We start from the raw sequence: 57,671 nt of genomic DNA, 5'->3' as shown, positions 1-57,671 counted from the left end.
ATATGGAAAACGCTCTTAACCGTTTACCGCAATAATAGACCGGCTTATCGCCGAATGCGAGCAACGACGCGCGAAAACGGAACGAATTGCTCGAAATCCGGAAGGGTGTTTCTCAAGAAAATACGGTAAGCGTTTTCCGTTCCGGCGTGTCGCGGGGTATGCTGGGATGCATGACGCGATACCTATGCGCCCCCGACTCGTTCAAGGAGAGCCTGACCGCCATGGAGGCGGCGCAGGCGATGGCCCGGGGGATCAAGAACGCGGACCCCGAGGCCGAGGTCCGATGCCTGCCGATGGCCGACGGCGGCGAGGGCACCACCCGCGCGCTCGTCGACGCGACCGGCGGCACCATGCACACCATCGACGCCCACGACCCGCTCGGACGCCCGGTCAGGGCCACCTTCGGGCTGCTCGGCGACGGCTCGACCGCCGTGGTCGAAACGGCCGAGGCGAGCGGTCTCGCACTGCTGAAGCCGGAAGAGCGCGACCCGCTCGTCGCTTCCTCGTACGGCACCGGCGAACTCATCCGCGCCGCCCTCGACGCGGGCGCCAAGCGCATCCTCGTCGGGCTCGGCGGCTCCGCCACCAACGACGCCGGCGCAGGCATCCTCCAGGCGTTGGGGGCGAAGCTGCTCGACGGCTACGGCCGGGAGCTCGCCCCCGGCGGCGCGGTCCTCGCCGGAATCGACCACATCGATCTGACCGGTCTCGACGCACGCCTCAAGGACGTCGAGATCGTCGCCGCCTGCGACGTGACCAACCCGCTGACCGGTCCGAACGGCGCCAGCGCCGTGTTCGGCCCGCAGAAGGGCGCCTCGCCCGACGACGTCGCCTTGCTCGACAAGGCGCTCACCCGCTTCGCCATCGTCGTCGAACGCCAGCTCGACGTGCGCATCGCCGACCGCCCCGGCGCGGGCGCCGCCGGCGGCATCGGCGCCGCGATGCTCTCGTTCCTGCACGCGCGCTTCATGCCCGGCATCGACCTCGTCATCGAGCAGTCCGGCCTCGACGAGGCCGCCCGGTGGGCCGACGTCGTGCTCACCGGCGAGGGCTCCATCGACTTCCAGACCAAGTTCGGCAAGACCCCGGCCGGCGTGGCCAGGACCGCCAAGAGGCACGGCAAGCCCGTCATCGCCATCGCCGGACACATCGGCAGAGGCATCGGCGAACTGCACGCCGTCGGCATCGACGCGGTCTTCGGCATCGCCCCCGGCGCCGCCACGCTCGACGACCTCCTGAAGCACGCCGCCGACAACGTCGCGTTCACCGCCGAACAGGTCGCGCGCACGCTGGCGCTCGGCGCGACGATGCACTGAGGACCAAGGAAGGAACAACCGCATCATGCGAACCACACTGCGCACCGTGACCGTCGCGAACCTCACCGCCGTCTACCGCAGGGACGACGAGACCGGCGTCGTCGAACTGGTCCTGACGCCCACCGACCACGCGGGGGAACTCACGCGCGACGACTGCGCCGCCGAACCGCTCGTCCAGGCCAAGATCGTCGGCGACGACTACCCGTTCGGCTTCAGCCAGGGCCGCACCATGAGGAACGCCAAGACCGTCACCGACCACATGACCTACGAGGACCCGGTCATCAAGGCCGACCGCACCGGCGACATCACCGTGACCACGCGCGTGAACGACGACCGCGGCCTCCACTACGATCACACGCTCTCCCTCACCCCGAAGAGCCGCGCCGCCGAGGTCCGCACGTCCGTCGTCAACGACTCCGACAAGCCGGTCACCCTCGAGATGCTCTCCAGCTTCACGCTCGGCTCGCTCTCGCCGTTCGAACAGGGCCTCGACCCGGAGAACCTCGTCCTGCACCGCATGCGCAGCACGTGGAGCGCCGAGGGCCGCCTCCTCTCGCAGCCCGTCGAGGACCTCGAGCTCGAACCCAGCTGGCAGAGGTTCTCCGCCAACTCCGTGCGCTTCGGCTCGATCGGCAGCTTCCCGGTGCGCGAATGGGTGCCGTTCGTCGGGCTCACCGACACGCGCGCCGGCGTCACCTGGGCCGCGGCCACCACCCACGCCTCCAGCTGGCAGATCGAGGCGTACCGCCGCGACGACGGCCTGTCACTCTCCGGCGGCATCGCCGACCGCGAATTCGGCCAGTGGACGAAGATGCTCGCCCCCGGCGAACGCTTCGACGCGCCGTACGCGGTCGTCACCGTCGTCGACGGCGGCGTCGACGAGGCCGCGCAGGCGCTCGCCGGCAACGTGAGGAAGGACCTCAAGGTCCCGGAGAGCGAGGGCCACCTGCCGATCATCTTCAACGAGTTCTGCTCGACGTGGGGCCAGCCCACCGAAGCGAGCGTCCTGAAGCAGCTCGACGTCGTCAGGAAGCTCGGCGTCGAATACTTCGTCATCGACGCCGGCTGGTTCGACGACCAGGCGTTCGAGGCCGCCAGCCGCTTCGGCAAGTGGGAGGTCAGCGGGAAGGCGTTCCCGAACGGCATGAGGCCGGTCGTCGACAAAATCCACGAGGCGGGCCTCAAGGCCGGGATCTGGTTCGAGTTCGAGATCGCCGGCCGCGAGGAGCCCGACTGCTTCGACAAGGCCGAATGGCTGTTGAAGCGCGACGGCGTGCCGATCACCTCCGGCAACCGCCGCTGGTGGGACATGAGGAACCCCGAGGTGCGCGAATACCTCGCCCGCAAGGTCATCGACTTCCTCAAGGACAACGGCTTTGACTACATGAAGGTCGACTACAACGACACCATCGGCATCGGCTGCGAGACCCCGGGGAACCCGGACGCCTCGCTGGGGGAGGGGCTGTACGACCAGATCCGGGCGTCGCAGGCGTTCTTCCGCCGCATCCGCGAGGAGCTGCCCGACCTCATGATCGAAATCTGCGCGTCCGGCGGCCACCGCCTCGTGCAGAGCTTCATGACCATCGGCGCGATGGCCAGCTTCTCCGACTGCCACGAATGCGACTACATCCCGATCGTCGCCGGCAACATGCACCGCATGATCCTGCCGCGCCAGTCCCAGATCTGGGCCGTGGTGCGCCAGGAGGCCCCGGCCGACAAGCTCTACTACCAGATCTGCTCCGGTCTGCTGGGGCGCCTCTGCTTCAGCGGCGACGCGACCGCGTTCGCCGGGCGCAAGGAGGAGATCATCACCGAGGGCGTCGCGTTCTACCGCAAGGCCGCGCCGATCATCGACCGCGGCGAGAGCCACTGGGCCGGCCCGCACGTCGCCAGCTACGCCCACCCGCGCGGCTGGCAGGCCATCGTGCGCGACGGCTCGCGCGGCGCGGAGGGCGCCGACGGACGCGCGCTCGTCGTGCTGCACACGTTCCACGACGCGCCCGAGCACGTCGAGATTCCGGTCGAGGGCTTCGCGAAGGATGCGCCGATCGCCGCCGCGTTCCACCGCCCCGGACTCGAGCTCTCCTACGCCGACGGCACGCTCAGGATCGACGGCCTGACGGACTTCGACGGCGTCGCCGTCATCCTCGGCGAATGACGCGATACGCAACGACGGGATACCTACATACAAGGAGCCACACACCAATGACCACGATGATCACCAACCCGATCCTGCCGGGCTTCCACCCGGATTCGAGCGCCCTGCGCGTCGGCGACGACTACTACATCGCCGTCTCCACCTTCGAATGGTGGCCGGGCATCGACATCTACCACTCCAAGGACCTCGTCAACTGGGAGTGGGTCGCCGCCCCCGTCAACCGCGAATCGCAGGTCGACCTCCACGGCAACTACGACTCCGGATCCCTGTGGGCGCCGCACCTGAGCTACGCCGACGGGAAGTTCTGGCTCGTCTACACGGACGTCAAGACCTACGCGCCGTTCAAGGACACCCTCAACTACGTCATCACCGCGCCGGACATCACCGGCCCGTGGAGCGAACCGCACTTCCTGACCGCCTCCGGCTTCGACCCGGCCATCTTCCACGACGACGACGGCCGCAAGTGGTTCCTCAACATGCTCTACGACTACCGTCCGGGCCACGAGCTGTTCGCCGGCACCGTCATCCAGGAGTTCGACCCGAAGACCATGCAGCTGATCGGCGAGCGCAAGCACTTCTACAAGGGCACCAAGCTCGGCGTGTGCGAGGGCCCGCAGATCCTCAAGAAGGACGGCTGGTACTACCTCCTGTGCGCGGCCGGCGGCACCGGCTACATGCACGCCGCCACCGTGGCCCGCGCCCGCTCGCTCGAGGGGCCGTTCGAGGATTCGCCGTACACGCCGCTGCTGACGACCCGCGACGAGCCGGGCAACCCGCTGCAGAGGTCCGGCCACTGCTGCTTCCTTGAGATCGGCGACGAATGGTACATCACGCAGATCTGCGGCCGCCCGTTGACCGAACGCGGCAACTGCACGCTCGGCCGCGAGACCGGCATCCAGAAGATCCACTGGACCGAGGACGGCTGGCCGCGCCTCGTCAACAACACGATCAGCCCGGACCTGAAGGTCCCGGCGCCGAAGATCGCGCAGGGCGTCGTGCAGAGGACCGAACACTCCGAACGCGTCGAGTTCGAGGTGGACCGCGCCGCGCAGGCCGACGCGCCTCTTACTTCCGTGACCGATCCGGCCATCCCGCCGAGCCTCAAGACCCTGCGCGGGGCGCTGACGGCCGAGAAGGACTACTCGCTCACCGCCCGCCCGGGCTGGTTGCGCATCTATGGCGCCCAGTCGCTGCGCTCGCAGCACCACCAGACGCTGTTCGCCCGCCGTTGGGAGGCGTACGACTTCGACGCGGAGACCGTGCTCGATTTCGACCCGACCAACTACCAGCAGATGGCCGGCCTGATCCTCTACTACGACACGCAGAACTGGATCTACGCGTACGTCTCCTTCGACACCGAGGGCACCGACAGGCGCATCATCCAGGTGCTGCGCTGCGACCACGAGAACCTCGAATACGGCTCCGAGGCGATCGCGCTCGAGGACGGCCCGGTGCGCATCCGTGTGGAGGTCCGCCACGACAAGGCGCACTTCCACTTCGCGCAGGGCCCGGACATGCACGCCGACAACGTCCTGTGGAAGGCGATCGGCGGCGCCCAGCCGGCCGACCACATCAGCGACGACTACGTCGAGCGCACGATCAAGGGCTGCGCGTTCACCGGCGGCATGGTGGGCATCTGCTCGCAGGACATGGACGCGCACCGCTCGCACGCCGACTTCCAGTACTTCGACTACCGCGAACGGCACTGAGCACTTAGCAAACAACAACGAAAGGAACATCAACCATGACATGGGAACTGGCCGCGTCGACCCTCGGCGCACCGTACGATTCGATGGACGAGCTCGCCAAGACCTTCACCGCCACCGGCGTGACGAAGATCGAGGTCGCCGTCGGCGACGAGATGAAGTTCACGATGGCCTCCACCGACGACGAGCTCAAGGCGATGCGCGACGAGCTCGCGGAGAAGGCCGGCGTCTCGATCTTCGCCGTCGACTCGCGCGTGCAGGTGTGCAACACCGACCGCGAGGAGGACGAGCTGGTCGAGAGCCTCGAGCACTGCCTGCACATGGCCGACGTGCTCGGCGCCAGGTACGTGCGCGTCTTCCCGACCGCCCCGCTCGAGCCCAGCTGGGATCCGGACCGCCTGCCGGGCATGGTCCTGCCCAAGGGCATGAACCTCGCCGGTGTCTCCAAGCGCGGCGCCGAGATCATCGCCCGCGCCCTGCCGACCGCCGACAAGCTCGGCGTCCAGCCGCTCATCGAGACGCACGACAGCCACACCAACGGCGAGCGCAACGCAATCATCCACTACTACCTCGATAAGATCGCGCCCGGCAACCGGGTCGGCTCCATCTGGGATCTCGCCCACCCGTGGCGCGTCGGCGAGGCCCCGGCCACGACCTTCGAGTATTTGAAGCCCTACCTCGTGGGCGGTCGCGGCGTCGTGCAGATCAAGGACTGCGCGTTCCCCGGCGACCAGACCCCGGTGCTGCAGGGCACCGGCCGCGTCCCGCTGGCCGAATGCTGCAAGCTCCTCAAGGACGGCGGCTACACCGGCCCGCTCTCCCTCGAGTGGGAGCGCCGCTGGTACCCGCAGGTCGAGCCGCTCGAGGAGGCCCTCAAGGCCGCCGGCAAGGCCATCGAGGCCTTGCCGGCCGAATCCCAGCTGTGATCGCGTGACGTGCGCGTCCGTCCCGTCGTTCCGCAGGCGTCGACAGCGTGCCGCGGACCGGCGGGACGGACACCCGAACGCCGATCTCGTCTGTTTTCTTGTTCCCCATGCCGTGCGTCCGATCCGTGCGGTCGGTCCTCCTATGGGCCGGCCCCATACGGACCGACCCCCGTGCGGCGTGACCTTTTCCTTCGCATCACGGCGCATGGCCCGCCGGACGTGTTGCAACGCGTCCGACGGGCCATCGTCGTTCTTCCGGTGGGGCGAGACGTAAGCGGGAGTCGAAACGCAAGTGAAACGGGTCAAACCATAAGTCGGCGACGATGGAGGTTTATGGTTTGACCCGTTTACCCACTCCGAAACGGGATAAACCATAAACCCATGCCATCTCTGACTTATGGTTTGACCCGCTGGCTTATGGTGTGACCCGTTCCGCCGGAAATCGGTCGGTGATTCCGGACGTCAGGCCGCGACCGCAGGCACCGGGCCGACCGAGTCGCGCAGGACGAGCTTCGAGGCGAACGTGACGTGCATGTCGTCGCGCTCGAGCACGTCCGGCTCGAAGCACATGCGCGCCGCCCGCTCGCCGAGCGACGACTCCGCTCCGACCGTTACCCTTGTCGAGACCTGCTATGGGGTGGCCCGCAACCGAAATCGCCGTCGGGCGCTGATGGGACGTTCCGGTGTGCTTGAGCCCACCGCGAACGGCATCGAGTCGGTCGGACGCCCGGGGCGTGGGAGTGTGATCATGGACGACGGCGGGCGCATGACCATGCCGCTCGCGGCGACATCGTCCTGAATAGTGTCCTCGTCGCTTTTTCGGATTATTCCGTCACTTTTCGTCACGTTTTTCTTGTTTTTCGGCATGATTCGTCACGTTTTTCCGGATTATCGTGCAGGCGCTATGTTCGGCGTGGTCGTGCATCTGCCCGTTGGTGTGGTGGTCAAGCCGGTTCGCCGCTCGCGACACGCCCGGGGACAGAAGTTTTATCGATAATGTGGTTACGTAAACAACCCTTGTGGTAAGCGCTTTCCCAACAAAGATGCTGTAACCAGTATCATCATTGCTGTGGCGCGGTTTCCCTGGCTGTGTTATGCTCAAGGTGTTTCAGAAATGAAACTAGTTACAGAGCAGTACTATGAAGTACTAAGGAAGGTCAAAGATGAACGTTTCGCGTCGTTGGGCAAAGGTCGCCGTCGACGCCGCGGCCGCCGTGGGCATGCTGGTTCCGCTCGCCGCCTGCGGGAACTCCTCCGCCAATGGTTCCACCGATTCCAATGGGGTCACCACCATCGAGTGGTGGGGCTACGATCAAGGTCAGAAGGAGCAGGCCGACGCCTTCAACAAGTCCCAGGACAAGATCAAGGTCGTCTACAAGAAGCAGGCGTCCAACACCAAGGCCGAGGAGTCGCTGGTCAACACGGTCAAGGCCGGTTCCGGGGTCCCGGACCTGTTCGAGGCCGATATGGATTCAACGATCTCCCTGCTGGCGGACGGCACCATCCAGGACGTCAATCAGTACAAGCCGGACCTGTCCAAGCTGAACCCGAACGTCGTGAACTCGTTCAAGGTCGGCGACCAGCTGGCCGTCATCCCGTACAAGTCCTCCCCGCAGTTCATGATCGCCAACCAGAAGACCTTTGACGACAACGGCGTGAAGGTCCCGACCACCTGGGACGAGTTCATCCAGGCCGGCAAGGACCTGAAGGCCAAGAACCCGAACATCAAGATCTTCAACATGGCGGGCGAGGATCCGGCCATGCTTGTGCTCACCGCCCAGCAGTTCGGCGCCAAGTGGTACCAGGTCAAGGGCGACAAGTGGGTCATCGACATCAACGGTCCCGAGTCCAAGAAGGCCGTGAACTATCTGCAGCAGATTGTCGACAACGACATGTTCAGCCAGAAGACGTTCATCGAGTGGGACGCCCTGATGCAGTTCTTCCAGTCCGGCGATCTGGCGATGATCGGCACTTCGACGTGGCAGCTGTCCGCCTATCAGGCCAACTTCCAGAAGTCGCTCGGTGATTGGGTGGCCGTCGACTGGCCGAAGGAATCCGCCGACTCCAAGCTGGTCGCCCCGCTGAACGCCCAGGGCTACGCCATTCCGAAGGGCGCCAAGAACCCGCAGGCTGCCGTGACCTTCGCCACCTGGCTTGCCACCGATCCGACCGCCCTGAAGATCGCCGCCGATTCCACCAAGGGTTCCGGCGCCTTCCCGGCGCTGAAGGATTCGGCTCCCTACGTCTCCGCGTCCCTGCCCGACAAGCTCCTCAAGGACAAGCCCCAGGCCGAGACCGTCGTCAAGGACGCCGCCGATTCCGTTGCCCCGTACTCCACCGGTGTGAACTGGTCCTCGATGTACAAGCAGATGCAGGACCAGTGGGCGAAGTTCCTCAACAAGCAGACCACCGGCGAGCAGATGCTCGACTACCTGCAGAAGTGGACGCTCAACGACCTCAAGCAGAAGGGCATCAACGCCGAGGCCGCCTGATTCGGCTGGTCCCCGCGCATCCCGCTGCGCATACGTCCCTAGACGGCTCCCCTCCATGTCACGGGGGAGGGGGCCGTCCCGTTCCCGAGCCCGTGATGCTCCGACCGCCGATGGTCCTCGGTGGTCACCTCGTCAATCATCAGCCAATCAAACAATGGAGTTCATCGTGAGTGCAATCAGCGCTTCGGCCAAGACCGCCGCCAGGACGCGCGTCTCGGGCCGTGACCGCCTGGCAGCCCAGGCACCCGCCGATTCCTCGGGAGTGAAGGTCAACGACACTCCCGTCTGGAAGAAGCGGCTCGGATTGAAGGGCGCCCTGTTCGGCCGTCCCTTCTTCGCCCTCTTCCTCTTCTCGTTCATCATCCCGTTCGTCTACGCCATCTGGGAGAGCCTGTTCATCAAGAAGTCCAGCGGGCTCGGCATCGGGACGGCGACCATTTCGTTCGCGGGTCTGTCCCAGTACGCACGCGTCTTCAAGGACGCCGACTTCTGGACCGGCATGGGCCGCACCGCCCTGTTCACCTGCGTGGTGACGCCGCTCATCATGATCTTCGCGCTCGTCGAGGCGCTGCTGCTCGACGCCGCCCGCCGCAGTGCGAAGAAGGCTTACCGCTTCCTGCTGCTCGTGCCGTACATGGTCCCGTCCATCGTCTCCACGCTCGTGTGGGTCTACCTGTACTCCCCGGACATCGGCCCGTTGAAGAAGTTCTTCGCGGTCTTCGGGCTCCAGGTCAACTTCTTCAGCCCGCAGATGCTGTGGGTCTCGATGGCCAACCTGCTCATCTGGATCAACATCGGCTTCAACATGCTGATCCTCTACGGCTCCCTGACCTCCATCGACCCGTCCCTGTACGAGAGCGCCAAGGTCGACGGCGCCGGCGAGTTCCGCATCGCCTGGACCATCAAGATCCCGATGGTCCGCGGCACCCTGCTGCTGACCGGCCTGCTCTCCATGATCGGCATGCTCCAGCTGTTCGACCAGCAGCTGCTGTTCCGCTCCGCGTCCCCCGAGACCGTCACCGCGAACTTCACCCCGATCATGACCATCTACAACTACACGTTCTCCGCCGGCGGCGACTACAACTACGCGGCCGCCCTGTCGGTGGTCCTCGCCATCGTCATCGCGATCCTCTCCGCCATCGTCTACGGCGTGACCAACAGGAAGGGCAAGTGACATGAGCACCGCAGCCATGACCCCCAAGTACGGCGCCAACAAGCCGAAGTCCAAGTGGAGCCGTCCGGGCATCCTCATCGCCCTGGCCGTCTTCACGTTCTACTCGATCGCCCCGCTGTGGTGGCTGGTCGTGTCCGTCACCAAGAGCCGCGTCGAGCTCTACAACACCAACGGCCTGTGGTTCGGCAGGGAGAACCACCTGATCGAGAACTTCCGGCAGCTGTTCATCTACGAGAACGGCATCTTCTTCAAGTGGATGCTCAACTCGATCCTCTACGCGGGCGTGGGCTCCCTGGTGTGCATGGTCATCTCCATCGCCGCCGGCTACTCCCTGAGCAAGTTCCAGTTCCGCGGCAAGGCCATCGAGATGGGCCTCGTCATGTCGTCCTTCCTCGTGCCGACCGCGCTGCTCACCCTGCCGCTCTACCTGCTGTTCTCCGGCCTCCACCTGACCAACACCGTCTGGGCCGTGCTCATCCCGTCCTTCGTCAACGCGTTCGACGTGTATCTCGCCAAGGAGTACATCGACGGCGCGGTGCCGGACGAGCTGCTCGAGGCCGCCCGCGTCGACGGCGCCGGCGAGTTCCACATCTTCCGCAAGATCGTCCTGCCGCTGCTGCCCACGCCGGCCGCGACCATCTTCATCCTCACGTTCGTGCTCCAGTGGAACAACTTCTACCTGCCGATCACGATGCTGCGCGGCGCCGACAAGTGGACCCTGTCCCTCGGCCTCTACAGCTTCATGCAGACCAAGCAGTCCTCGCTGTTCGATCCGACCACGATCGCCCTGGCCGGAGCGGTGCTCTCGATCATCCCGCTGGCCGTGGTCATGATCGCGATGCAGCGCTTCTGGAAGTCCGGCGTCGCACTCGGCGGCGTCAAGGGCTGATCCGTCGGAGGTGGCCGAACAGGCGGCCGGTGGCATGCCGCCGGCCGATTCCATAGAAAGGTAGACAATCATCATGAGTGCTCAGCACGTGTATACGGTTCTGGTCCATGGCTGGGCCGGCTCGCCGCGCGTATGGAACTTCATCCCGTGGCCGGACGACTGGACCGTCCTGCCCTACACCCTGCCCGGTCACGGCGTGCGGAGGGACGAGACCGCGGCCGGCGCCGCGCAGCCGGATGGCTGGGACATCCCGTCCGCCGCCGAGGACCTCGCCGCCTTCATCCGCCTCAACGTGCCGGCGGGGGAGAAGGCCCTCCTCATCGGCCACTCGATGGGCGGCCAGCTCACCCTGTACGTCCACACGCATCATCCGGAGCTCGTCGCCGGCGAGGTCGTGCTCGACCCGGCCCTCGGCGCCGAATCCGCCGAGATCGCGGGCCAGCCCGCCATGCTCGCCAGGCTCAGGGCCGACGCGTACGGCACCATCGAGGACTTCATCCAGGGCGCGTTCTCGAAGTTCACGCCGGACGATGCGCGCGAGGCGGTCGTCGCGGACATCCGCCGCTCGAACGCGAAGGCGCTCGCCGACTACTTCGAATCCGAGTACATGCTGCCCGGGTCGTTCGGCAACCGCGAACCGGCCGTCGCGCTGATGAGGCGGCGCACCAAGCCCGTGCTCGGCATCTACACGACCCCCGCCCGAGCCGACTTCGAGCGCTCCTCCGGCACGAGGGACGTGGAGATCTGGTCCGGCGGCCACGGCCACTTCATGTTCCTCGAGGATCCGGTCCGCTTCGTCGACGAGGTCGTCAGCTGGGCCGTCTGCCGCGGTCTCTACGAGAACGCCGAGGCCGAGCTCAAGCTCGTCTCCACCGCGCTCTCCGCGTGAGTCTCGTCCGGGTGGACGGCCCGATGTTCATTTCAGGGGCGGCTTCGGCCGCCCCTCGTCGTATCCATGTACGATGAAAGCAGTTACAGCACACCCGATATCCGATCGAACGAGCTGTGGTGTGTGGATATGGAGTGTGTCATGACAGCTGTTGAATCCGTCGCCGGGGTCGAATCCGCGGCCGTTCATACCTCCGGCCGCAAGGGACCCGCCAAGACCGCACGCGCCAACATCCGCGACATCGCCGCCGCGGCCGGCGTGTCCGTGGCCACCGTCTCGCGCGTGATGCGCGGCAACGCGAAGGTGTCCGACGAGACGCGCGCGAAGGTCGAACGGGCTGTCAAGGAGCTCGGCTACGTGCCCAACGCGCACGCGAGGGCCCTGACGACCCCGCCCAACTCCGTCACGCTGGTCATGCGCTCGATCACCGGCGGCACCTACAGCGAGATGGCCGGCGCCGTGGCCGACGAGGCGGTGCGCCGCGGCATGACGTTCCGTCTCATCGCCACCGGAGGCGCCCACGTCGACGCCAACGCCGTGCTCACCGACCTGCTCGCGCAGCGTCCGCGCGTGGCCGTCATCGTCGCCGACGACGACGAGGGGTCCATCACGGACGCCGAACTCGGCGGGTACGTCGACCGGTTCGCCTCGATGGGCACCTCGCTGGTCGCCCTCGCCAGACCCCGGCTGGAATTGCCGGACGGCATCGGCGTCGTCGACTACGCCAACGAACAAGGTTCGTACGAGATGGCGAGGTATCTGCTGTCCCTGGGCCACCGCGACATCCTCTACGTCGGGGTGCGCAGGCAATCCCCGGTGTTCATGGCTCGATATCAGGGATTCCTCAGGGCGCTGGACGAGGCCGGCGTCGCGCACGACTTCACGTCCGACCTGCCGTTCGAGGGCGACCGGGACAAGGACGTCGCGGCCATCGTCGCCCGGTGGCGTGCGGGGGAGCGTCCCGTCGCGGAGGGGCGTGGCGGCGAACCCGGTCTCCCGTTCACCGCCGTGATGGGTGTGACCGATGTGGCCGCGCTCGACGCGATCAACGCGCTGCGTTCTCAGGGCATACGCGTGCCGGAGGACGTCTCGGTTGCCGGATTCGACGACATGCCCTTCGCCGGCGACCTCATCGTGCCGTTGACCACCGTGCACGTCCCGTTCGCCGATATGGGCGCCACGGCCGTGCGCATCGGACTCGACGGCACCCGCGACGTGATGATCCCCGCGGAGCCGGTCGTGCGCGCCTCCACGGGTCCGGCTTCATCTCCCATGTGATTTCCTCCGTGCGGCCGTGTTGGCCGCATTTGGCGTAAGCCTTTTCCTTATATCGATAAAGGTTTCGGTCGGTTCTGAGGTGTTGTTGATTGGTAGATTTAAGAAACGCCGGTGATGTAACTAGTTTCTTGTGATATATTCATTTCAAGAAAGCGCTTACCGTAACGAAGTGGAACGGGATGCGCCGACTCGCAAACAACACAAATCAGTATCCCATCGCGGACGGAACACCAAGTCGAGGAACGACGGGACCGTCCGCGAGGCAAAGGAGCGAACCATGAGCGAGCAGGCAGCAACGCCGATTGCGTCGGCGGACCAGACCGCCGTCCAAGGCCCGAAGGACACGGGCAAATTCCCCTGGCGCCCGTCGATGGCGCAGTTCTTCGCCACCATCGGCTGGTACGCGCCGTTCTTCGGCATCTCCGCCGCCCTGCTGCCGGCCAAGCTGGCGCAGGTGGCGCCCGACCAGAAGGCCGACCTGCTGGCGCAGAGCACCACGGTCGCCATGTTCATCGCGATCTTCGCGGGCATCATCTTCGGCGCCCTGTCCGATATGACCCGCACCCGCTGGGGCGGCCGTTCGCCGTGGGTCATCCTCGGCGCAATCTTCGGCACCATCGGCCTGCTCGTTTTCGCGCTGAGTGGCAACATCGTCGTCGTCATGTGCGCGTGGTTCTTCTACGTGATCTGCTACAACGCGATCATGTCCGCCGGCATGGCGTGGATGCCTGACCTCATCCCGGTCAAGTACCGCGGCTCCGCCTCCGCCATCTTCGGCGTCGCCACCCAGATCGGCCTCAACGGCGCGCAGTCCCTCGGTTCGCTGTTCATCACCAACGTGCCCACCGGCGTGTTCATCCTGCTCGTCATCTCCGACGTCCTGCTGTTCATTGCCGTCGTCGTGTGCAGGGAGCCGTCCAACCTCGGCAAGCCGCGCGGCAGGTTCGACGTCTCCAAGTTCAGGGACTTCCTGCCCCCGATGCATGCCGGCCGCGACTACTGGTTCGCCGCCTTCGCCCGCTTCATGTTCATGATGCCCGGCGGCATCGGCACCTACCGTCTGTTCACGCTGACCGACTACATGCACCAGTCCGACGCCGACGCCGCGAAGTGGATGAGCTTCATGGCCCTCCTGAACCTCATCCTCGCGGTCATCTCCGCCGCCATCGCCGGCCCGCTTGCGGACTTCTTCAAGACCATCAAGATTCCGTGCGCCCTGGCCGTGTTCGCCGTCGGCATCCCGTGCTGGCTGCCGTTCTTCATCCCGAACCCGCTGATGTATACGATCTACGTCGCGTTCTCCGGCCTCGGCGGTGGCATCTTCATCTCCCTCGACCAGGCGCTGATGACCTCCGTGCTGCCGAACAACGAGAACGCCGCCAAGGACCTCGCGTTCCTCAACGCCGCCGGCACCGTCGGCCAGCTGCTCGCCCCGCTGCTCGCCTTCGCCGTGCTCAAGGCGTTCGGCTACGCCGGCCTGTTCCCGATGGGCTTCATCGTCCTGACCCTCGCCGCCGTCTCCATCTTCGGCATCAAGAGGATCAAGTAGCGTCCGTCGTCTTCGTCGTCCGGCTTCATCGACGCTGGACGAGAACCCATGATTAAGAAGGCCCATACCCCGCGCGAATGGCTTGCGGGGTATGGGCCTCGTTTCTATTTGTTCTATTTTCCGCCGCGCCCAACCCTCGGCTGGGGCGGTCAGCGTCTTCTGACGTATCGGGTGCTTCGGCCTGCGCCGATCTTGACGATGGTGCCGTCGTCCTGCAGGGCCCTGAGCGTGCGCTCGACGGTGGTGGCGCTGATGTCGGGCAGTCTGGCGAGGATGTCCGCCTTGGACATCGGCGAGAGCGTGTCGTCGAACAGGGCGGCGATGCGCTCCGTCTTGGTCGGTCTTTTCCCATCGGGCGACGTGGTGACGGCCGCGATCCGCGCATCGAACTCGCGGTATGCGGCGAGGATCACGCCGAGCAGGTAGTTCGCGAACGGTGCGTAGTCGTTCCCGCCCTCGTTCCATCCGACGGTGCTCGCCGCCAGGGCCTCGTAGTAGGTGTCCTTGCTCCGTTCGATGAGATGCTCCAGACTGATGTACTTGCCGACCTGGTAGCCGTTGCGGTAGAGCAGCAGCAGGGTCAGCAGCCGGCGCATGCGTCCGTTGCCGTCGTTGAACGGGTGGATGCAGGTGAAGTCGAGCACGAACATGGCGATGGCGAGCAGGGAATCGGTATATCCGTCATGGATGGCGTCGGCATAGGCGTCGCAGATGCGTCCCATCAGTTCCGGCGTGGCCAACGCGGAGGGCGGCGCGAACCGGACGTGGTTGTCTCCGTTCGCATCGCGTTCCATGATGACGTTGTCCGTGTCCTTGAACCGTCCGCCGAAGGTCAGCGGGGTGTGCCGGAACAGGTCGCGATGCAGTTGGAGGATGACGTTCGGAGTGGGTGGGATGTAGTCGTGGCTCTCATGGATGACCGCGAGCACGTCGCGGTAGCCGGCGATCTCCTCCTCGGCGCGGTTGCGCGGGGCCACCTTCTCCGCGACGATTGCATCGAGCCGCTTGTCGCTGGTGGCGATGCCCTCGATGCGGTTGGAGGTGTCGATGCTCTGCACGCGCGCCACCGCGCTCAATGTCGTGAGAATATCCGGGCGTATCGATGCCTGCGTGCTCTGACGCCCCCTGGCTTCATGGATGGCCGTGAGCAGGCTGGTCGTTCGCGGCGTCAGCAGATCTCGCGCCGATGCGATGTAGTCGAAGCGCTTCATCGTGTCTTGCCTTGTTTCTGCATCATCGTCATGTTTTCTGCATCATATGCTATCAAATGATGCAGAAAACATGACGATGATGCAGAAACGCCCGGACTTCGGTCCCCGCCGCGCCGCGAAACATGATACTGAGCATGTTCTATTTGTTCTATTTCATGCATTAAGATCGGCTCTTAACCTTGTAAAAAGCGGCATTGGCCCTAGCCATTAGTTTGTTCTATAGATTTTCTATTCGTTCTATAATCAGAGAACAGTCTCGTTGTCGCGCCATGAGGGAGGGAGCCGCAATGTCGTTTCCGGCGAATCCGTTCAAGCCGACCGCCGGCGTCATGCCGCCGGTGCTGATTGGCCGTGAGTCCGTCAGCCTTGATTTCCGGGAGGGGCTGGATGACGGTCCGGGAGCCCCCGATCGTCTGATGCTCATCACCGGGCCGCGTGGCAGCGGCAAGACGGTGATGCTCACCGAGCTCGGCATGATCGCACGCAGCCGTCGTTGGGAGGTCATCGATGAGACCGCCTCCGACGGCCTATGCGACAGACTCATCGCCCGCATCGCTCCCGAACCGAGCAGAATCGCAGGCGCGACCATCAAACCATCGGTGATGGGCGTCTCCCTCGGAGAGTTCGGCATCGTCCCGGCGCTTCGTCCATCAACGTTGCGCGATGCGATGACCGCGCGGTTGCGGACCTTGGGCAAAGGTCGTGGGTTGCTGATCACCATCGACGAGACCCAGGACGCCTCGTTGGAGGATATGACCGCCATAGCGATCGCGGCCCAGCACATGCTGCGCGATAACGCCGACGTGGCGTTCGTCTTCGCCGGCCTGCCATCCCTGGTCTCCGACCTGCTCAACGCCAAGGTGCTCACCTTCCTGCGTCGTGCGTCCATCAAGGAACTCGGCGATGTACCGCTTGACGACGTCCGCAGGGCGCTCGCGGATACGATTCGCGGTGCCGGCGTCGCCATCAATGACGAGGCGCTCGACCTGGCGACGCGAGCCACGGGCGGCTACCCGTACATGATCCAGCTCGTCGGCTACAGCATCTGGCGCCGGGCCAGACGCAGGGAGTCGACGGACGGCCATGCGCACGGCAACGCGATTCTGACCGATGACGTGAAGGCCGGCGTGGAGCAGGCCCGTGCGAAACTCGGTGAGGGCGTATGCGCTCCGGTCGTCAAACAGCTGTCCGGCAGGGCGGTCGACTACCTGCGCGCGATGGCCCTCGATGATGGTCCCTCATCGTCTTCCGATGTGGCCGCGCGCATGCACGAGAGCATGGATTACGCCAACATCTACCGGCAGCGGCTGCTGGACAAGCACGTCATCGTGGCTCCGGCCCGTGGTCGAGTCGACTTCGCCATTCCGTTCCTGCGCGAGTATCTGCGTTCCACGGCTGCCGACCCGAATCGGTGACCGTCATACCGCCGTCGGGGCGATCGACTCGCGCGCGACGAACTCCACCGGGAAGACGGGGTGGATGGTCCGGCCGCCGCAATCGTTGGAATCGTCGCTGCCCGTCGTCGGCGCGTCCAGCGCAAGGGCGGCGGCGCGCTCGCCGATCCGCTCGTACGGGACGCGCACGCTGCTCAGACGGGGCAGCAGCGCGTCGTCGCCGGACAGGTCGTCGAATCCGGTGACCGACAGGTCCTCGGGGATGCGCAGTCCGAGGGACCGCGCCGCCGAATACACGCGATAGGCAGCGAAATCGGTGACGCACACGACCGCCGTCGGGCGTCTTCCGTCCGGCATCGTCAGTAGACGTCCCACCGCGGCGTCCAGCGCCGCCCCGCGGTTGTCCGAGTGTGTCACCAGCGCCGAGCGCGGGTCGGCGTACAGTCCCGCGGAGGCGAGCGCGTCGCGGAATCCCGCGAACCGTTCGCGTGCGGTCGAACGCTCGTCGTAGCCGAGAAAGGCGATGCGTCGGTGTCCTGCTTGAAGCAGCGCCTCGGTCGCGCGCCGCGCCCCGTCGCGCTGCTCGTAGGCGACGGTCGGGATGTCGTCGAGACCGGGGATCCGGGGACTGCCGCACATCACCAGCCGCGCGCCGACCGAGGCGAGCAGGTCCCGGCAGGCGGCGAGATGCGTGCGGTACTCGGGGCTCGTCGTGCGCGAGCCGACCAGCAGGACGCCCGCCACGCGCTGACGGGCGAGCAGGGCGATCGTCTCCCATTCGGCGGCCATGTCCTCGTGCGCGGAGTTCGTCAGCAGCACGGCGTGGTTCTCCCGGGCGACGTCGTCGACGCCGTAGGCGATGCGCGCGAACGGTTCGCCGAGGAACGCGTTCGTGATGAACGCCAACGTGCGCATGCCGCCGCCCGCCATCGACTGGGCGAGGCCGTTGGCCACGTAGTTGAGCCTCCGGGCCGTTCTGAGGACCCTGGCGCGGGTCTCGGCGCCGATCATCGTGTTGCCGGCGAGCGCGCGCGAGGCGGTGGAGACGGAGACGCCGGCGGCCTTCGCCACGTCCTTGAGGGTGACGCCGCCGCGGCCGTGCGGTCCTGGGGTGGGGATGCCGGTCATATCGCTCCTGTTTGGTGGTGGTGCGGATACGGGAAAACCCGGGGCGTGCTGCCGAAGCCGCGCGTCCCGGGCGGAGAGGAGGAGGTAAGGAGAAGAAGGGGGGTGGATTACTTCACGCGCTTGACGCCGAAGATGGAGACGGCGGCGAGCGAGAGGATGATGAAGCCCATCGGGAACAGGCCCTGGTAGCCGAAGAATCCGATGACCGCGGCCGCGATGAGCGGGGCGAGCATCTGGCCGATGGTGCCGGCCACGTTGAGGAACGCGAGGTCCTTCGCGGCCTCCTTCTGGTTCGGCAGCACGGAGGTCATCAGCGCCTGGTCGAGGGCGACGAAGATGCCGCCGCCGAGGCCGGAGAGCATGACGTAGATCGTGTACATGAGCGGCGTCGGGATGAAGAACGGCAGCCAGCAGGGAAGTCCCACGAGGAACACGGCGATGACGCACGGGATCTTGATGGTGTGGAACTTGTCGGCGATCGGGCCGGAGATGGCGGCGGCGACGAGCGCGAGGATCAGGCTCAGCAGGGCCATGAGGCTCATCCAGCCGGCGGCCTCGACCTTGGAGACGTGCATGTAGTCGGTCAGGGTGTACAGGCGGTAGGTGCCGATGCCGCCGGGCATCATGTACATCATGCGGGCGAACGCGGCGAACCAGTAGTCGCGGCCGGCGTGGCGCGGCGGCATGAACTTCTTGAATCCGGCGAGGGTGAACTTCTCGCGCGGCACGTCCTTGTTGGACGGCTCCTTGCAGATGATCACGGCGGCGATCAGGCACACGTCGGCGACGATGAGGAGGATGAACACGCCGAGCGGCACGTTGGTGATGAACAGGGAGGCGAGCGACTGCGCGCCGTTGAGGCCGATCTCGGTGGCGACGCCGAACATGGCGGACGCCGAGCCGCGGTACTTGACCGGGATCAGGTCGGGCATCCAGGCCATGCCGGCGGCCATGATCGCGTTGTACCAGGCGACGTAGAGGAACCACGCGCCCATCGCGACGACGGTGTTGTTCGACAGGGCGAAGACGATCAGGCAGATCGTCGCGGCGATGCCGCCGCCGACGACCCACGGGGAGCGGGCGCCGAAGCGCGAGCGGGTCATGTCGGACAGGGCGCCGAAGATGACGCCGGCGAAGATGGCGATGACCATCGTGACGGTGGTGGCGCTGGCGACCAGGCTCACCTTCTGGGCCGGGTCGATCATCTCGATCTTGGCCGGCAGCAGGATGGCGCTGATGCCGAAGAACGGCGCGTACCAGCCGATGGTGCCGAAGAACTGGCCGATGGACGCGCGCCACGGGAACCTGCCCGTGTCCTTGGGGGCGAAGACCGCGGGGTCCTTGCCGTCGATTGCGATGCTCATGTTGCTGTTGCTCCTTTGCGGGTGCACTTCATTGTTAGGCGTCGTACCACGCGGCGCCTCCGGGTGGATGGCGGCCAACTTCGCCGTTTCGCCGTGGCTCGCGTCGCTGTGGTGTAACTGGTTCCACAGGATACTGTTGCGCGACTCTGTTTGCAAGCGCTTACCACCGGCGTGCCGCAACCGTTTGCGTGAAATAAGTCCTTGAATGGTGCTGATTTCCTGTTCTTTGCGGATTGCATTATGGGAAATTATTTATCGATACTACGGAAACGCTTGCTGAAAGCGTGAAAGACACATGGAGACAGAGGGAGGGGATATCCGCGATTGGCGAGTTCGGCTACCGCGGCCTGTTCCCGATGGGCTTCATCGTCCTGACCGCCGCCGCCGTCTGCGTCTTCTTCATCAAGAAGGTGAAGTGACGCCGGTTCCGGCCATCGTCCCCGGCTCCATCCCGCGGACGCCGGCCGGAACCATCCGCATCGTCTGACTTTTCTCTACTTCTTTTCCTTCTCCTCCGTAGGGTGAGGCCGTGCTGACCGCCATCGGTTCGCACAGCCTCGCCCTTTCCCGTATGCGCCAATGCCCCTCTAACTTTTATATTCTTTTATAATGTTTTATAATTCTTTTCATTCTTTATAGTCGAGATACGAGCGGAACCGAATCCCCGATCGATGCGGATTCGGTGAGAGGAGTCGGATATGGTGGCGAGAACGGCGAATCCATTCAAACCGACTGCTGGACGTATGCCTCCGCTGTTGATCGGGCGCGACGGCGTCGTCGAGGATTTCGAGGAGGGGCTGGACGACGGTCCCGGCGCTCCCGGCCGTCTCATGCGAGTCACCGGCGCCCGTGGGGTCGGCAAGACCGTCATTCTCACGGAATTCGGTCGTATCGCCAAAGCGCGCAAATGGGAGGTCGTCGACGAAACCGCCTCGGATGGTCTGTCGCAACGCCTGCTGGACAGGCTTGCTCCGGATGGCCCCACCATGAGCCTTTCGCTCAAGCCGTCCGTTTCGCTCGCCGGCCTTGGCGGTGTGTCATTGGGCGAGGCGAGCGTGTCCTCACGGCGAATGCCGCTGACATTGCGCGAGGCGATGGGAAGGCGTCTTGATGCGCTGGAGAGGCGCAAGGCGGGACTGTTGGTCACCATCGACGAGGCGCAGGCGGCGGATCGCGACGACATGGTCGCCATCGCCACGGCGGTGCAGCATCTCATCCGCGAGGAACGGAATGTTGCATTCGTGTTCGCGGGGTTGCCGACGATCGCGTCGAAATGGCTCAACGACGAGGTGCTGACCTTCCTGCGTCGCGCCCAGGCCGAGCGACTTGGGGACATTCCGCTCGACGAGGTGGAGGATGCCTTCGTGGACACGTTCGACGGGTCCGGCATGTCCATCGGTGGCGAGGCGTTGCGCAAGGCGGTCGAGGCGACCCAAGGGTATCCGTTCATGATCCAACTGGTGGGTTATCACATCTGGCGCATCGCATACCGCAGACAACGAGGGAGCGGTACGGGCGGTCATATGGAGGTCGGCGATGCCGATGCCGATGCCGGTGTGGCGAACGCGCTCGACCGTCTCGGCGACGCGGTGCATGGGCCGGAGCTGGATGGTCTGTCGCCGATCGACAAGACCTATCTGTTGGCGATGGCGCAGGATGATGGTCCATCGTCCACGTCCGCGGTGGCCGAGCGTATGGGCAAGGATGTCGCCTATGCGAACGTCTATCGCACGCGTCTGATTGACGCGCAGGTCATCAGGGACGTGGGCTACGGCAAAGTCGATTTCGCGATCCCGTATCTGCGCCGCTATCTGCGGGAGCACGCCGCCTGCATCCGCATGAATGCGGCGAGATGATGTTCGTCGACGATGCTGATGGGGGCGATTCTTTCGGCTCGATTCCTACGTGAGGATGCGGTCGATGAAGAGCCGCCACTCGGCGACGAGATTCACGTGCTCCGGATCGTGCAGCCAGCGCAGCCGTTCATCGCGGCGAACGCCTCTCGGGCCGCGCGCTCGGGGGGCCGCGCCGTCGTTGGCCGCGGCACTTCGTCAATCGCCTTTACAATCGGGGAGAGATGTTCATCGCGGCGGGACTCGGGAATCCGCCGCGAGACGAAAAAGGGAGGTGCGTCATGCCGGTGGCCAGAAGGATCAACCAGGACGATCTGCGCAACCACAACATGGCGGTCGTGCTCTCGGCGATGGCCCGCTCGCGCGAGCCGATGAGCCGCGCCGACCTCGCCAAGGAGACCGGCCTGACCAAGGCGACGATCACGCTGCTCGTCGACATCCTCCTGAAGAACCACGTGATCCGGCAGCTCGAACCGGCCGTCGGCGCCGCGTACGGCCGCCCGTCGACGCCGCTCGCGTTCGCGTCGGGGCGCTGGTGCGGGCTCGGCATGCAGATCAACACCGACGGCTTCGGCTACGTCGCGCTCGACCTGACCGGCGACGTCGTCGACTCCGGATGGCGCGAGCGCACGATGGACGGCACGGCCCCCGACGACGTCTTCGGCGAGCTCGACCGCATGGTGCGGCCCGCCGAGGAGCGGCTCGCCGCGCGCGGCTACACGGTCGCCGGTGCCGAACTCGCCCTGCCCGGCCTCGTGACCAACGGCAACACGCTGCTCGCCGCGCGCAACCTCGGCTGGAGGGACGTCTCCCTCGACCGGTACGACGTGTTCTCCCGCCTCGGCGCGAACGCGGAGAACGAGGCGACCCTCGCCGCCATCGCGCAGATCCCTGGCTACGCCGCGCAGCGCGACGACGGCGACTGGCCGCTCGGGCCCGCCGACTCGTTCGTCTACGTCTCCACCGACATCGGCATCGGCGGCGCGTACGTGCGCGAGGGGCAGGTCGTCCGGGGCGACCACGGGTTCGCCGGCGAGATCGGCCACGTGTGCGTCGACATGCAGGGCGCGCGGTGCCGCTGCGGTCGCCACGGCTGCCTCGAGATGTACGCCGGGCGTCGCGCGCTGATGGTCGAGTCGGGGCTCGCCGATGAGTGCGACGCCACGGACACCGCGCTCACGCCGCGGCTGATCGAGGCGTGGCGCGACGGAGACGCCGAGACGGCACTCGCGGTCGAACGGGCGACCGCCGCGCTGGCCTCGGCGCTGACGAGCGTGGTGAACATCGTCGATGTGGAGCGCATCGTCATCGGCGGGCTGCTCGCCGAATTCGGCGACGCGATGGTCGAGGGGCTGCGCGAGCGCATACAGTCGCAGATCCTGGCGCGCGAGAGCGTCCATGTGCGCGTGCTGCGGGCGCCCGTCACCGACCATCCGGCGCTGCGCGGCGCCGCGGTGATGGGCCTGAGCCGCCTGATGCGCGGGCCGCTGCCGTTCATGACGGTCTGACGGCGATGCGATGGCCGCCATCCGGGGATACCGTTCCTGCCGGTCCGGTTTGGCGGGGTCTCCGGCGCCGCCACCCTCGCCAGCCTCGAGGCCTACTCGCTCGACAAGCCGCAGGCCGAACTCATCGCCGCCACCAGGTCCGACCACCTCGAGTCCGTCAAGGCGACGATCAACAACTACATCGTCGACGCCCTCGCCGAGGCGTGACCTCGGCACCCGGATCCGTCATTTACGGTGACGGTCGGGGGCGTCGGTCCGGTCCCCGACCCGTTTCCTTCCATCATGGGCGATCCCGCCCGCGGCACTCGTCATCCGCGGACGGGATTTCCCGTATGTGCGTACGTTCCCCGTGGCCTCCATGGCACAGACCCCATATTCCGTACGCCGGGCCCGTCCTGGCGTACGTCGCCGGTGGCCATCCTCGTCGAACCCCCGGTTTTCGTATGCTGACCGGCACCCAGCATACGAAAACCGGGGGTTGGTCCGTTCAAACCACGGAAACCGTACTGTGACAACGAATGGGCGTACGTTCCCCGTGGCCTCATCGTCCGTGGCCACGGGGAACGTACGCCCATGGTGATGTTGGAACGTCAGCCCCGGTATCGGCGGTACTGCTCGTAGACCTCCGGGGTCGGATCGCCGGTCAGCGTCTCCTCGATGACGAGGGGCCACGCCGGCGGCTCCGCCTCGCCGGAGAGCACCCAGGCCGCCTGACGGGCCGCGCCGATCGCCACGTACTCGTCGGTCGCCGGCAGCTCCACGTCCATGCCGAGGATGCCGGGCGCATAGGTGCGCACGGCCGCTCACGGTACATGAGCGGCGATGGCGAAGGGGGTGCGGTGCTCGCGGGAAAATCGGGATGCCGTTGCGGATGAGCCGTGAGGCAACGAAAAACGGGACCCCGCGGAGGTTATCCGCGAAGTACCGTGCGATGCAGATGCCGAGATCGGTGAGTGTGACTCATCCGATCGTTCAGCGGGTGAGCTTGTCGGCGTCGTTGATGATGTCGGCCATCACCTTGGAGTTGGCGTAACCGTTCTGAGCCATCGCGTTGACACCGTACATGGCCAGACCGCGCATCATGGAATCCTTGAACGACATAATGAACTTCCTTTCGGTATGACGGGCGTGCCCGTCGACGTTTGTTGTGTTGGATTATCGGGTGGGAGCGGCGATTCGTCGGGCCGCGTCCCTCAGTCGGCGGGGGAGAGCGCTACGCTCCATCGACCCCGCGAAGAGTCAAATTCAGCGGGCGGACTCGTCGGAACGAGCGTCGTTGATGATGTCGAGCATCACCTTGGAGTTGGCGTAACCGCTCTTGGCCATCGAGCTGGCACCGTACATAGCGAGACCGCGCAGCATGGAATCCTTGAACGACATGGTATGTCCTTTCGTTGCTCAAAGCCTTGCGACTTCGATTTGTTATCTTGGCTTCTTTCTGAAACCGATTTCATAGTAACGCGCATGAGTGACGTGCGCAAGAGGAAATCACGCGTTCGGCGTTTCTTCCCTCGGTCTGAAACCGATTTTGATCCGACGTGCATCGAACCGGTTCGATAGTAGCACGCGGATATTGCCCGGGCCGCGGGCGGGCCACCGTCCGCGTGTCCGACGGGCGACGTGGAGGGTTGCGGAAGGCCCGGTATTCCGCCGTTCTCGGGGGCCCGCACCGCCGCGCGCCCGCGTGCGGTCGACCCGGCGTGTCGCTCCGGGGCCCGAGGGCGGATTCGGGAGGAGACAAGCCGTGCGGGTGCCGAACCGTGCGGGGCAGTCCGGTCCTGCGGCCTCGGCGGCGGATGGTTTCGCCTTCGGCGGACGGAACGAAGATCGCATGCCGCGGGGCGTATGGGCGACGCGCGTGGTAGTAATGGGCCATGTATCGGTGCGCGACCGGCGACGGACGGCCGGTGGCGGGACGGAATCGACAAGGAGACGACGGATGGCGAGAAGCACGGGGCACTCCCGGCCGGTGATCAAGGACGTCGCGCGTCTCGCCGGGGTGTCCGCGCCGACCGTCTCGCGCTACCTCAACGGCACCGCGCGCATCGCCGAGGACAAGCGCGGGCGCATCGCCAAGGCCATCAAGCAGCTCGGCTACGAGCCGAGCGTCGTCGCCCGCGCCCTGTCCAACCGGGAGATGGACTCGGTGGTCGTCTTCGCCGCCAACCCGTCCGCGTTCTCCACGTCCGCCACGAACCACGGCGTCGAGGCCGCCGCCCGCCGCCGCCGCTTCCTGCTCAACATCGTCTCGCTCGACGAGGCCGACATGGACTCGGTCGAGCAGCGCGTGCGGATGGGCCTGTCCATCCGTCCGGCCGGCGCCGTCGTCTACGAGTACGACCGGGCCGGCATCAGGGCGCTCGACTACATCCCCAAGGACCTGCCGATCGTCGTCGTCGGCGGCAGCTTCGGCGACGGCGACTACCAGGTCGTCAACGCCGAGCGCGAGGGCGGGCGCTGGATGACGATGCACCTGCTCGACCTCAGGCACGAGACCGTGTTCCATGTGGCGCGCGCGGCCGGCCCGACCGACAACACGCGCACCAACGGCTGGCGCGACGCCCTCGAGGAGCGCGGTGCCGCGATCCACGAGCCGATCGTCGTCTCGTCCACCGACCTCGAGGAGGCGGTCGAGGCCGGACGCCGGCTCGGCAAGCGCGACGACGTGACCGCCGTGTTCGCCGGCAACGACGAGACCGCGATCGGCGTGATCAAGGGGCTGCGCGAGGTCGGGCGCCAGGTGCCCGACGACGTGAGCGTGGTCGGCTTCGACGACCAGAACTTCGGGCCCCTGTGGAGCCCGGCCCTGACGAGCTACAGCCAGAACTTCCGCGAGATGGGGGAGCGGGCCTTCCGCATGCTCTACGAGCAGGTGAAGGCCAGGCGCGACGGCGCCGACGCGCCCCAGCCGCGCGTCGAGGTGGTCGAGGGGCAGCCGCGCCTGCGCGACTCCGAGACCGAATACGTGCCATGGTGAGCCCGATGCGCAGACCCGGCCGAACGAAGGAAGGGCGGATCGCCCGGAACGATCCGCCCTTCTCTTCGTGATGATCGGCCCGACGGCCTCACGCGGCCTGCTTGACCGGCTCCTTGGCGTGCTCCACGCCCTTGACGTCCCTGACCGGCGGGCCGACGAAGCGGACGTGGCGGTTGATGAGGTTGACGATCTGGCCGGTGATGACCGCGGCGACGACCGTGCCCACGCCGAGGCCGTTGATCCGGCCGAAGAAGACGAATGAGAGCACGCCCGCGATGATGATCAGGGAGACGTCGAAGCACACCTTGACCGTGCCGAAGCGCACCTTGGTCACCTTGGCGAACGCGTTGACGATGCCCTCGCCGGGCACCATGATGAGGGCCGGTGAGACCTCCATGCAGATGCCGAGCGCCAGGATCGCGCAGCCGAGCAGCAGGCCCGCGCCACGCGCCCACCACGTGTCCGGGTTGAACCATCCCAGCAGGGTCATGCTCGCGTCGAGCACGGCGGCGAACCAGAACGTGACCGCCAGCTGCAGGTACTGGAAGGCGTGGAAGTCGCGCCGCAGCAGGATCACCTCGATGAGGACGAAGATCACGTTCACCACGAACGTGGTGACGCCGAAGCTGATCTGCGGGAAGCGGAGGGTCGCCACCCACGCGATGCTCGAGATCGGCGAGGTGCCGAGGTTGCTCTTTGTGATGAGCGCGATGCCGAAGGACTCGATGGCGATTCCGGCAAGGAAGCATATCAGGCGCTTGATGATGTAGGGCATGTCCGTTCCTCCTTGGCCGCCTGAGGTGTCCTCTGTTGATTCGTCCCACAAAAAGAAATCGTTTACCGTTTTGTGGTTACGACTATAGGTGGCCATTTTGCTTGTTTTGCGGCGTTTCGTGTGATTTGCGCCACGGGTGTGGGTGGTGTATAGTGCAAATCAATGGAAAGCGCTTACCAAATAAGATAAGCACGAACCGAGAACAACGCAAGCGTGACTGCAAAGCCGCAATCAACGAAAGGAAACGAAAGAACATGGCAGACAAGACCATCGGAGTGATCCTCAACGGCGCGACCGGCCGCATGGGCTACCGACAGCACCTGTGCCGCTCCATCCTGCCGATCATCGAGCAGGGCGGTGTGGAGCTGTCGGACGGATCGCGCGTCCAGCTCGACCCGATCCTGGTCGGCCGCCACGAGTCCAAGCTCAAGGAGGCCTCCGAGAAGCACGGCGGCCTCAAGTACACCACCGACCTCGACTCGGTGCTCGCCGACCCGAACTACCCGCTGTACGCCGACTTCCTCGTCACCTCCGCGCGCGTGAACTCCCTGAAGAAGGCCATCGCCGCCGGCAAGGACATCTACACCGAGAAGCCGCTCGCCGAGACCTACGAGGACGCCTGCGAGCTGGTGCGTCTGGCCGAGGCCAAGGGCGTCAAGACCGGCGTCGTGCACGACAAGCTGTTCCTGCCCGGCCTCCTCAAGCTGCGCCGCCTGATCAGGTCCGGCTTCTTCGGCCGCATCCTGTCCGTCCACGGCGAGTTCGGCTACTGGGTCTTCGAGGGCGACTGGCGCGAGTCCCAGCGCCCCAGCTGGAACTACAAGAAGGAGCTCGGCGGCGGCATGATCTCCGACATGTTCCCGCACTGGAACTACGTGATCGAGGGGCTGTTCGGCAAGATCAGGACCGTCTACGCCGAGGCCAAGACCGAGATCCCCGAGCGCGTCGACGAGAAGGGCCAGACCTACAAGGCCACCGCCGAGGACGCCGCCTACGCGATCTTCGAGCTGGAGAACGGCATCACCGTGCAGATGAACTCCTCGTGGAACACCCGCGTCTACCGCAACGAGCTGCTCGAGTTCCAGATCGACGGCACGCGTGGCTCCGCGGTCGTCGGCCTGTTCGGCGCCGAGATCCAGGTGCGCGACGTCACCCCGAAGGCCTTCTGGAACCCGGACGTGCCGGACCCGCACGACTACATGGCCGGCTGGCAGGAGATCGGCACCGACGAGACCTACGAGAACGGCTTCAAGGCCCAGTGGGAGGAGTACATCCGCTCCCTCGCCGAAGGCACCGATTACCCGTACGACTTCGCCTCCGGCGCCCGCGGCGTGCGTCTGGCCGAGCTTGGCTACGAGTCCGCCGCCAAGGGCATGAAGATCCAGGTGCCCGAGGGACGCTACTGAGCGGCGGGGACACCGGGACAGCGAATCCATCGAATCGAAAGGCAAGAGCACAGATGACTTCGTTCACGTTGATCGATGAGCAGGGCAACACGGGCCGCATCGAGGCCCGTCCGGCGCCGGCGTTCGCCAAGCCGACCGCGCCCCTGAAGTCCCGCGTCGCCTACGCGGCCGCGCACGTCGTGCCGCTCGCATGGGCCGACAACACCCCGGGACGCCCGGCCGAGGTCGACTGGGACGCCACCATCGGCTTCCGCCGCATGGTGTGGTCGTGGGGTCTGGGCGTGGCCGACTGCATGGACACCGCCCAGCGCAACCTCGGCATGGACTGGGCCGCCACGGCCGAGCTCATGCGCCGCTCCGGCGCCGCCGCCAGGGAGTACGCCGCCAGGGAGGGCTGGGGCCGTTCGGTCGCCGACCTCGTGTCCGTGGGCGTCAACACCGACCAGCTCAGGCAGGGCGGCGACTACACGCTCGGCCAGATCGTTTCGGCGTACCTCGAGCAGCTCGACGTATGCGAGTCCGCCGGCGACGGCCCGGTCATCATGTGCTCGCGCCACCTGTGCCGCACCGCCAAGAGCCCGGCCGACTACATCAAGGTCTACGACGAGGTCATCGGCGCCGCCAAGAGCCCGGTCATCCTGCACTGGCTCGGCGAGGTGTTCGACGCGCAGCTGCACGGCTACTTCGGTTCGGCCGACTGGCGCGAGGCCTCCCGCACCGTGCTGACCATCATCGAGCACAACCCGGGCAAGGTGCGCGGCGTCAAGATGTCGCTGCTCGACGCCGCATCGGAGCGCTACATGCGCGCGATGCTGCCGGAGGGCACGATGATGCTCACCGGCGACGATTTCCACTACGTCGACCTCATCAGGGACTCCGAGCAGGACGACCCGAAGCACGGCGGCCGCGCGGTCATGCACTCCAACGCGCTGCTCGGCGCGTTCTCCGTGCTCGCCCCGCACGCCTCCGCCGCCATCCAGGCGCTCGACCGCGGCGACGAGGCGGAGTACCTGCGCATCCTCGAGCCCACCCAGGCGCTCGCCCAGCAGGTCTTCGTCCACCCGACCGAGTTCTACAAGACCTCCGTCGCGTTCATGAGCTGGCTCAACGGCCACCAGGACGCCTTCCAGATGGTCGGTGGCCTCCAGTCCGCCCGCAGCCTGCCGAACCTGAGCCGCGTGGTCGAGCTCGCCAACGCCTGCGGCGCCTTCGAGCACCCCGAGCTCGCCGCCGAACGCTGGAACGCGTACCTCGCGATCAACGGCATCAGCCGATAGCCACACTTGCCGCGTCCGCGCGTTTCCCTTTTTCTCCGCGGACGCGACAACCCCTCGTACCTTCGCAATCCCCGCAATCTAAGGACAGCATCCACCATGACCAATCCGATCCTCTCGATGAACCAGGCGACGATCAAACACGCCGACTTGAAGCAGACCCTCGACACCCTCACCGCCGCCGGATACCGCAGCGTCGGCTTGTGGCGCGAGCCGGTCGAGGCCGTCGGGCTCGACACCGCCGTCAAGATGGTCGCCGACTCGGGCCTCAGGGTCTCCACCATGTGCCGCGGCGGCTTCTTCACCATGCCCGAGGGTCCCGCCCGCCGCGCCTCCATCGACGACAACCGCAAGCTCATCGAGGAGACCGCCGCGTTCGGCTGCAAGGTCCTCGTCCTCGTCGTCGGCGGCCTGCCCGAGGGTTCCAAGGACCTCATCGGCGCCCGCGGACGCATCGCCGACGCGCTCGACGAGCTCCAGCAGGACGCGCTCGACGCCGGCGTCACGCTCGCCATCGAGCCGCTTCATCCGATGTACTGCACCGACCGCGCCTGCGTCTCGACGCTCGGCCAGGCGCTCGACATCGCCGCGCCGTTCGACCCGAAGGCCGTCGGCGTGACCGTCGACACGTTCCACATCTTCTGGGACCCGCAGGTGCTCGACTCCATCGCCCGCGCCGGGCGCGAGGGACGCATCGCCACCTATCAGGTGTGCGACTACCGCACCCCGTTCGAGAAGGACGTGCTCCTGTCGCGCCACTACATGGGCGAGGGCGTCATCGACTTCCGATCCCTCACCGAGGCCGTCGCCGCCACCGGATGGCGCGGCGACATCGAATGCGAGATCTTCAACCAGGCCGTCTGGGACACCCCGTTCGCCGAGGTCGCCGCCAAGGTCTCCGACGCCTTCGACAAGGAGGTCGCGCCGTACTGGCCGGCCCGCTGAACCGACGGACCGGGGCCGCGACGGGCCCCGACCGCCATACGCACGCATAACTCAACACATCACGCACAAGTCAACACACCACGCATAACCCAACACATCCGCACCATAACCAACACCACACATCGATTCACCACGAATCATCCTGAAAGGAAACCATCATGACCACCGCACATCTCACCAAGACCACCATCAAGGCCGCTTCCGTCAAGGCCGCCAAGCCGTCCGACCGCGACTACGCCGTCTACGTGCTCGCCGCCGTAGTGCTCGCGCTCGTCGTCTGCCTCGTCGCCGCCGCGCTGACCGAGGGCGTCATCGCCGGCGTGTTCCAAGTCGCCGCGATGAGCGCCTTCGTGATGCTCGTCGCCGTCGTCGCCTCCGTCATCGGCACCGGCCGCTACCTGTCCATCAACGCCCGCAGGTGACCGCCACGCCGGGTCTCCCGGCGGCCGACCATCCGCGTGCGACGGACGCATGACCGCATACACGCAACCACGATAAGGGACCACGCAATGCTCTACGACGTACGCGCCCACGGCGCGAAGGGCGACGGCGCCACCAACGACGCCCCCGCCATCCAGCAGGCCATCGATTTGTGCTCGGCGGCCGGAGGCGGCACCGTACTCCTGTCCGACGGCACGTACCTCGCCGGCACCATCCGGCTCAGGTCCAACGTGACGTTCGAGATCGACGCGTCCGCCACGCTGCTCGCGAGCCCGGACATCGCCGACTATGCGCCGGACGTGCACCACAACCGCTACCGCAACGAGCAGGCGCTCGACCGCTGCTTCATCTACGCGGAGGATCAGCACGACTTCTCCATCGTCGGACGCGGCAGGATCGACGGCAACGCGACCGCCTTCCCCAACGAGGGCTCGATCTACCGCCCGATGATGATCCGCCTGCTGCGCTGCCACAACGTGCACCTCGAGGGACTGCGCCTGTACGAGTCCGCCGCATGGACCACCGCGTTCCTCGACAGCGAGTACATCTGGATCCGCGGCGTCGACATCAAGAACGACAAGCGCTACAACGGCGACGGCCTCGACTTCGACGGCTGCGCCCACGTGTTCGTCTCCGACTGCTACGTGCGCGGCACCGACGACAACCTGTGCCTGCAGGCCAGCTCCAAGGACCGTCCGGTCCACGACGTCCACGTGACCAACTGCGCCTTCTCCGGCGTGTGCGCGGGGCTGCGCTTCGGACTCAAGTCCATCGGCGACATCCACGACGTCACCGTCTCCAACTGCACGCTCGAACGCGTCTGGCGCGAGGGCATCAAGCTCGAGTCGACCGAGGGCGGCACGATCAGCGACATCTCGTTCTCCAACATCGTCATGCGCGACGTGACCCGCCCGGTCTTCGCGATCCTCAACAACCGCTTCGAGCTCGACGACTACGGCACCTCGGTCGAGCTCGACCGCATGCCCGAGATCGGCGAGCTCAAGCGCATCACGATCACGGGACTCACCGCCACGGACAGCGGGGAGATGGCGAACGTCCACCGCCGCTTCACCGACGACGTGATGGGCGAGCCGCGCTTCGCCGGCTTCCGCTTCGACGCCGCCGACGGCCACCCCATCGAGGACGTGACCCTGACCGACGTGCGTTACACGTTCATCGGCGGCGTCAAGCTCGCCGACATCCCGCCGCTGGACGAGTACCCGAGGCTCGTCGACAAGCTCGTCGAGCCGGACGTCAGGTCCAGCGAGAACTACTGGCCCGACTGGTCGCGCACCGCGTTCATGGACCTGCGCAACGTGCGCGGGCTCGACATGAGCCGCATCCGCCTGAAGTCCATCCGCCCCGACGAGCGCCCGGCCGTCCTCACCGACGGCTGCGTGACGGTCGCCGAGCCGGACGTGACCGTCGACGGACGCCGCCTGCCGATCGCCGCGTGAGCGCACGCGGACCGGTCCGGTCCACGCGCGGGACGCGGGGGAGGGGATTCCGTGCCCCTTCCCCGCGTCCTCGCATATGGCTATACTCGTTGCGGTTGAGATAGTTTTTCCGCATGTTTGGAGATGCACCATTATGGCAAATGACACCGAGCCGAAGGCCGGCGAGGAGTTCGGCACCAAGCCCACCCCGGACGGTCTGGCCAGCCCGTCGATCGACGAGCTCATGGAGCACGCCGATTCCAAGTACGCCCTGGCGATCTTCGCCGCCAAGCGCGCCCGCCAGATCAACTCCTACTTCACCCAGCTCAACGAGGGTCTGCTGCAGAACGTCGGCCCGCTCGTCGAATACCAGAACAACGAGAAGCCGCTGTCCATCGCCTTCCGCGAGATCAACGACGGCCTGCTCGAGGAGACCCTCGGCGAGGACGACCTGACCGAAGGCAACTGATCCGCCGTCCTCCCCGGCGCGACGTGACGCAGATCGTCGATCCGAAATCGGCGACACGCTTGCCGAGACCCGCGCCGGCGGGTAGAACTGGACGACAGGAGCGAACAACGTAGGCTCGCGCCCGACTCCTCATCAGCGAGGGATCAGGCACGGGCCTTTTTGCATGGCGACGCACGGCTCGTACGGCGTGCGGCCCGACGGTCCTTACACAACAGAACATTTTCCGTATCATTGTGCCTCGCCGGCGGCGGAACCGCGGGCGGGGCGATAAGTCCGAAAGAGGGATGATATGACCAACCACGAGCGCAAGCTCATCTCCGCCGAATCCGTCACCGAAGGCCACCCCGACAAGGTCTGCGACCAGATCTCCGACGAGATCCTCGACGACCTGCTCCGCCAGGACCCCCAGTCCCACGTCGCGGTCGAGACCTCCGCCGCCACCGGCGTGTTCCTCGTCTTCGGCGAGGTGACCTCCGAAGGCTACGTGGACGTGCAGGCGAAGGTGCGCGAGACGCTGCGCCGCATCGGCTACACCTCGTCCGAGGTCGGCCTCGACGCCGACTCCTGCGGCGTGATCGTCGCCATCACCGGCCAGAGCGCCGAGATCAACCAGGGCGTCTCCCGCCTGAGCGAGGCCGAGGAGTCCGCCGCCAGCCGCGAGCAGCGCTACGAGGCGCAGGGCGCCGGCGACCAGGGCGTCATGTTCGGCTACGCGACCGACGAGACCGACGTGCTCATGCCGCTGCCGGTGCATCTGGCCCACCGCCTGGCCTACCGCCTCGCCGAGGTGCGCAAGAGCGGCGAGGTGCCGCACCTGCGCCCGGACGGCAAGACTCAGGTCACCATCGAATACGACGAGGACAACAGGCCGCTGCGCGTCGACACCGTCCTCATCTCCACCCAGCACGACCCCGAGGCCACCCACGAGTGGCTCGAGAAGGAGCTGAAGGAGCACGTCATCGACCCGGTGCTCGACGCCGTCCTCGGCGACACGCTGAAGCACGACGACTACCGCCAGCTCGTCAACCCGACCGGCTCGTTCATCCTCGGCGGCCCGGCGGCCGACGCGGGCCTGACCGGCCGCAAGATCATCGTTGACACGTACGGCGGCGCCGCCCACCACGGCGGCGGCGCGTTCAGCGGCAAGGACCCGTCCAAGGTCGACCGCTCCGCCGCGTACGCCACCCGCTGGGTGGCCAAGAACATCGTCGCCGCGGGCCTCGCGCACCGCGTCGAGGTGCAGGTCGCGTACGCGATCGGCGTGGCCGACCCGGTGTCCATCAACGTCGAGACGTTCGGCACCGAGATCGGCGGCGTGACCCGCGAGCAGATCCAGCAGGCCGTGCGCAGGGTCTTCGACCTGCGCCCCGCCGCGATCATCGACGAGCTCGACCTCAAGCGCCCGATCTACGCGAAGACCGCCGCCTACGGCCACTTCGGCCGCACCGACGTCGACTTCCCGTGGGAGGCGACCAACAGGGTCGACGAGCTCAAGGCCGCCATCGCCGAACTCGCCTGAGCCTTCCCCGGGCTCCGCCCGCCGAGGGAAAACCCGTCGGATGGGCCGAGGACGGCCCGCCTCGTACGGAAGCGTACGGAACGGACCGGTGCATATGCACCGGTCCTTTTTTCATACCCGCTACCATGGGTCCCATGACTGACATGGACGCGGAGCAGCTGACGCTCGACGGGCTCGCCCCCCGCAGACGGCGCAAGCGCGCGCCGGCCGCGCACACCCCCGCCGGCCGCGACCCCATCGCCCGCGTCGTGCTCGACGTGCAGGCCACGCACCTGGGGCAGACCTTCGACTACCTCATCGACGAGAGACAGTCCGAGGCCGCCCGTCCCGGGGCACTCGTGCGCGTCCGCTTCGGCGGCCGGCGCGTCAACGGCGTCATCTGGGAGCGCGCCGCCGCCTCCGACACCCCCGCCTCGTCCCTGCGCTACCTCGAACGCGTGCTCGGCGACGACGTGCTCGTGCCCGCCTCGATGCGCCGCGACATCGCCCTGATCGCCGACGCGTACGGCGGCACGCGCGCCAACATCCTGCGCCTCGCAGTGCCCCCGCGCGTCGCCAAGGTCGAGAAGGAGCAGCGTCTCGTCGCCGGATTCGCGCGCGGCGGCCGTCCGGCCGGCGCGTCCGGCATCGAGGGGGACGCGGCCGCGCCGTCGGGTCCGTCGACCGGCCGGGCCGCATCCGCTCCCGCCGACCGGCTCGCCGCGCGGTTCGCACGCCTCGCCGGCATGTACGACCGGAACCTTCGCGACCTGCAGGGCGCGCTGCACGGCTCCGCGTTCCGCGCGTTCGCGCTCGACCCGCTGCCCGGCGTCGGCCGGGCCGCCGAGGCGCTCGCCTGGATGGCCGCCGAGGCGCTCGCCGCCGGACGCACGGCCGTCGTCGTCCTGCCCGGCATGCGCGAGACCCGCGACGTGCTCGACTCCCTCGGCGCGCTCGGCCTGACGCCGTTCGGGCCGGGCCGCTCCGGCACCGGCGGATGGACCGGCGACGTGGCGGTCCTGAGCGCCGAGACCCCGCCGATCGACCGCTACCGCGCCTACCTCGCCGTCGCCACCGGACAGGTGCGGTGCGTGATCGGCCCGCGCGCCGCCATGTACGCGCCGGTCGACGGCCCCGGGCTCTTCGCGATCATGGACGACATCGCCTACCAGCAGGCCGACGGCATGATGCCCTACGCCCACGCGCGCGGCGTGCTGCGGCTGCGCGCCGAGGCGCATGGGGGCGTGTTCGTCGCGCTCGCCAACGCCCGCAGCCCCCTGAGCCAGATGGAGGTCGCGGGGCTGCCGGGCGTCGCGGCGTCGCGGCCGTCGGACGCGGTGAGCGGGCCGGCCACGGCCATCCGCCCGCTGCCCGGCGTGCTCAGGGACGCCTCACCGTGGGTCCGATGGCTCAACCGCGAGGAGCTCGCGCGCCTCGCCGACCCGTCGATCGGCGCGCGCGTGCCGCACACCGCCGTCGCCAACATCCGCTCCGCGCTGCTCACCGGAGGCCCGGTCCTCTTCTCCATCCCCGCCGACGGCGTGGCCGAGGCGCTGAGCTGCGCCAACCCCAAGTGCCTGCGCCAGGCGCGGTGCCGCAAGTGCACCGGCCCGCTGCAACGCGTGCGCGGCGCGGCCGTGCCCCGATGCCGCTGGTGCGGCGCGGCCGCGTCGAACTGGACGTGCCCGCACTGCCACGGCGACCGCCTGCGCGTCGTGCGCGTCGGCGCGGCCGGCACCGCCGACGAGCTGCGCGGCCTGTTCCGCGGCGTGCCGACGCTGCTGTCCAGCCCCAGCCAGCCGCACGGCGTCATCGACGAGATCGAGCGTCGGCCGGTCATCGTCATCGCGACCCCCGGCGCCGAGCCGCGCGTGCGGGCGACGCCCGCGGATCGGACAGGGGCGTCCCCGGCGGACGACGTCCCCGCCGCCGCGGTCCGGCCCCGGACCTCCCCGGACGGATTCGCCGTCGCGGGGCCGGGACCGGACGACCCCGCCGCGCGGTACACGTCCTACGCGGCCGTCGCGATCCTCGACGCGTGGACCAGCCTGTACGCGCCGGGCCTCGACGCGCGCGTGGACACGCTCGCCGCGTGGATGCGCGTCGTCGCCCTGTGCGCGCCGCGCACGGCCGGCGGCCAGGCGCTGCTGCTGGGCGAGACCGACCCGGCCATCGCCCAGTCGCTGATGCTGTGGGACTCCTCGCTGCTCGCCTCGCGCGAGCTCGCCGAACGACTCGAGACCGGCATGCCGCCGGCCGTCGCCGTCGCCTGCGTGTGGGGTCGGCGCGACGCCGTGATGCGCGCGCTCAGGGCGATCGGCGCGCTGGACGGCGACATGGCGATGTGCCCGATGCCCGGCGACGCCGACGGCTCCGGCGCGATACCCGGCGTGCTCGGCCCCGTGCCGATCCCGCAGCCGCGCACCGTGGACGCGCGCGAGCTGGAGATCACCGCCGACCGCGTGCGCGCCGTCGTGCGCGTGCCTCACGCGAGGCGCGAGGAGCTCGCCGCGCGGCTCCGGCGCGAGGTCGCGCGCCACGTCGCCGCGCGCGAGGGCGGCGAGCTGCGCTTCCAGCTCGACCGCAAGGACCTCATCTGACCCGGTCCTCCCGTCCCGCACGCATGGGAACATGATGGCGGAAAAACGCGGGCGCGAGCGTCCGCAATCACCAAGGAAACGGAGGACCGCGATGAAGGGTTGGCCAGGGGAGCCGGACATGGACTACGACGTGCTGGTGTCGGACGGCGAGGCCGCGGCGAACGCGGGCAAGCCGATCACCGACGTCATCTTCGACTTCGGCAACGTGCTCATCTACTGGGATCCGGCCGCGGTGCTCATCCCGCGCTACGACCAGGCGACCATCGACCGCTTCCTCGACAACGACGTCTCCCGCTTCTACGACGCCAACGACCGGATGGACGGCGGCGCCACCCCCGAGGAGGGCGTCGCGTGGATGCGCGAGCACAGCGGCGACAAGTGGGCCGACATGCTCCGGTACTACCTCGACAACTTCGAGGACTCGCTCGTCGGCGTCGTGCCCGGCGCGCGCGTGCTCATCAACGACCTCAAGGCCGCCGGCATCGGCGTGTGGGGCCTGTCCAACTGGGAGAAGGAGCTGTTCCCGATCGCCGAGAAGGCCACGCCGATCCTGGGCGAGCTCGACGGCAAGGTCGTCTCCGGATACGTCAGGCTGCGCAAGCCGCACAAGGACATCTACGAGCGCGCCCTGCAGGAGTTCGGCATCAGCGCCGACGGCGCCGTGTTCATCGACGACAAGGCGATGAACATCGTCGGTGCGAACGCGGCCGGCATCCGCGGCGTGCGTTTCAAGGACCCGGTCAAACTGCGCGAGCTGCTCATCGCCGCCGGCGTGAACATCCCCGACGTGCAGAGCGTCGAGTGACGGTCGTCGGGCCGTCGTCCGCGTATGCATGACCATGACCACCCCGCATCAATCGATGCGGGGCCTCCGCTCGCGTGCGCGCATCCCGGGCGGCACATGCCCGATCTCGCGGAAATCCACAGGAACCCCTAGAAGGAGAGAACCCCAAACCATGCTCAAACTGCTGTTCGCAGGAACCCCCGACGTCGCCGTGCCGTCCCTCAAGGCGTTCGCCGCCGACCCGCGCTTCGAGGTCAGGGCCGTGCTCACCCGCCCCGACGCGCCCACCGGCCGCGGACGGAAGCTCACCCCGAGCCCGGTCAAGGCCGCCGCCCTCGAGCTCGGCATCCCGGTCATCGACGCGAAGCCGCGCGACCCGGGCTTTGTGGACGAACTCAAGGGCCTCGACGTCGACATCGCCGCCGTCATCGCCTACGGCAACATCCTGCCCAAGGCCGTGCTCGACGCGGTGCCGCTCGGCTGGTACAACCTGCACTTCTCCAACCTGCCCGCCTGGCGCGGCGCGGCCCCCGTGCAGCGCTCCATCTGGGCCGGGGACAAGGTCACCGGCGCCGACGTGTTCAAGGTCGGCGAGGGACTCGACGACGGCCCGGTCATCGCCACGATGAGCGTCGAACTCACCGGCCGCGAGACCTCCGGCGAACTGCTCGACCGCCTCGCCGTCGAGGGCGCGCCGATGTACGTGGACGCGCTCGCGAGCGTGGGGGAGGGCACCGCCGTGTTCACCCCGCAGCCCGAGGGCGAGTTCGAGTACGCGCACAAGATCACCGTCGAGGACGCGCGCATCGACTTCGCGGCCCCCGTCGAGGCGATCGACCGCCAGATTCGCGCCTGCACCCCCGCGCCCGGCGCCTGGTGCGAACTGCACGCGGACGATGAGGACGGCGCGAAGCCCCTGACCCTGCACGTGCTCGCCGCGGCCCCCGCGGACCCCGACGCCCCGGCCGGACTCGCCCCCGGCGAACTGAAGGCCGGCAAGCGCAACGTGTGGGTCGGCACCGGCACCACGCCGCTGGAGCTCATCGAGGTCAAGGCGCAGGGCAAGAAGGCCATGCGCGCCGCCGACTGGGCCCGAGGCGCCCGCCTCGCCCCCGGCGCGCATCTCGCCTGACGGTCGGCGCTCAGCGCAGGAAGTCGAGGACCTTCGTCAGGTCGCGCTCGTTGATCGACTCGGGGGCGGCGAGCTGGGTCTTGGGCTTGGCACAGAACGCGATGCCCAGGCCCGCGGCCTGGATCATCGGGATGTCGTTCGCGCCGTCGCCGACCGCGACGGTCTGCGCCATGTCGAGGCCGTCGCGCCTCGCCCACTCGCGCAGCGCGTGCAGCTTGACGGTCTTGCACACGATCTCGCCGATGACCTTGCCGGTCAGACGCCCGTCCTCGACCTCGAGACGATTCGCGAGCCAGTGGTCGATGTGGGCCTCCTCGGCCAAGCGGTCCACGACCTCGTGGAAACCGCCGGAGACGACGCCCACCTTCCAGCCGTGCGCGTGCAGCGTGTCGATGAGCTCCAGCGCGCCGTTCGTGAAGTGCAGCTTGTCGTGCACCTCGTCGAATACGGAGACCGGCAACCCCTTCAACAGCGCCACGCGGGCGCGCAGCGCGTCGCAGAACTCGAGCTCGCCGCGCATCGCGCGCTCGGTCACCGCGGCGATCTCCTCGCCGGCGCCCGCCGCCTCGCCGAGCTCGTCGATGACCTCCTCGTCGATCAGCGTGGAGTCCACGTCCATCACCAGCAGGCCCGGCTTCGCGAGCGTGGGGGCGGGAAGCCCGACGGTGTCGTCGAACTCGTCAAGGGATTGCGCATGTTCCTGAATCATGGTTCCGATTGTCGAAAAACCTTGGGACAATGCCCTTTATGATTTTCGACGCCATCTCCGACGCCACGAACACCCTGACCCTCGCCGCCGCGAACACCGCCGCCGCCCCCGTCTGCACGACCGGCGACGGCGGCCTCATCCAGACCATCACCGACTGGCTCGTCTCCCTGATGGAGACGGTCGGCGGCCTCGGGGTCGCGCTCGCCATCGCCCTTGAATCGATCTTCCCGCCGATCCCCTCCGAGGTGATCCTGCCGCTGGCCGGTTTCACCGCCTCGCGCGGCTCGTTCGGCCTCGTCGAAGCGATTCTGTGGGCCACGTTCGGCTCGCTCGCCGGCGCGTGGGCGCTCTACGGCATCTCCCGCTGGGTGGGCCTGCACCGCATCCACCGGGCCGCCGACGTGATCCCCGGCGTGAGCCGCCGCGACGTCGACAAGGCCAACGACTGGTTCACCCGCTACGGCACGTGGAGCGTGCTCCTCGGCCGCGTCATCCCCGTCGTGCGCTCGCTCATCTCCATCCCCGCCGGATTCAACGGGATGAACTTCGCGCAGTTCACCGGCTGGACGCTGCTCGGCTCGGCCGTGTGGAACACGATCCTCGTATCCACCGGATACTTCCTCGGCGAGGGCTGGTGCTCGATCCTCGGCTACCTCAACGTGTTCGAGGACGTCGTCATCGTCGCCTTCATCGTGGTCATCGTCGTGTTCGCCGCGCGCAAGGTCCGTACAGTGGTACGCAACAGGAAGCAGCAGTAGAGGAAAGGACCGATCCGCATGACGCAGGGGACGAGCGAGGATCTGGCGGCGCTCAACGACCGGCTCATGGCCAAGAACCACGCGCTGGCCGAGGCGCTCACCCGCGCCGGCAAGGAGCTGACGAAGGCCAAGTCGCAGCTGGCGCAGCTCGCCCAGCCGCCGATGACCTTCGCCACGATGGTCAAGGTCGACTCCACGCACACCGACGACCTCGGCGTGACCCACGCGTCCGCCGAGGTGATCGCCGGCGGCCGCCGCCTGATCGTGCCGGTCGCCGCCTCGCTCAACGCCTCGCGCCTGGCCGCGGGCCGGACCGTCCTGCTCAACGAGAAGATGGTCCTCGTCGAGCAGCGCGACACGGACGCCGTCGGATCGGTGCGCGTCGTCGCCCGGGCGCTCGCCGACGGCCGTCTCGTCGTCGCGGACGGCGGTGGCAACCCGACCGTCGTGCGCCGCGCCTCCGCGCTCGCCTCCGCACGGTTCGACAAGGGCGATCGCGTGATCGTCGACCCGTCCGGCCGCCTCGCGCTCGAGGTGCTGCCGCGCGAGGACGACGCCGACCTCGTGCTCGAGGAGACCCCGGACGTCGACTTCGCCGACATCGGCGGCCTCGACGACCAGATCGAACGCATCAGGGATGCGGTGCAGCTGCCGTTCCTGCATCGCGAGCTGTTCGAACGCTACGACCTGACGCCGCCGAAGGGCGTGCTGCTGTACGGTCCTCCCGGCAACGGCAAGACGCTCATCGCCAAGGCGGTCGCGCACGCGCTCGCCGAGGGGTCGGGCATGGGCGGCAAAGGCGTGTTCCTGTCGGTCAAGGGCCCGGAGCTGCTCAACAAGTTCGTCGGCGAGTCCGAGAGACTCATCCGCCTCATCTTCCAGCGCGCCCGCGAGCGCGCCGCCGACGGCCGTCCCGTCATCGTGTTCATCGACGAGATGGACTCGCTGCTGAGGACCCGCGGCTCCGGCGTCTCGTCGGACGTGGAGACGACGATCGTGCCGCAGTTCCTCGCGGAGCTGGACGGCGTCGAGTCGATCGGCAACGTGATGGTGATCGGCGCGTCGAACCGCGTGGACATGATCGACCCGGCCGTGCTGCGCCCGGGCCGCCTCGACGTGAAGATCCGCATCGACCGGCCGGACGGCGAGGCCGCGGCCGCGATCGTGCGCCACTACCTGACCGACGACCTGCCGCTGCAGGCGGGGCTCGACGCGGACGCACTCACGAGCGTGCTCGTGCGCGACATCTACACGCGCTCCGAACGGCGTCATCTGGCGGACGTGCGCGGCGAGAACGGCGCGTGGGACGCGCTGTTCCTGGCCGACGTGATCTCGGGCGCCTCGCTCAAGAACATCGTCGACCGCGCGAAGACGTACGCGGTCAAGGCCTCGATCACCGGCGGCCGTGACGTGGCCCTCGACGTGGACATGCTGGCCCGCGCCGTCGAGGACGAGTACGCGGAGACCCGCGACTCGCTGCTCGACGCCGACCCGGTCCAGTGGGCGCGCGTCAACGGCTTCGACGCCGGCCGCGTCGTCGCCATCCGCCCCGCCGGGCGCTGAGCTGTCGGCCTTCCCTCACCCGTCCGGCCGGCTATCATGGTGAGCCATGAGTGTTCGACGAGTGATGGGGACGGAGACCGAGTACGCGGTCTCGCAGCCGGGCGTGGCGTACTACCAGCCGGTCAAGCTGAGCTTCGACGTGGTGGGGGCGGCGGCGAACGACGCCACCCGCCACATCCGCTGGGACTACCGGCAGGAGGACCCGGTCAACGACGCGCGCGGCACGCGTCTCGACCGCGCCGCCGCCCGCCCCGAGATGCTCACCGACTCGCCCCAGCTCAACATCACCAACGTGATCGCGCCCAACGGCGGACGCATCTACGTCGACCACGCGCACCCCGAGTACTCGGCCCCGGAGACGACCGACCCGTTCGACGCCGTCGCCTACGACCACGCCGGCGACCGGCTCATGCTCGCCGCCGCCCGCGCCGCGAGCGTGCAGGCCGGCCATCCGATCGTGCTGCACCGCAACAACGTGGACGGCAAGGGATCCAGCTGGGGCACGCACGAGAACTACATGATGGACCGCGCCGTCCCGTTCGCCGACGTAGCCGCCCTGATGACCGCGCACTTCATCTCCCGCCAGATCTGGGCCGGCTCCGGCCGCGTCGGCATCGGCGAGAAAAGCGAGACCGCCGGCTACCAGCTCAGCCAGCGCGCCGACTACATCCACGCGAAAATCGGCCTGCAGACCACGTTCGACCGGCCCATCATCAACACGCGCGACGAATCGCATTCGACGGACGACAGGCGCCGCCTGCACGTCATCGTCGGCGACGCGAACCGCATGGACACGCCCCAGGTCCTCAAGCTCGGCGTCACCTCGATGCTGCTGTGGGCCCTCGAGCACGCCGAGGGCGCCGGCTACGATCTGCACGCGCTGCTCGGCCGCCTCCAGCTCGCCGACCCGGTCGGGGCCGTGCACGAGGTCTCCCACGACCTGACCCTCGCCGCGCCCCTCAAGCTCGAAACCGGCGGCGAGACCAACGCGTGGCTCATGCAGATCGAACTGCGCCGCGCCGTCTACGAGGTCGCCGCCGCGACCCTCGGCACCGACACCAAGGGCGAGCCCGCATGGGAGGACCGCCAGACCCGCAACGTGATGGCCATGTGGGGACAGGCGCTCGCCGACGTCGCCGCCATCCGCCACGCCGACGACGACGCGCGCCTGACGATGACGGCCGAGGCCGGGCGCGTCGAATGGCTCCTCAAGTGGCAGCTCATGGAGCGTCTGCGCCGCAAGCTCGGCGGCGCCGCGTGGAGCGACCCGCGTCTGGCCGCGCTCGACCTGTCCTGGGCGGCGCTCGACCCGGCGAAGTCCGTGTTCGCCAAGCTCGCCGCCGCCGGCCGCGCCGAACGCCTCGTCGACGACGAACGGCTCGCGCACGCCGCCGCCGAACCGCCCGAGACGACGCGCGCCTGGCTGCGCGCCGCGATCGTGCGCACGTTCCCGTCCGACGTCGTCGCCGCCAGCTGGTCGCACCTGACCGTGCGCACGCCACGCGCCGCCGGCGAGGACGAGTTCGCCGACACGTACGGCAACTCGTCCGCCGCCGAGTCGACGAGCGTGCGCCCCGGCGACCTCGTCAGCCTCGACATGTCCGACCCGCTCGCCTTCCGCAGGGAGAACGTCGAGGAGGTCGTCGCCCGCGCCTCGACCGCCGCCGAGGCGGTCGGCGAGCTCGCGTCGCGGAGGCGCTGAGCCGCGCCCGTCCTCGCCGATTGCGCTTCCATGACCACAGCGGATAAAATCGGAGGCTATGGCACAACAAGAGAATCTGCGCGAACTCGCGATGAAGGTCGCCCAAATCGTTCAGGCGGCCGGCAAGCACGCCCTGCAGGACCAGATGGCCCCGCACAACATGATCATCTCCCGTGAGAACCCCACCGAGCAGTTCAACGTGGACGTCGACGGCCGACTGCTGCGCTACATCTCCGGCCGCCTCGCCGACATGGAGCACTTCGACGGCTTCTGGCAGACCCGCCCGGCGAAGTCCCGCCCCGGCCAGCGCTACTGGTGCGTCGGCAAGATCGACGGCGCCATCAACTACATCCGCAACATGAGCGAATGGGCGATCACGGTCTCCCTGTTCGAGTTCAACGAGGAGGGCTCCGCCCAGCCGATCCTCGGCGTCGTGCACGCCCCTGCCCTGGGCGAGACCTATCTGGCCGCCCGCGGCGCCGGCGCGCTGCGCATCCGCAACACCACGGTCGGCGAGAAGCGCGAGAAGGTCGTCCCGTCGATGACCTCCTCGCTCGACGGCGCCGTCGTGAGCTTCGGCATGTCCTACGTGCCGAGCGAATCCGGGCGCGCGCTGCGGACCGTGTCCGCGCTCGCCGAGGGCAACCTCGCCGACATCAAGCGCGTCGGCCCGGTCTCGCTCGACCTGTGCAAGGTGGCCGACGGCACGTACGACGCGTACTTCGAGCCGATGCTGCACGAGTGGGACGTGCCCGCGATCTCCGCCGGCGCGATCGTCGTCTGGGAGGCCCAGGGCACGTTGCGCCGCTGGAACGGCAACGGCATCCACTGGCGCCAGAACAACGACGTGCTGTGCACCAACGGCATGATCGACCGCGAGCTCAAGCCCTACCTCGCGCAGGAGTGAGCTCTCGCGCGACGAACGGCCGCAAGGCCGCATGACGGGCCCCGGGATGAGACTCCCGGGGCCTTCGCGTATCGTAGGGGAGTCAGGCGGAAACCAAGGAGGAACCATCATGCCGCAGCAGTTCGAACAGCCGCAACAGCAGTCGCAGACCGAATCGCAGGACGCGCCGCTCGAGACCACGCAGGCCGGCGCCGAGTCGGACGCCCAGTTCGACGTGCTCGACTCGGTGCTCGACGACATCGAGTCCACGCTGGAGACCAACGCCGAGGAATACGTCAAGAGCTTCGTGCAGAAGGGCGGCGAGTGATGCCGCAGCTGCGAGACAGCGGCACCCGCGCCCTGCACGAGTCGGGAGCCACGCCCGCGGCCGAGCTGAACGGCTTCCAGCGCATCTTCGGCGTCGAGACCGAGTACGGTGTGGCCGTCACCGGCGCGGACCGGCCGATCGACGCCGGACAGGTCGCGATGACGATGTTCCAGCCGGTCGTCTCCCGCGCCCGGTCCACCAACACGTACCTCGACAACGGCTCGCGCCTCTACCTCGACGTCGGCTCGCACCCCGAGTACGCGACGGCCGAGGCGCGCGACCCGATGGAGGCGCTCGCCGCCGATGCCGCGGGCGAGCGCATCATGGCCTCCCTGGCCGCCGGGGCGCAGGAGCGGCTGCGCGCCGTCCACGGCGAGGGCGCGACGATCCACGTGTTCAAGAACAACGTCGACTCCGCCGGCCATGCGTTCGGCTGCCACGAGAACTACCTCGTGCGCCGCGCCGTGCCGTTGGAGACGATCGAGCGTCAGTTGCTGCCGTTCCTCATCACCCGGCAGCTCTACACCGGCGCGGGCCGCTTCACGCCCGACGGGTTCCAGATCACCCAGCGTGCCGACTTCCTCGACGAGGCCGTCTCCTCGGCGACCACGCGCTCGCGCCCGATGGTCAACACGCGCGACGAGCCGCACGCCGACCCGGACGCGTTCCGCCGTCTGCACGTCATCATCGGCGACTCCAACCGCTCCCAGTGGGCCACGTGGATGAAGCTCGCCGTCACGCACCTCGTGCTGTGCGTGATCGAGGACGCCGTGCGCCGCGGGGCGCCGAGCGGGTTCGAGGACCTCGCGTTCGACGATCCGGCCGCCGCGAACCGCGCCGTGAGCCGCTGGCTCGACGGGGGAGCAGACGATGCCGATGATCCCGTCGGCGCGCTCGCGATGCAGCGCCGCTACCTCGATATCGTCTCGTCGTTCGTCGAAACGCATCGGAGTGAGCTGAACGCGACCCTGCCGCTCACCTCGGTCGAAGACGTCCTGGCCGACTGGCGCTGGGCGCTGAACGCGCTGGGACGCCGCGATTTCGCGGCGCTCGCGACCCGCGTCGACTGGGCCGCCAAGTACCGCCTCGCCGAGGCGATGCGCCGTCGCCGCCCCGACCTGACGTTCGCGCAGCTCGAACGCATGGAGCTCGACTACCACGACGTCGCCAACGGGAGGCTCTACGCCTCGCTCGTCGCGCACGGGAGCCTCGAGGAGCGCCTCGACGCCGCGGCCGTCTCCGCCGCGCGGCACACGCCTCCGGCCGACACCCGTGCGGCCCTGCGCGGCGCGTTCGTGCGTCGGGCGCTCGACTCCGGCGCGCAGTTCTCCTGCGACTGGACCACGTTCGTGGTTTCCTCGCCGGTGCGCCGCGAGGCGGTCCTCCTCGACCCCTTCGCCGCCGATCCGACCCCGGAGTACATGGCCCTGATGGAATCCATGGCCTGAAGCCGCGGGCGGTCACGGCCATAAACGAAAACCCCGACCTGAGGTCGGGGTTTGTTCGTATCGCGGCCGGTCGGATGCTCCCGCCGGCGCAGCCAACATCAGTTGTTGGTGACGGCCTTCTTGAGCAGGGAGCCGGCGGAGATGCGCACGCCGTAGGTGGCGGGGATCTCGATGGTCTCGCCGGTGCGCGGGTTGCGGCCGGTGCGGGCGGCGCGCTTGACGCGCTCCGCGGAGAACAGACCGGTGAGCTTCAGGCCCTCGCCGGACTGCATGGCCTCGACGAACACATCCTGGAAGGCGTTGACAGCGGCCTCAGCCTGAGCCTTGGTCAGGTTGGACTTCTGAGCGATCTTCGAGACGAGATCAGACTTGTTGTATGCCATAAAGCATCCTTCTTTGTCCGGGGATCGGCTACTCACTGCCGGTCCGTTGTTTGTCATGAATGATGATAGCGCATGATGTGCCCTGATGCCGCATTTTCCAACGTTTTTACGGGTTTTCGATCGCAAAACGCGCGACGGGCGGGACGGATCCACCGGAATGTGAATATTTCGTGTGTATTCGATGGGAAAAGCGTGAAAATCGTTGGAATATGGCCGTTTCTCACACCATGTTGCGCTTGTCGAGCCACTTCATCGCCGCGGCGCCGAGCGGGATCCTGAGCCAGTAGAAGAGCGCGCGGTACAGCAGCGTCGCGGACAGGGCCACGCCGGCCGGGACTCCGGCCGCACCGAACGAGAACGTCAGCGCCGCCTCCACGCCGCCCAGACCGCCCGGGGTGGGCACGGCCGAGCCGATCGCGTTGGCCAGCAGGAAGATGAACAGCGTCTCGAACGGGTTGGTCATCTGGCCGAACGCGAGCAGCGCCGCCCAGAACTCCAGACCCGTGGCCACGTTGAGCAGCAGCATGCCGAGCACGCTGAACGTGAGCTCCTTGGGGTTGGTGAGCACGTCGATCAGCTGGCGCGCGTACGCCTTGGCGAGCGGCAGCAGCCGTTCGGCCGCCAGATGCCGCACCGGCGGGATCATCATCGCGATCGCCAGCGCCATGAGCACGACGCCGACGACGGTGATGAGCGTGTTGGTCGGGATCATCGTGCTCAGTGCGTCGGAGCCGGTGAACAGGCCGATCAGCACCAGCATGATCACGGTGCCGCCGTAGTAGACGGCCATCACCGCGGTCATGATCGCCGTGGCGGTCGTGTTGCGGTATCCGGCCTTGCGCAGGAACTGGAGGTTCACGAACGCCGGTCCCACGCCCGCGGGCATCGAGACGACCGCGAAGCCCTGCGCCACCTGCGACATGAAGATGCCGACCGGACGGCGCTTGTCCCGTTCGATGAACGCGCCCAGCTCGATCGCCGAGCCGAGGATCGCGAGGAACTCGAAGACGAGGCAGGCGAGCGCCATCACCGGGTTGGCGTTCCTGACGGCCGCGATCACCTCGTTGGGCTTGAGCTGCGTGAACACGACGACGACCGCGACCATGAGCAGCACCGTGCCGATGAAGGAGCGCGGCGAGAAGCGCGTGAGCTTCACCGGTTCCATCGCCTGCGCGGTCTCCTCCGGGGCGAGCGCGCGCACGCGGGCGCGCAGATCGTCCATCACGTGCTTGTCCCAGCCGGGCAGGGCGCGCGTGCCGGCCGGGACCGCCGCCTTCTGCACGAACGGGGCGAGCGCGATCATCACGTCGTCGCCCCACACCCTGCGCCCCGCGGCGACGGCGCGCTCCGGGCCGATGAGGACGGTGAGCAGCGCGAGCAGCTGGACCTGGTCGAGCGCCACGTTCGGGGCGGCGCTCGCGTCGTCGCCGTTCTGCCATCCGGCGATGATCGGCGTGCCCGATTCGAGGCGCGCCAGCGTGTCCGGGGTGATGCGCCGGTGCGTGTAGCCGCGGCGGTTCGCGACGGACAGGTAGCGCATCAGCGCGGTCGCGTCGGCGTCGGAGAGCGTGTTGAGGTTGCATTCGCGCATCGCGTCGTTGCCCTGCAGCACGAGGACCGACGTCTCGCCGGTGTCGGCCACGCCGTAGACGTGCGGCGTGGGCAGGCCCGCGTTCCTCAGGCCCAGGACCATCGCCAGATGATGCTGCGTGGCCTCGCGCGGGGAGCGGTCGCGGCGCATCGAGACGCCGGTGAAGCGGATCCACTGCCACAGCTGGCGCACGTAGCCGGCGGTGTGCACCTGGCTGTCGAGCGCGGAGACGACGAACCGGCGGCCGCGGTCGTCGCGCGCGTCGTACACGCGCGACCCCTCGACCAGGTCGTCGTCCAGCGTGGTCGTGAGCGGCCCGTGCGACGACGGATCGGAGTCCATGCGGCGTTCGAGCGACGTGATGCGCAGGCCGATGCCGCCCAGCGCCTGGACGAGATCCGCGCCCCAGGTGCCCTGGTTCTTCGTGCCGATGCCGAAGCGCAGCAGCATGCCGACGAGCCGGCCGGCGGCGAATGAGACGAGCACGCCGGCCACCGAGTTGACCGACAGGAGGATGAGCACCGCCGCCACGATGTAGAGGATGTTCCATCCCCATTTGACCATCGAGCGCGTGCGGCGCGGGCCCGCCACGGTCAGCAGGGCCCCGGCCCCCGCGTAGAAGTCGGGCAGCAGACGCATGCCGACCGTCGTGCTCGCCGAGCCGAGCGCGGAGATCATCGTCGCGTTGTCGATCGACGAGACGGCCAGCGAGACGCCCCACGCCGCGGCCATGCCGCCGAACAGCGCGAGGATCGACAGTGCGGCCTGCAGCCACTCCCGGCTGAGCAGCAGCTGCGCGATCGCCATCACGACGATGGTGACGATGGCGAGCTGCTGGAGCATCGACGTGGGCAGGTCGACCATCCAGTTGAGGGCCTGGCCGGCCGTGTGCGCGTCGGACTCGACGCCGGTGACGAAGCCGCTCAGATACGTGGCCGACAGCATCGCCACGGCGGCGAGCAGCACCGCGGCGGCCGCGTGCAGCAGGTCGCCGAAGTCGTGGATGCGCTTCGGCGGCACGTCGTCGATGCGCGGGTTCGCCGGGTCGCCGGGCGTCTCGTCGAGATCGATGGCGATCGTGGGGGAGTCGTCGGGGACGACGGGCTCCGGGGATTTGTGCTTCGGAATATGCGCGGAACGCGAAACCGGCGACGTGGCGGTCTTCTCGCCAGCGTCGCCGGTTTCGGTCGCATGCGTCGAATCGGTCATCGAAACCTCGTTACGCATCGAAAAACGGGAGAATATGGGGTATGGGTTGTCGGAACCGGGCGGCCCCTCGAAAATCGTTCGGGGCCGTCCGGAGCGCTCGACTCAGCGGTCGAAGTCGACCAGCTTGGAGGCAACGCCCGTGTACGTGGCGGGCGTGAGGGCCTTCAGACGGGCGGCGGTCTCCGGATCGAAGGACTGCTGGTCGATGAACGCCTCGACCTGCGCCTGGTTGATCTCGTGGCCGCGCATGAGCTCCTTGACCTTCTCGTACGGCTTGTCCATGCCCGGCAGGCCGCGCAGCTCGCAGGCGCGCATCGCGGTCTGGATCGGCTCGCCGAGGACCTCCCAGTTGGTGTCGAGCTCGTGCGCGATGACGTGCTCGTTCGGGTGGATGGACTTCAGGCCCCCCATCAGGTTGTGCAGGGCCAGCAGCGAGTAGCCGAGCGCGGAGCCGATGTTGCGCTGCGTGGTCGAATCGGTCAGATCGCGCTGCCAGCGGGACTCCACCAGCGTGGCGGACAGGGTGTCCAGCAGCGAGCAGGACAGCTCGAAGTTGGCCTCCGCGTTCTCGAAGCGGATCGGGTTGACCTTGTGCGGCATCGTGGAGGAGCCGGTCGCGCCCTTGACCGGGACCTGAGCGAACACGCCGCGGGAGATGTACATCCACACGTCCACGCACAGGTTGTGCATGATGCGGTTGGCGTGGGAGACGGTCGAGTACAGCTCGGCCTGCCAGTCGTGGGATTCGATCTGCGTGGTCAGCGGGTTCCAGGTCAGGCCCATGCGGTTGGTGACGAACTCGCGGGAGACGGCGATCCAGTCGACGTCCGGGCAGGCGGCCAGATGCGCGCCGAACGTGCCGGTCGCGCCGTTGATCTTGCCCAGGTACTCCTGCGCCGTGAGGTGCTTGAGCTGGCGGTTCAGGCGGTAGACGTAGACGGCGAGCTCCTTGCCGAGCGTGGTCGGCGTGGCCGGCTGGCCGTGGGTGAGGGACAGCAGCGGCATGTCGCGGAACTCGTCGGCCTTGGCCGCGAGATGATCGATGATCTCCTCGAACGCCGGGGTCCAGACCTGCTCCATCGCGTTCTTCACGCAGCGGGCGATCGACAGGTTGTTGATGTCCTCGGACGTGCAGGCGAAGTGGACGAGCGTCTTGAGGCGGTCGTTGATGTTCGCCAGATCGGCCGGGGCCTTGTCGATCTGGTCGTCGATGTAGTACTCCACGGCCTTCACGTCGTGGTGGGTGACGGCCTCGTGCGCGGCGTGCGCCTTGATGCCCTCGGCGCCGAAGTCCTCGGGGATCGCGCGCAGGAACGCCTTCTCGTCCTCGGTGAACGGGGTGACGCCGTCGATGATCGGCTGGTTGCCGTTGCCCTCGAAGCCGTTGGCCAGGAGGATCATCCATTCGACCTCGACGCGCATGCGCTCGCGGTTCAGGGCCGGCTCGCTGAGGTACTCGACGAGCGGGGCGGTGGCGGAGTGGTAACGGCCGTCGAGCGGCGTCAGTGCGATTGCGGGGGAAATGTCGGTAAGCTTCATAATCCCTTAGGGTACTTCCAGCCGTGAACCATGGCCCGCCGCGCGAATTCCCGTTACACAATCGTGCGAAACGTCCGTATACTGGCGTGCGGCGTTCCCGCCCGAGCCGCGCAGGTCAAGGAGCGTCGTCGTTCGTATCACTGTGCGCGGCCGTAACCGGCAGGGGAGAACCATGTCCGCAAACGCCAACCGTCCGTCATCGCAATCCAGCGATTCCTTCAATTCCAATGCTTCCGGCGCCGTCAACCTCAAGTGGCGCCCGCTCGACATCGCCGTCGGGGCTACGCTCGGCGTGGCCTGCGGCGTGATCTTCTGGGGCTTCAACTTCGCCTACATGCCGATCTCCTCGGTCCTCGGCGCGGTCCTGCCGGGACTGGCGTCCGTGACGCACGCGATGTGGTACTTCTCCGGCACGCTGGCGCTGCTCGTGCTGCGCAAGCCGGGCGCCGCGATGTACGTCAACGTCGTCGGCACGCTCGTCGAGACCGTGATCGGCAGCCAGTTCGGCATCGGCTTCGTGTTCGTCTCCGCCCTGCTGCAGGGCCTGTTCGCCGAGATCCCGTTCGCGCTGACCCGCTACCGCCGCTTCAACCTGCCGATCTCCATCGCCTCGGGACTGCTCGTCGCGCTCGAATACGGCCTCTACCTGCTGTTCTTCCGCTACCAGGGCGTCTCGATCGTCAGCCCCCGCGGCATCGTCCACCTGATCTCCGAGCTGACCGGCGGCGCGCTGCTCAGCGGCGTGATGCCGTGGTTCCTGATGCTGGGGCTGGCGAGGACCGGCGTGCTCGACCGTCTCGCCTCCGGCCGCGCGCTGCTCAAGGCGCAGCGTCCGACCGCCTGATCGGGCCCGCACCCGTCCCGGACCGCGGGGCGATTCCGCCGCGGACCGCGTCCGGCATGAGTGAGGCGTCCGACCATTGCGGCCGGACGCCTCACTCATGCGTCTGCATGCCTTTCCGTTCGCCGCGTTGCGGCGTTCCGGATGTGCGTTCGTCAGATGCCGAATTCCTTCTCGGCCTCGACCTTGACCGAGTCGCCGACCAGCTCGGCGGTGTCGGACTTGGCCTGCTCGATGCGGCCGAAGAACGCGTCCGCCTCCTCGTAGGTCAGCGGATGGCCGGCCTCCTTGGCGATCTCCATGACCTGGTCGATGGTCTGCGCGGCGGCCAGCTTCTCGTCCAGTTCCTTCTCATCAAGCATATCGGTCATGATCTCAGCTCCTTCGGCTGCTCCGGCCGGCGGTCGCACCTCGTCGCGGGCCGTCGGACCGGTTGTTTCAGGAACCCCGCCCTCGGAATTCCCCGGCTGTCTTCCGTTGTAGTCGCTTTCCGGTGAAACGGATAGCCGTTTCCGCCCGGCGTTTCGCGCGTCCGGGGTTCCGCTGATCGGCCCCGCGCGGCTCGCCGGACGGAACGATCCGCCGCCGGAGGGAACGTCCTACCATGAGAACGGACGAAGACCCGTTCGAAGGAGGACCCGACATGAGTGGACGGAACCAGACGGAGGAGCGGCGGGAGCGCGCGGGGGAGCCGCTGCGCTCGCCGGGGATCGAACTGCACGACGCGAACCGCACGGTGATCCCGCAGATCGGATTCGGAACGTTCCAGATCCCGCCGGAGGACACGCAGCGCGCCGTCGAGGAGGCGCTGGAGATCGGCTACCGCCACATCGACACGGCCGCCGCGTACTACAACGAGGAGCAGGTGGGCGACGCGCTGAAGGCCACCGGCATGGCCGGCAAGGTGTGGGTGACCACCAAGCTGCGCAACTGCGATCAGGGCTACGATTCGGCGATGGTCGCGTTCGACGAGTCCCGGCGCAGGCTCAAGGTCGACGTCGTCGACATGTACCTCATCCACTGGCCGTTCCCCGCCGCCGGCTTCTACCGCGAGACGTGGCGCGCGCTGCTCAGGCTGCGCGACGAGGGCGCGATCCGCGTGCCCGGCGTGAGCAACTTCCTGCCCGCCCACCTGCGCGCGATCATCGACGACTCCGGCGAGGCGCCGGCCGTCGACCAGATCGAGGCGCACCCGCGCTTCAGCCAGCCGGGCGTGCGCGACTTCTGCGCGCGCCACGGCATCGCCGTCGAGGCGTACAGCCCGCTGGGCCACGGCGGGGACATCGCGTCGGAGCCGGTCGAGGCGGCCGCGCGGGCGCACGGCGTCACCCCGGCGCAGGCGGTGCTGCGCTGGCATACGCAGGAGGGACGCATCGTCATCCCCAAGTCGAAGCACGCCGAACGCATGCGCCAGAACCTCGCCGTCGGCGGATTCGACCTGACCGACGCCGAACTCGCCGCCGTCGACGCGCTCGACGACCCGCACGGCAACGTGAGCGCGAACCCGGAGACGTTCACGCACTCGCAGTCCTGGGCCGACCAGCACGTGCGCGGCAACATCTGATCCCGTCGGGCTCTCGGGGAATCGCCGTGGATATTCCGCAAAACTCGGCGTAGTGTCTATGGCGGGAGAGAGGGAAATGCGACATTATGTCCATTAAGAAAAGTTGACAGTATGTCAACATTATCCCCAAGGAGGCGGAGCATGTACTATTCCAACGGCAACTACGAGGCGTTCGCCCGCCCGAAGAAGCCCGAAGGCGTCGACGGCAAGTCGGCCTACATCATCGGCACCGGACTGGCGGCCCTGTCCGCGGCCTGCTATCTCGTGCGCGACGCGCAGATGACGGGCGAGCACATCCACATCCTCGAGAAGGACCCGGTCCCCGGCGGCGCGTGCGACGGCGCCGAGATCCCCGGACTCGGCTACGTGATGCGCGGCGGCCGCGAGATGGACAACCACTTCGAGGTGATGTGGGACCTGTTCCGCTCCATCCCGTCCATCGAGGACCCGAGCGTCTCCGTGCTCGACGAGTACTACTGGCTCAACAAGGAGGACCCGAACTACTCGCTGTGCCGCGCCACCAAGGACCTCGGCCACGACGCCGAGACCCACGGCAAGTTCGGCCTGTCGGACAAGGCGTCGCAGGAGATCATGAAGCTCTTCTTCACGCCCGACGAGGAGCTCTACGACAAGCCCATCACCGACTTCTTCGACGACGAGGTCCTCAACTCCAACTTCTGGATGTACTGGCGCACGATGTTCGCGTTCGAGAACTGGCACTCCGCGCTCGAGATGAAGCTGTACATCAAGCGCTACATCCACCACATCGGCGGACTTCCCGACTTCTCCGCGCTGCGCTTCACCCGCTACAACCAGTACGAGTCGATGATCCTGCCGATGGTGGGGTACCTGGAGTCCCACGGCGTCCGGTTCCACTACAACACCAAGGTCGAGAACGTCGAGTTCGCGATCGGCGGCGGCGACGGCCCCAGGCGCGAGCGCACCGGCGTCGGCCAGGACACCATCCTGAAGATCCAGGCGACCTCCGGCGTGTTCAAGCGCAACCCGTACGGCTCCGACGTGAAAAAGCTCGCCGTGCGCATCGACGTCGACCACGAGGGCGAGAAGTCGTCCATCGATCTGACGCCCGACGACTACGTGTTCATCACCAACGGCGGCTGCGTCGAGAACTCCACGATGGGCTCCCAGCATGCGCCCGCCCCGTGGAACCCGGACTTGAAGCCCGGCGGCGGCTGGGACATGTGGCGCCGCATCGCCAGGCAGGACCCGAGCTTCGGGCATCCGGACAAGTTCTGCTCCGACCCGCAGGCCACCAAGTGGATGAGCGCCACCGTCACCACGCTCGACGGCGAGATCCCGCCGTACATCAAGCGCATCTGCAAGCGCGACCCGTTCTCCGGCAAGGTCGTCACCGGCGGCATCGTCACCGTCACCGACTCCAGTTGGCTCATGAGCTGGACCCTCAACCGCCAGCAGCAGTTCCGCGACCAGCCCAAGGACCAGCTGTGCGTGTGGGTCTACGGCCTGTTCCCGGACAAGCCCGGCGACTACGTCAAGAAGCCGATGACCGAATGCACCGGCGAGGAGATCTGCTCCGAATGGCTCTACCACATGGGCGTGCCGACCGAGAAGATCGAGGCGCTCGCCAAGAACCACGCCAACACCGTGCCGGTCATGATGCCGTACATCACCGCGTTCTTCATGCCGCGCGCCGCCGGCGACCGCCCGGACGTCGTGCCCGACGGCGCCGTGAACTTCGCGTTCCTCGGCCAGTTCGCCGAGACCCCGCGCGACACGATCTTCACCACCGAGTACTCGATGCGCACCGGCATGGAGGCGGTGTACACGCTCCTCGACGTCGACCGCGGCGTGCCCGAGGTGTGGGGCAGCGTCTACGACGTGAGGAACCTCCTCAACGCGACCGTCAAGCTGCGCGATGGGGCTCCGGTGACGGACATGAAGCTCAACTTCGTGGAGCGCGCGGTCCTCGGCAAGGTCCTCAAGAAGCTCGACGGCACCGACATCGCCACCCTGCTCAAGGAGTACCACGTGATCTGACGCGCGTGCCGGCGGATACGACGAGAGGCCGTTGCGATGTCGCATGGGCATCGCAACGGCCTCTATGGCATATATGCATATGACGGGCGGGCGAAGGTCCGAACCTCAGGCGGCCACCTTGGCGGCGACGGCGACCGGAGCGGCGGGGGCAGCGGCCTTGGCCGAGCCCTTCTCGCCGTTCTCGGAATCGTGGGCGATGGCGTGGCGGTCATCGTGGTTGCGCCACCAGCTCGACAGGATCGAGCCGGAGATGTTGTGCCACACGCTGAAGAACGTGGACGGCACGGCGGCCAGCGGGTTCGCGGCGAAGGAGGTCAGGGCGAGGGTCGCGCCCAGCGCGGAGTCCTGCATGCCCACCTCGAAGGTGATGGCCTTCTGCTGCGCGTACCTGAAGCCCTTCGGGTACACCTTGTACATGAGCTTGGAGAATCCGAAGCCGAGGCCGTAGCCGCACAGGTTGTGCAGCATGACCACCGGGATGGCGAGCAGCGACGCCGGGGCGAACAGCTTCGGGCCGTTGGCCGCGACCACCACGCCGATGATGAGCAGGATGGCGATCTGGGAGACGATCGGCAGCGCGACCGTGACCTTCTCGATCTTCTTGCCGAAGATCATGTGGCAGGCCACGCCGAGCGCGATCGGGAAGAGCACCACCTTGACGGCGTTGAGGAACAGGGACTGCGCCGGCACGGTCACGTACTGCGAGGCGAGCAGCTGCATGAGCAGCGGGATCATGAACGGCGCGCACAGCGTGGAGAGAATGCCGATGGACACGTCGAGCGCCACGTCGCCGCGCGACAGGTAGCTCATCACGTTCGACGAGGTGCCGGACGGGCAGCAGCCGACGAGGATCACGCCCACGGCCAGCGGGCCGGACAGGTGGAAGATCGCGCACAGCGCCACGGCGATGAGCGGCATGATCACGAAGTGGGCGACCGTGCCGACGATCACCATCAGCGGCTGGGTGAGAATGCGCTTGAAGTCGTCCAGCGACAGGGTCAGGCCCATGCCGAACAGCACGATGCCCAGCAGATATCCGGTGTACGACTTGCCCCACAGCGAGGTCTGCGGCACGAAGTAGTTGAACACGGCCCACACGATCACGATCGCCGTGAACCACTTGGTCAGCCAATCGGCGAATTTCTTCACGTTATCCAATCAGATCACCATTCCTCTCTTGCATGATCTACGCCGGAACTCTACGAGCGCATTCTGCGGTTCTGAGAAAAAGGTCACGATGTGAAACACTTTCGTAACGTGGGAAGGTCGGCGGAGGAGACCGCGGGCGCCCTCCGAGGGAACCATCCGGGAAGTCGGCTGGCCGGGGACGGTCCGGTCGCGGCGGATATTGATCGGGGCTCCGACCGGTCCACCCACCCGGCACCGTCCCCTCGGATGTGTTCGTCCGGCTTCGATCCGGGCTACGATGGTCGGCATGGATACGGGATGTGCGTCGCGCTACGCGGCGGTGTTCGATTCGGGGACCACGGCGTTGAAGGGCGCGCTCGTGCGCGACGACGGCGCGATCGTCGCCAGCGCGAGCGAGGACCTCGATCTCATCCTCGCCGGTCCGGACAACGAGTATCGCGAGCAGGACCCCGACCAGTGGTGGCGGGCGTTCGCCGCCGTCTCGCGCAGGATGCTGGACGAGGCGTCCGGCAGCGAGCCGGGATTCCGGGCGGCCGGTGACGGCCGGGGGAGCGGGGCCGGGCAGTCGGGCGACCGCTCGGACGAGGCCGGCGCGGGACGCATCGCCGGCATCATCTTCAGCGGACAGATGCAGGACCTCATCGCCCTGGACGCCGACCTCAACCCCGTACGCAACGCGATCCTCTACTCCGACGGCCGTGCGGGCGACGAGGCCGCGGCGCTCGCCGAAGCGTACGGCGCCCGCCGATTCCTCGACGTGGTCGGCAACCGGCTCGAGGGCTGCCTGCCGATCCCGAAGCTCATGTGGATGCGTGCGCACGAGCCGGAGGCGTTCGCCCGCACCGCGCACGTGCTCATCAGTTCGAAGGACTACCTCATCGCGCGGCTCACGGGCCGTTGCGTCGGCGACGTGGCCGCCTGCTCGACCGCCGGTGCGATGGACATCCGCTCGGGCGCATGGGATGCCGGGATTCTCGACGCCGCCGACGCCGTCGCGGCCGGCCTGACCGACGCCGCCGGCCGCCGTAGGGGCGCCAAAGATACCGGGAACATCGAGGCCGCCGAAGGCATCGGACATCTCCTGCCCGAACTGCACCGCCCGCAGGACGTCGTCGGCGCGGTGACGCCGGAGGCCGCGGCCCTCACCGGCCTCGCCCCCGGCACCCCGGTGTTCGCCGGCATCGGCGACGCGGGCGCCACCACGTTCGCAAGCGGCGCCGACCGGCCCGGCCGGTACAACATCAACCTCGGCACGTCCGGCTGGATCGCGACCGTCTCGCCCGACCCGTTCGTCGACAAGCCCGGCGCCGCGAACCTCGCGTTCGGCGTCGCGCCCGGATTCGTCAACGCCGTCCCGTTCCTCAACGCCGGCGACGTCCACAAATGGGTGTCGACCGTCCTCGCCGGAAC

Annotated in this window: 46 protein-coding genes, 3 pseudogenes and 1 riboswitch; of the genes and pseudogenes, 36 read left to right on the top strand and 13 right to left on the bottom strand. The window is 67.5% G+C overall.

The genetic code is table 11. From position 1 onward, the window contains the following. Nucleotides 1-170: 170 nt before the first annotated feature. From JS528_RS05155 to JS528_RS05110, 10 genes are all read left to right on the top strand, one after another. Nucleotides 171-1,316, top strand: coding sequence for a glycerate kinase family protein (locus tag JS528_RS05155; RefSeq protein ID WP_214358028.1), 1,146 nt, complete (start codon nt 171-173; stop codon nt 1,314-1,316). A gap of 25 nt (nt 1,317-1,341) precedes the next feature. Further along, complete coding sequence (locus JS528_RS05150) at nt 1,342-3,474, top strand: glycoside hydrolase family 36 protein (protein WP_214358120.1); 2,133 nt, start codon at nt 1,342-1,344, stop codon at nt 3,472-3,474. Nucleotides 3,475-3,521: 47 nt separating this feature from the next. Then, on the top strand, nt 3,522-5,183 hold the full coding sequence (locus JS528_RS05145; RefSeq protein WP_214358027.1) for a glycoside hydrolase family 43 protein: 1,662 nt from the start codon (nt 3,522-3,524) through the stop codon (nt 5,181-5,183). 35 nt (nt 5,184-5,218) lie between these two features. Next, entirely contained in the window at nt 5,219-6,106 is an 888-nt protein-coding gene (locus JS528_RS05140; RefSeq protein WP_214358026.1) for a sugar phosphate isomerase/epimerase family protein, read from the top strand. 1,163 nt (nt 6,107-7,269) lie between these two features. Continuing rightward, nucleotides 7,270-8,598: an ABC transporter substrate-binding protein gene (locus JS528_RS05135; protein ID WP_214358025.1), complete on the top strand. Its 1,329-nt coding sequence runs from the start codon at nt 7,270-7,272 to the stop codon at nt 8,596-8,598. Nucleotides 8,599-8,764: 166 nt separating this feature from the next. Further along, complete coding sequence (locus JS528_RS11780) at nt 8,765-9,772, top strand: carbohydrate ABC transporter permease (protein ID WP_214358024.1); 1,008 nt, start codon at nt 8,765-8,767, stop codon at nt 9,770-9,772. A 1-nt stretch (nt 9,773) separates the two neighbouring features. Further along, nucleotides 9,774-10,661, top strand: coding sequence for a carbohydrate ABC transporter permease (locus tag JS528_RS05125; RefSeq protein WP_214358023.1), 888 nt, complete (start codon nt 9,774-9,776; stop codon nt 10,659-10,661). Nucleotides 10,662-10,734: 73 nt separating this feature from the next. Then, the gene (locus tag JS528_RS05120) at nt 10,735-11,550 is read left to right on the top strand and encodes an alpha/beta fold hydrolase (protein ID WP_214358022.1); all 816 of its coding nucleotides are present in this window, start codon (nt 10,735-10,737) and stop codon (nt 11,548-11,550) included. A 141-nt stretch (nt 11,551-11,691) separates the two neighbouring features. Then, nucleotides 11,692-12,828, top strand: a complete 1,137-nt coding sequence (locus JS528_RS05115; RefSeq protein WP_214358021.1) for a LacI family DNA-binding transcriptional regulator — start codon at nt 11,692-11,694, stop codon at nt 12,826-12,828. Nucleotides 12,829-13,105: 277 nt separating this feature from the next. Then, a complete protein-coding gene (locus JS528_RS05110) occupies nt 13,106-14,377 on the top strand; it encodes an MFS transporter (protein ID WP_214358020.1) in 1,272 nt (423 codons plus the stop codon). Nucleotides 14,378-14,526: 149 nt separating this feature from the next. Here JS528_RS05110 and JS528_RS05105 read toward each other — a convergent pair whose 3' ends face one another. Further along, nucleotides 14,527-15,588 carry a Fic family protein gene (locus JS528_RS05105; protein WP_214358019.1) on the bottom strand — a complete coding sequence of 354 codons (1,062 nt, stop codon included), beginning with the start codon at nt 15,586-15,588 and terminating at the stop codon, nt 14,527-14,529. A gap of 287 nt (nt 15,589-15,875) precedes the next feature. On the opposite strand from JS528_RS05105, the gene JS528_RS05100 reads away from it, so the two are divergent. Beyond that, nucleotides 15,876-17,003 carry an ATP-binding protein gene (locus JS528_RS05100; RefSeq protein WP_214358018.1) on the top strand — a complete coding sequence of 376 codons (1,128 nt, stop codon included), beginning with the start codon at nt 15,876-15,878 and terminating at the stop codon, nt 17,001-17,003. A 3-nt stretch (nt 17,004-17,006) separates the two neighbouring features. Here JS528_RS05100 and JS528_RS05095 read toward each other — a convergent pair whose 3' ends face one another. After that, a complete protein-coding gene (locus tag JS528_RS05095; RefSeq protein WP_214358017.1) occupies nt 17,007-18,110 on the bottom strand; it encodes a LacI family DNA-binding transcriptional regulator in 1,104 nt (367 codons plus the stop codon). Nucleotides 18,111-18,217: 107 nt separating this feature from the next. Next, entirely contained in the window at nt 18,218-19,474 is a 1,257-nt protein-coding gene (locus JS528_RS05090; protein WP_214358016.1) for an MFS transporter, read from the bottom strand. 284 nt (nt 19,475-19,758) lie between these two features. Between JS528_RS05090 and JS528_RS11735 the strand changes: the two genes are divergently transcribed. The 4 genes and pseudogenes from JS528_RS11735 to JS528_RS11870 form a co-directional block, all read left to right on the top strand. Continuing rightward, a complete protein-coding gene (locus tag JS528_RS11735) occupies nt 19,759-19,893 on the top strand; it encodes a hypothetical protein (protein WP_276312616.1) in 135 nt (44 codons plus the stop codon). A 279-nt stretch (nt 19,894-20,172) separates the two neighbouring features. Continuing rightward, on the top strand, nt 20,173-21,330 hold the full coding sequence (locus JS528_RS05085) for an ATP-binding protein (protein WP_214358015.1): 1,158 nt from the start codon (nt 20,173-20,175) through the stop codon (nt 21,328-21,330). Nucleotides 21,331-21,608: 278 nt separating this feature from the next. Next, nucleotides 21,609-22,835: an ROK family protein gene (locus tag JS528_RS05080; protein WP_214358014.1), complete on the top strand. Its 1,227-nt coding sequence runs from the start codon at nt 21,609-21,611 to the stop codon at nt 22,833-22,835. A 63-nt stretch (nt 22,836-22,898) separates the two neighbouring features. Beyond that, nucleotides 22,899-23,042 (top strand): annotated as a pseudogene (locus tag JS528_RS11870) (xylose isomerase); the annotation flags it as partial. A 383-nt stretch (nt 23,043-23,425) separates the two neighbouring features. Here the strand turns inward: JS528_RS11870 and JS528_RS05075 are convergent. The 3 genes and pseudogenes from JS528_RS05075 to JS528_RS11725 all read right to left on the bottom strand — a co-directional run. Next, nucleotides 23,426-23,635 (bottom strand): annotated as a pseudogene (locus JS528_RS05075) (xylulose kinase); the annotation flags it as partial. Nucleotides 23,636-23,807: 172 nt separating this feature from the next. Next, a complete protein-coding gene (locus JS528_RS11730; RefSeq protein ID WP_276312615.1) occupies nt 23,808-23,936 on the bottom strand; it encodes a hypothetical protein in 129 nt (42 codons plus the stop codon). Nucleotides 23,937-24,080: 144 nt separating this feature from the next. Further along, nucleotides 24,081-24,215 (bottom strand): hypothetical protein, encoded by a 135-nt coding sequence (locus JS528_RS11725; RefSeq protein ID WP_276312614.1) that lies wholly within the window; start codon nt 24,213-24,215, stop codon nt 24,081-24,083. A 559-nt stretch (nt 24,216-24,774) separates the two neighbouring features. Here JS528_RS11725 and JS528_RS05070 point away from each other — a divergent pair. Then, nucleotides 24,775-25,812, top strand: coding sequence for a LacI family DNA-binding transcriptional regulator (locus JS528_RS05070; RefSeq protein WP_214358013.1), 1,038 nt, complete (start codon nt 24,775-24,777; stop codon nt 25,810-25,812). Between the two features lie 88 nt (nt 25,813-25,900). On the opposite strand, the gene JS528_RS05065 is transcribed toward JS528_RS05070, so the two are convergent. Next, nucleotides 25,901-26,587 carry a YczE/YyaS/YitT family protein gene (locus JS528_RS05065; RefSeq protein ID WP_214358139.1) on the bottom strand — a complete coding sequence of 229 codons (687 nt, stop codon included), beginning with the start codon at nt 26,585-26,587 and terminating at the stop codon, nt 25,901-25,903. Between the two features lie 254 nt (nt 26,588-26,841). Here JS528_RS05065 and JS528_RS05060 point away from each other — a divergent pair, with 254 nt between their 5' ends. The 10 genes from JS528_RS05060 (at nt 26,842) to fmt (ending at nt 38,572) form a co-directional block, all read left to right on the top strand. Further along, nucleotides 26,842-27,993 carry a Gfo/Idh/MocA family protein gene (locus JS528_RS05060; RefSeq protein ID WP_214358012.1) on the top strand — a complete coding sequence of 384 codons (1,152 nt, stop codon included), beginning with the start codon at nt 26,842-26,844 and terminating at the stop codon, nt 27,991-27,993. 53 nt (nt 27,994-28,046) lie between these two features. After that, nucleotides 28,047-29,270, top strand: a complete 1,224-nt coding sequence (locus JS528_RS05055) for a DUF993 family protein (RefSeq protein ID WP_214358011.1) — start codon at nt 28,047-28,049, stop codon at nt 29,268-29,270. 96 nt (nt 29,271-29,366) lie between these two features. Beyond that, nucleotides 29,367-30,212 (top strand): sugar phosphate isomerase/epimerase family protein, encoded by an 846-nt coding sequence (locus JS528_RS05050; protein WP_214358010.1) that lies wholly within the window; start codon nt 29,367-29,369, stop codon nt 30,210-30,212. A gap of 158 nt (nt 30,213-30,370) precedes the next feature. Beyond that, a complete protein-coding gene (locus tag JS528_RS05045; RefSeq protein WP_214358009.1) occupies nt 30,371-30,634 on the top strand; it encodes a hypothetical protein in 264 nt (87 codons plus the stop codon). An 87-nt stretch (nt 30,635-30,721) separates the two neighbouring features. Continuing rightward, the gene (locus JS528_RS05040) at nt 30,722-32,110 is read left to right on the top strand and encodes a glycoside hydrolase family 28 protein (RefSeq protein WP_214358008.1); all 1,389 of its coding nucleotides are present in this window, start codon (nt 30,722-30,724) and stop codon (nt 32,108-32,110) included. A gap of 133 nt (nt 32,111-32,243) precedes the next feature. Continuing rightward, the gene (gene rpoZ, locus JS528_RS05035; RefSeq protein WP_214358007.1) at nt 32,244-32,558 is read left to right on the top strand and encodes a DNA-directed RNA polymerase subunit omega; all 315 of its coding nucleotides are present in this window, start codon (nt 32,244-32,246) and stop codon (nt 32,556-32,558) included. Nucleotides 32,559-32,782: 224 nt separating this feature from the next. Continuing rightward, nucleotides 32,783-32,852, top strand: a riboswitch (SAM riboswitch). After that, nucleotides 32,848-34,077, top strand: a complete 1,230-nt coding sequence (gene metK / locus JS528_RS05030; protein ID WP_214358006.1) for a methionine adenosyltransferase — start codon at nt 32,848-32,850, stop codon at nt 34,075-34,077. (Overlaps the previous riboswitch by 5 nt.) A 134-nt stretch (nt 34,078-34,211) precedes the next feature. After that, nucleotides 34,212-36,656: a primosomal protein N' family DNA-binding protein gene (locus JS528_RS05025; RefSeq protein ID WP_214358005.1), complete on the top strand. Its 2,445-nt coding sequence runs from the start codon at nt 34,212-34,214 to the stop codon at nt 36,654-36,656. A gap of 91 nt (nt 36,657-36,747) precedes the next feature. Further along, nucleotides 36,748-37,461: an HAD family hydrolase gene (locus JS528_RS05020; RefSeq protein WP_214358004.1), complete on the top strand. Its 714-nt coding sequence runs from the start codon at nt 36,748-36,750 to the stop codon at nt 37,459-37,461. A gap of 151 nt (nt 37,462-37,612) precedes the next feature. Then, nucleotides 37,613-38,572 carry a methionyl-tRNA formyltransferase gene (gene fmt, locus JS528_RS05015; protein WP_214358003.1) on the top strand — a complete coding sequence of 320 codons (960 nt, stop codon included), beginning with the start codon at nt 37,613-37,615 and terminating at the stop codon, nt 38,570-38,572. 10 nt (nt 38,573-38,582) lie between these two features. Here fmt and serB read toward each other — a convergent pair whose 3' ends face one another. Beyond that, on the bottom strand, nt 38,583-39,281 hold the full coding sequence (gene serB / locus JS528_RS05010) for a phosphoserine phosphatase SerB (RefSeq protein ID WP_214358002.1): 699 nt from the start codon (nt 39,279-39,281) through the stop codon (nt 38,583-38,585). A gap of 38 nt (nt 39,282-39,319) precedes the next feature. Between serB and JS528_RS05005 the strand changes: the two genes are divergently transcribed. The 6 genes and pseudogenes from JS528_RS05005 (at nt 39,320) to pafA (ending at nt 45,966) form a co-directional block, all read left to right on the top strand. Beyond that, complete coding sequence (locus JS528_RS05005) at nt 39,320-40,039, top strand: DedA family protein (RefSeq protein ID WP_214358001.1); 720 nt, start codon at nt 39,320-39,322, stop codon at nt 40,037-40,039. Nucleotides 40,040-40,081: 42 nt separating this feature from the next. Further along, a pseudogene (gene arc / locus JS528_RS05000) lies at nt 40,082-41,602 on the top strand (proteasome ATPase); the annotation flags it as partial. Between the two features lie 46 nt (nt 41,603-41,648). After that, nucleotides 41,649-43,304 (top strand): depupylase/deamidase Dop, encoded by a 1,656-nt coding sequence (gene dop / locus JS528_RS04995; protein WP_214357999.1) that lies wholly within the window; start codon nt 41,649-41,651, stop codon nt 43,302-43,304. 58 nt (nt 43,305-43,362) lie between these two features. Then, nucleotides 43,363-44,211, top strand: coding sequence for an inositol monophosphatase family protein (locus tag JS528_RS04990; RefSeq protein WP_214357998.1), 849 nt, complete (start codon nt 43,363-43,365; stop codon nt 44,209-44,211). A 109-nt stretch (nt 44,212-44,320) separates the two neighbouring features. Then, a complete protein-coding gene (locus JS528_RS04985; protein WP_214357997.1) occupies nt 44,321-44,518 on the top strand; it encodes a ubiquitin-like protein Pup in 198 nt (65 codons plus the stop codon). Further along, the gene (gene pafA, locus JS528_RS04980) at nt 44,518-45,966 is read left to right on the top strand and encodes a Pup--protein ligase (RefSeq protein WP_214357996.1); all 1,449 of its coding nucleotides are present in this window, start codon (nt 44,518-44,520) and stop codon (nt 45,964-45,966) included. Before JS528_RS04985 ends, pafA begins: the two co-directional genes overlap by 1 nt. 98 nt (nt 45,967-46,064) lie before the next feature. Here the strand turns inward: pafA and JS528_RS04975 are convergent, their stop codons facing one another. From JS528_RS04975 to purB, 3 genes are all read right to left on the bottom strand, one after another. Next, a complete protein-coding gene (locus JS528_RS04975) occupies nt 46,065-46,349 on the bottom strand; it encodes an HU family DNA-binding protein (RefSeq protein WP_043166340.1) in 285 nt (94 codons plus the stop codon). Nucleotides 46,350-46,569: 220 nt separating this feature from the next. Continuing rightward, entirely contained in the window at nt 46,570-49,149 is a 2,580-nt protein-coding gene (locus JS528_RS04970; RefSeq protein WP_214357995.1) for a lysylphosphatidylglycerol synthase transmembrane domain-containing protein, read from the bottom strand. Nucleotides 49,150-49,251: 102 nt separating this feature from the next. Further along, nucleotides 49,252-50,688: an adenylosuccinate lyase gene (gene purB / locus JS528_RS04965; RefSeq protein ID WP_214357994.1), complete on the bottom strand. Its 1,437-nt coding sequence runs from the start codon at nt 50,686-50,688 to the stop codon at nt 49,252-49,254. A gap of 172 nt (nt 50,689-50,860) precedes the next feature. On the opposite strand from purB, the gene JS528_RS04960 reads away from it, so the two are divergent. Continuing rightward, the gene (locus JS528_RS04960) at nt 50,861-51,532 is read left to right on the top strand and encodes an ECF transporter S component (RefSeq protein ID WP_214357993.1); all 672 of its coding nucleotides are present in this window, start codon (nt 50,861-50,863) and stop codon (nt 51,530-51,532) included. Nucleotides 51,533-51,684: 152 nt separating this feature from the next. Here the strand turns inward: JS528_RS04960 and JS528_RS04955 are convergent, their stop codons facing one another. Beyond that, nucleotides 51,685-51,900 (bottom strand): Nif11 family protein, encoded by a 216-nt coding sequence (locus JS528_RS04955; RefSeq protein WP_214357992.1) that lies wholly within the window; start codon nt 51,898-51,900, stop codon nt 51,685-51,687. Nucleotides 51,901-52,172: 272 nt separating this feature from the next. Between JS528_RS04955 and JS528_RS04950 the strand changes: the two genes are divergently transcribed. Continuing rightward, the gene (locus JS528_RS04950) at nt 52,173-53,093 is read left to right on the top strand and encodes an aldo/keto reductase (protein WP_214357991.1); all 921 of its coding nucleotides are present in this window, start codon (nt 52,173-52,175) and stop codon (nt 53,091-53,093) included. A gap of 141 nt (nt 53,094-53,234) precedes the next feature. Then, the gene (locus JS528_RS04945) at nt 53,235-55,112 is read left to right on the top strand and encodes an oleate hydratase (RefSeq protein WP_214357990.1); all 1,878 of its coding nucleotides are present in this window, start codon (nt 53,235-53,237) and stop codon (nt 55,110-55,112) included. Nucleotides 55,113-55,217: 105 nt separating this feature from the next. Here the strand turns inward: JS528_RS04945 and JS528_RS04940 are convergent, their stop codons facing one another. After that, nucleotides 55,218-56,270, bottom strand: coding sequence for a bile acid:sodium symporter family protein (locus tag JS528_RS04940; protein ID WP_214357989.1), 1,053 nt, complete (start codon nt 56,268-56,270; stop codon nt 55,218-55,220). Between the two features lie 277 nt (nt 56,271-56,547). Between JS528_RS04940 and JS528_RS04935 the strand changes: the two genes are divergently transcribed. Further along, nucleotides 56,548-57,671: FGGY family carbohydrate kinase (locus JS528_RS04935; protein WP_240541341.1), on the top strand; the 1,124-nt coding region annotated here is incomplete at its 3' end.

It is taken from the genome of Bifidobacterium santillanense, from assembly GCF_018555385.1.
Lineage (GTDB): Bacteria > Actinomycetota > Actinomycetes > Actinomycetales > Bifidobacteriaceae > Bifidobacterium > Bifidobacterium santillanense.
The sequence above is the reverse complement of the archived record's forward strand: the minus strand, read 5'-3'. Positions and strand labels throughout refer to the sequence as shown.

Coding starts and splice junctions, on each gene's coding strand:
- JS528_RS05140 (WP_214358026.1), top strand. CDS start 5,219: ATGACATGGGAACTGGCCGCGTCGACCCTCGGCGCACCGTACGATTCG.
- JS528_RS04970 (WP_214357995.1), bottom strand. CDS start 49,149: ATGACCGATTCGACGCATGCGACCGAAACCGGCGACGCTGGCGAGAAG.
- JS528_RS04985 (WP_214357997.1), top strand. CDS start 44,321: ATGCCGCAGCAGTTCGAACAGCCGCAACAGCAGTCGCAGACCGAATCG.
- JS528_RS05100 (WP_214358018.1), top strand. CDS start 15,876: ATGTCGTTTCCGGCGAATCCGTTCAAGCCGACCGCCGGCGTCATGCCG.
- JS528_RS05045 (WP_214358009.1), top strand. CDS start 30,371: ATGACCACCGCACATCTCACCAAGACCACCATCAAGGCCGCTTCCGTC.
- JS528_RS04975 (WP_043166340.1), bottom strand. CDS start 46,349: ATGGCATACAACAAGTCTGATCTCGTCTCGAAGATCGCTCAGAAGTCC.
- JS528_RS05120 (WP_214358022.1), top strand. CDS start 10,735: ATGAGTGCTCAGCACGTGTATACGGTTCTGGTCCATGGCTGGGCCGGC.
- JS528_RS05110 (WP_214358020.1), top strand. CDS start 13,106: ATGAGCGAGCAGGCAGCAACGCCGATTGCGTCGGCGGACCAGACCGCC.
- JS528_RS05150 (WP_214358120.1), top strand. CDS start 1,342: ATGCGAACCACACTGCGCACCGTGACCGTCGCGAACCTCACCGCCGTC.
- dop (WP_214357999.1), top strand. CDS start 41,649: ATGAGTGTTCGACGAGTGATGGGGACGGAGACCGAGTACGCGGTCTCG.
- JS528_RS05095 (WP_214358017.1), bottom strand. CDS start 18,110: ATGACCGGCATCCCCACCCCAGGACCGCACGGCCGCGGCGGCGTCACC.
- purB (WP_214357994.1), bottom strand. CDS start 50,688: ATGAAGCTTACCGACATTTCCCCCGCAATCGCACTGACGCCGCTCGAC.
- JS528_RS05080 (WP_214358014.1), top strand. CDS start 21,609: ATGCCGGTGGCCAGAAGGATCAACCAGGACGATCTGCGCAACCACAAC.
- fmt (WP_214358003.1), top strand. CDS start 37,613: ATGCTCAAACTGCTGTTCGCAGGAACCCCCGACGTCGCCGTGCCGTCC.
- JS528_RS04945 (WP_214357990.1), top strand. CDS start 53,235: ATGTACTATTCCAACGGCAACTACGAGGCGTTCGCCCGCCCGAAGAAG.
- JS528_RS05115 (WP_214358021.1), top strand. CDS start 11,692: ATGACAGCTGTTGAATCCGTCGCCGGGGTCGAATCCGCGGCCGTTCAT.
- JS528_RS11725 (WP_276312614.1), bottom strand. CDS start 24,215: ATGTCGTTCAAGGATTCCATGCTGCGCGGTCTCGCTATGTACGGTGCC.
- serB (WP_214358002.1), bottom strand. CDS start 39,281: ATGATTCAGGAACATGCGCAATCCCTTGACGAGTTCGACGACACCGTC.
- JS528_RS05155 (WP_214358028.1), top strand. CDS start 171: ATGACGCGATACCTATGCGCCCCCGACTCGTTCAAGGAGAGCCTGACC.
- JS528_RS05020 (WP_214358004.1), top strand. CDS start 36,748: ATGAAGGGTTGGCCAGGGGAGCCGGACATGGACTACGACGTGCTGGTG.
- JS528_RS04950 (WP_214357991.1), top strand. CDS start 52,173: ATGAGTGGACGGAACCAGACGGAGGAGCGGCGGGAGCGCGCGGGGGAG.
- rpoZ (WP_214358007.1), top strand. CDS start 32,244: ATGGCAAATGACACCGAGCCGAAGGCCGGCGAGGAGTTCGGCACCAAG.
- JS528_RS05005 (WP_214358001.1), top strand. CDS start 39,320: ATGATTTTCGACGCCATCTCCGACGCCACGAACACCCTGACCCTCGCC.
- JS528_RS05065 (WP_214358139.1), bottom strand. CDS start 26,587: ATGCCCTACATCATCAAGCGCCTGATATGCTTCCTTGCCGGAATCGCC.
- JS528_RS05135 (WP_214358025.1), top strand. CDS start 7,270: ATGAACGTTTCGCGTCGTTGGGCAAAGGTCGCCGTCGACGCCGCGGCC.
- JS528_RS05070 (WP_214358013.1), top strand. CDS start 24,775: ATGGCGAGAAGCACGGGGCACTCCCGGCCGGTGATCAAGGACGTCGCG.
- JS528_RS05060 (WP_214358012.1), top strand. CDS start 26,842: ATGGCAGACAAGACCATCGGAGTGATCCTCAACGGCGCGACCGGCCGC.
- JS528_RS04955 (WP_214357992.1), bottom strand. CDS start 51,900: ATGACCGATATGCTTGATGAGAAGGAACTGGACGAGAAGCTGGCCGCC.
- JS528_RS05145 (WP_214358027.1), top strand. CDS start 3,522: ATGACCACGATGATCACCAACCCGATCCTGCCGGGCTTCCACCCGGAT.
- JS528_RS05085 (WP_214358015.1), top strand. CDS start 20,173: ATGGTGGCGAGAACGGCGAATCCATTCAAACCGACTGCTGGACGTATG.
- JS528_RS05090 (WP_214358016.1), bottom strand. CDS start 19,474: ATGAGCATCGCAATCGACGGCAAGGACCCCGCGGTCTTCGCCCCCAAG.
- JS528_RS04990 (WP_214357998.1), top strand. CDS start 43,363: ATGGCACAACAAGAGAATCTGCGCGAACTCGCGATGAAGGTCGCCCAA.
- JS528_RS05125 (WP_214358023.1), top strand. CDS start 9,774: ATGAGCACCGCAGCCATGACCCCCAAGTACGGCGCCAACAAGCCGAAG.
- JS528_RS04960 (WP_214357993.1), top strand. CDS start 50,861: ATGTCCGCAAACGCCAACCGTCCGTCATCGCAATCCAGCGATTCCTTC.
- JS528_RS05025 (WP_214358005.1), top strand. CDS start 34,212: ATGACTGACATGGACGCGGAGCAGCTGACGCTCGACGGGCTCGCCCCC.
- JS528_RS05105 (WP_214358019.1), bottom strand. CDS start 15,588: ATGAAGCGCTTCGACTACATCGCATCGGCGCGAGATCTGCTGACGCCG.
- metK (WP_214358006.1), top strand. CDS start 32,848: ATGACCAACCACGAGCGCAAGCTCATCTCCGCCGAATCCGTCACCGAA.
- JS528_RS05055 (WP_214358011.1), top strand. CDS start 28,047: ATGACTTCGTTCACGTTGATCGATGAGCAGGGCAACACGGGCCGCATC.
- JS528_RS05050 (WP_214358010.1), top strand. CDS start 29,367: ATGACCAATCCGATCCTCTCGATGAACCAGGCGACGATCAAACACGCC.
- JS528_RS05040 (WP_214358008.1), top strand. CDS start 30,722: ATGCTCTACGACGTACGCGCCCACGGCGCGAAGGGCGACGGCGCCACC.
- JS528_RS11730 (WP_276312615.1), bottom strand. CDS start 23,936: ATGTCGTTCAAGGATTCCATGATGCGCGGTCTGGCCATGTACGGTGTC.
- pafA (WP_214357996.1), top strand. CDS start 44,518: ATGCCGCAGCTGCGAGACAGCGGCACCCGCGCCCTGCACGAGTCGGGA.